39 protein-coding genes are annotated in these 44,808 nt (G+C 54.0%); 1 reads left to right on the top strand and 38 read right to left on the bottom strand.

Annotation, left to right across the window (positions count from 1 at the left end; genetic code table 11):
* Window positions 1-198 precede the first annotated feature (198 nt).
* From PGL01S_RS27765 to PGL01S_RS27580, 38 genes are all read right to left on the bottom strand, one after another.
* Entirely contained in the window at window positions 199-1,263 is a 1,065-nt protein-coding gene (locus tag PGL01S_RS27765; protein WP_127498491.1) for an LLM class flavin-dependent oxidoreductase, read from the bottom strand.
* Entirely contained in the window at window positions 1,260-2,750 is a 1,491-nt protein-coding gene (locus PGL01S_RS27760) for a DHA2 family efflux MFS transporter permease subunit (protein ID WP_244935789.1), read from the bottom strand. The genes PGL01S_RS27765 and PGL01S_RS27760 overlap by 4 nt, the downstream gene beginning before the upstream one ends.
* Entirely contained in the window at window positions 2,729-4,762 is a 2,034-nt protein-coding gene (locus tag PGL01S_RS31510) for a dipeptide ABC transporter ATP-binding protein (RefSeq protein WP_127498488.1), read from the bottom strand. The genes PGL01S_RS27760 and PGL01S_RS31510 overlap by 22 nt, the downstream gene beginning before the upstream one ends.
* A 14-nt stretch (window positions 4,763-4,776) precedes the next feature.
* Window positions 4,777-5,670, bottom strand: coding sequence for an ABC transporter permease (locus tag PGL01S_RS27750; RefSeq protein ID WP_127498486.1), 894 nt, complete (start codon window positions 5,668-5,670; stop codon window positions 4,777-4,779).
* A 27-nt stretch (window positions 5,671-5,697) separates the two neighbouring features.
* Window positions 5,698-6,618: an ABC transporter permease gene (locus PGL01S_RS27745; protein ID WP_127498484.1), complete on the bottom strand. Its 921-nt coding sequence runs from the start codon at window positions 6,616-6,618 to the stop codon at window positions 5,698-5,700.
* Window positions 6,619-6,639: 21 nt separating this feature from the next.
* Window positions 6,640-8,313 (bottom strand): ABC transporter substrate-binding protein, encoded by a 1,674-nt coding sequence (locus PGL01S_RS27740; RefSeq protein ID WP_127498482.1) that lies wholly within the window; start codon window positions 8,311-8,313, stop codon window positions 6,640-6,642.
* Between the two features lie 22 nt (window positions 8,314-8,335).
* Window positions 8,336-9,679, bottom strand: a complete 1,344-nt coding sequence (locus PGL01S_RS27735; RefSeq protein ID WP_127498480.1) for an LLM class flavin-dependent oxidoreductase — start codon at window positions 9,677-9,679, stop codon at window positions 8,336-8,338.
* A 243-nt stretch (window positions 9,680-9,922) separates the two neighbouring features.
* Window positions 9,923-11,152 carry a M20 metallopeptidase family protein gene (locus PGL01S_RS27730; protein ID WP_127498478.1) on the bottom strand — a complete coding sequence of 410 codons (1,230 nt, stop codon included), beginning with the start codon at window positions 11,150-11,152 and terminating at the stop codon, window positions 9,923-9,925.
* A complete protein-coding gene (locus PGL01S_RS27725; RefSeq protein WP_127498476.1) occupies window positions 11,149-12,477 on the bottom strand; it encodes an LLM class flavin-dependent oxidoreductase in 1,329 nt (442 codons plus the stop codon). Before PGL01S_RS27725 ends, PGL01S_RS27730 begins: the two co-directional genes overlap by 4 nt.
* Entirely contained in the window at window positions 12,477-12,986 is a 510-nt protein-coding gene (locus PGL01S_RS27720) for a DinB family protein (RefSeq protein WP_127498474.1), read from the bottom strand. Before PGL01S_RS27720 ends, PGL01S_RS27725 begins: the two co-directional genes overlap by 1 nt.
* Window positions 12,983-14,170 carry a M20 peptidase aminoacylase family protein gene (locus tag PGL01S_RS27715; RefSeq protein WP_127498472.1) on the bottom strand — a complete coding sequence of 396 codons (1,188 nt, stop codon included), beginning with the start codon at window positions 14,168-14,170 and terminating at the stop codon, window positions 12,983-12,985. Before PGL01S_RS27715 ends, PGL01S_RS27720 begins: the two co-directional genes overlap by 4 nt.
* A gap of 21 nt (window positions 14,171-14,191) precedes the next feature.
* The gene (locus PGL01S_RS27710) at window positions 14,192-15,202 is read right to left on the bottom strand and encodes an LLM class flavin-dependent oxidoreductase (RefSeq protein WP_127498470.1); all 1,011 of its coding nucleotides are present in this window, start codon (window positions 15,200-15,202) and stop codon (window positions 14,192-14,194) included.
* 137 nt (window positions 15,203-15,339) lie between these two features.
* The gene (locus tag PGL01S_RS27705; RefSeq protein ID WP_127498468.1) at window positions 15,340-16,092 is read right to left on the bottom strand and encodes an amino acid ABC transporter ATP-binding protein; all 753 of its coding nucleotides are present in this window, start codon (window positions 16,090-16,092) and stop codon (window positions 15,340-15,342) included.
* Window positions 16,089-16,799 carry an amino acid ABC transporter permease gene (locus tag PGL01S_RS27700; protein ID WP_127498466.1) on the bottom strand — a complete coding sequence of 237 codons (711 nt, stop codon included), beginning with the start codon at window positions 16,797-16,799 and terminating at the stop codon, window positions 16,089-16,091. The genes PGL01S_RS27705 and PGL01S_RS27700 overlap by 4 nt, the downstream gene beginning before the upstream one ends.
* Window positions 16,789-17,577: an amino acid ABC transporter permease gene (locus PGL01S_RS27695; RefSeq protein ID WP_015846780.1), complete on the bottom strand. Its 789-nt coding sequence runs from the start codon at window positions 17,575-17,577 to the stop codon at window positions 16,789-16,791. Before PGL01S_RS27695 ends, PGL01S_RS27700 begins: the two co-directional genes overlap by 11 nt.
* A gap of 40 nt (window positions 17,578-17,617) precedes the next feature.
* Window positions 17,618-18,487: a transporter substrate-binding domain-containing protein gene (locus PGL01S_RS27690; RefSeq protein ID WP_127498464.1), complete on the bottom strand. Its 870-nt coding sequence runs from the start codon at window positions 18,485-18,487 to the stop codon at window positions 17,618-17,620.
* A 23-nt stretch (window positions 18,488-18,510) separates the two neighbouring features.
* On the bottom strand, window positions 18,511-19,044 hold the full coding sequence (locus PGL01S_RS27685) for a GNAT family N-acetyltransferase (protein ID WP_127498462.1): 534 nt from the start codon (window positions 19,042-19,044) through the stop codon (window positions 18,511-18,513).
* Between the two features lie 138 nt (window positions 19,045-19,182).
* Complete coding sequence (locus PGL01S_RS27680) at window positions 19,183-20,067, bottom strand: LysR family transcriptional regulator (RefSeq protein WP_015846783.1); 885 nt, start codon at window positions 20,065-20,067, stop codon at window positions 19,183-19,185.
* Window positions 20,068-20,311: 244 nt separating this feature from the next.
* Window positions 20,312-21,556: an alpha-L-fucosidase gene (locus PGL01S_RS27675; RefSeq protein WP_127498460.1), complete on the bottom strand. Its 1,245-nt coding sequence runs from the start codon at window positions 21,554-21,556 to the stop codon at window positions 20,312-20,314.
* Window positions 21,557-21,628: 72 nt separating this feature from the next.
* A complete protein-coding gene (locus PGL01S_RS27670) occupies window positions 21,629-23,446 on the bottom strand; it encodes a glycoside hydrolase family 35 protein (RefSeq protein WP_127498458.1) in 1,818 nt (605 codons plus the stop codon).
* Window positions 23,447-23,635: 189 nt separating this feature from the next.
* The gene (locus tag PGL01S_RS27665) at window positions 23,636-25,012 is read right to left on the bottom strand and encodes an ABC transporter substrate-binding protein (RefSeq protein WP_127498456.1); all 1,377 of its coding nucleotides are present in this window, start codon (window positions 25,010-25,012) and stop codon (window positions 23,636-23,638) included.
* 107 nt (window positions 25,013-25,119) lie between these two features.
* Window positions 25,120-25,890, bottom strand: a complete 771-nt coding sequence (locus PGL01S_RS27660; RefSeq protein ID WP_244935791.1) for a carbohydrate ABC transporter permease — start codon at window positions 25,888-25,890, stop codon at window positions 25,120-25,122.
* A gap of 75 nt (window positions 25,891-25,965) precedes the next feature.
* The gene (locus PGL01S_RS27655) at window positions 25,966-26,898 is read right to left on the bottom strand and encodes a carbohydrate ABC transporter permease (RefSeq protein WP_127498446.1); all 933 of its coding nucleotides are present in this window, start codon (window positions 26,896-26,898) and stop codon (window positions 25,966-25,968) included.
* Window positions 26,899-27,394: 496 nt separating this feature from the next.
* The gene (locus PGL01S_RS27650) at window positions 27,395-28,993 is read right to left on the bottom strand and encodes a response regulator transcription factor (protein ID WP_127498444.1); all 1,599 of its coding nucleotides are present in this window, start codon (window positions 28,991-28,993) and stop codon (window positions 27,395-27,397) included.
* A complete protein-coding gene (locus PGL01S_RS27645) occupies window positions 28,986-30,752 on the bottom strand; it encodes a cache domain-containing sensor histidine kinase (protein WP_174806614.1) in 1,767 nt (588 codons plus the stop codon). Before PGL01S_RS27645 ends, PGL01S_RS27650 begins: the two co-directional genes overlap by 8 nt.
* Window positions 30,753-30,808: 56 nt before the next feature.
* Window positions 30,809-31,948 carry a glycoside hydrolase family 88 protein gene (locus PGL01S_RS27640; RefSeq protein WP_127498442.1) on the bottom strand — a complete coding sequence of 380 codons (1,140 nt, stop codon included), beginning with the start codon at window positions 31,946-31,948 and terminating at the stop codon, window positions 30,809-30,811.
* Between the two features lie 165 nt (window positions 31,949-32,113).
* The gene (locus tag PGL01S_RS27635) at window positions 32,114-32,302 is read right to left on the bottom strand and encodes a hypothetical protein (RefSeq protein WP_127498440.1); all 189 of its coding nucleotides are present in this window, start codon (window positions 32,300-32,302) and stop codon (window positions 32,114-32,116) included.
* Window positions 32,303-32,323: 21 nt separating this feature from the next.
* Window positions 32,324-32,854, bottom strand: coding sequence for a DoxX family membrane protein (locus PGL01S_RS27630; protein ID WP_236013518.1), 531 nt, complete (start codon window positions 32,852-32,854; stop codon window positions 32,324-32,326).
* Between the two features lie 120 nt (window positions 32,855-32,974).
* The gene (gene ndk / locus PGL01S_RS27625; RefSeq protein WP_127498436.1) at window positions 32,975-33,400 is read right to left on the bottom strand and encodes a nucleoside-diphosphate kinase; all 426 of its coding nucleotides are present in this window, start codon (window positions 33,398-33,400) and stop codon (window positions 32,975-32,977) included.
* A 76-nt stretch (window positions 33,401-33,476) separates the two neighbouring features.
* Window positions 33,477-34,580: a sensor histidine kinase gene (locus PGL01S_RS27620; protein ID WP_127498434.1), complete on the bottom strand. Its 1,104-nt coding sequence runs from the start codon at window positions 34,578-34,580 to the stop codon at window positions 33,477-33,479.
* Complete coding sequence (locus PGL01S_RS27615; protein ID WP_127498432.1) at window positions 34,573-35,226, bottom strand: response regulator transcription factor; 654 nt, start codon at window positions 35,224-35,226, stop codon at window positions 34,573-34,575. Before PGL01S_RS27615 ends, PGL01S_RS27620 begins: the two co-directional genes overlap by 8 nt.
* Window positions 35,226-35,666, bottom strand: coding sequence for a hypothetical protein (locus PGL01S_RS27610; protein WP_127498430.1), 441 nt, complete (start codon window positions 35,664-35,666; stop codon window positions 35,226-35,228). The genes PGL01S_RS27615 and PGL01S_RS27610 overlap by 1 nt, the downstream gene beginning before the upstream one ends.
* A gap of 155 nt (window positions 35,667-35,821) precedes the next feature.
* Entirely contained in the window at window positions 35,822-36,532 is a 711-nt protein-coding gene (locus PGL01S_RS27605) for a Crp/Fnr family transcriptional regulator (protein WP_127498428.1), read from the bottom strand.
* A gap of 98 nt (window positions 36,533-36,630) precedes the next feature.
* Window positions 36,631-37,371, bottom strand: coding sequence for a pyruvate formate-lyase-activating protein (gene pflA, locus PGL01S_RS27600; RefSeq protein ID WP_127498426.1), 741 nt, complete (start codon window positions 37,369-37,371; stop codon window positions 36,631-36,633).
* 21 nt (window positions 37,372-37,392) lie between these two features.
* Window positions 37,393-39,663, bottom strand: coding sequence for a formate C-acetyltransferase (gene pflB / locus PGL01S_RS27595; protein WP_127498424.1), 2,271 nt, complete (start codon window positions 39,661-39,663; stop codon window positions 37,393-37,395).
* 85 nt (window positions 39,664-39,748) lie between these two features.
* Window positions 39,749-40,318: a molybdenum cofactor guanylyltransferase gene (gene mobA, locus PGL01S_RS27590; protein ID WP_127498422.1), complete on the bottom strand. Its 570-nt coding sequence runs from the start codon at window positions 40,316-40,318 to the stop codon at window positions 39,749-39,751.
* A gap of 89 nt (window positions 40,319-40,407) precedes the next feature.
* Window positions 40,408-43,014 carry a bifunctional acetaldehyde-CoA/alcohol dehydrogenase gene (gene adhE / locus PGL01S_RS27585; protein ID WP_127498420.1) on the bottom strand — a complete coding sequence of 869 codons (2,607 nt, stop codon included), beginning with the start codon at window positions 43,012-43,014 and terminating at the stop codon, window positions 40,408-40,410.
* A gap of 103 nt (window positions 43,015-43,117) precedes the next feature.
* The gene (locus PGL01S_RS27580; RefSeq protein WP_127498418.1) at window positions 43,118-43,669 is read right to left on the bottom strand and encodes a hemerythrin domain-containing protein; all 552 of its coding nucleotides are present in this window, start codon (window positions 43,667-43,669) and stop codon (window positions 43,118-43,120) included.
* Between the two features lie 246 nt (window positions 43,670-43,915).
* On the opposite strand from PGL01S_RS27580, the gene PGL01S_RS27575 reads away from it, so the two are divergent.
* Window positions 43,916-44,722 carry an alpha/beta hydrolase gene (locus PGL01S_RS27575; RefSeq protein ID WP_127498416.1) on the top strand — a complete coding sequence of 269 codons (807 nt, stop codon included), beginning with the start codon at window positions 43,916-43,918 and terminating at the stop codon, window positions 44,720-44,722.
* Window positions 44,723-44,808: the final 86 nt, after the last annotated feature.

The raw sequence follows: 44,808 nt of genomic DNA, 5'->3' as shown, positions 1-44,808 counted from the left end.
CAACTAGCTACTTCTCTTGCGAATAAGACCCTATGAGGGTCTTATCTCAACGCCAACCCACCATTTTCGCACGTCCGCGCCCCTTCCCATGCCCGATAAGTCCCTGCCAGGGTCTTATCACTAACCAACTAGCTGCTCTCCAATCAAATAAGACCCTCCCGGGGTCTTATTTCTAGCTTGCTCATCATTCCACCTTAATCAGCCAATCGGTATTTCTCGCACCTGCTGCTCCTCCCATACCCAGCTTGGCACTTCCCGGCGCAGTACGGGGGCGATATCCGAAGCGAACCGCTCCATCTGCTCCCGCTGCTCGGCTTCGGATAAGCCGTCTACGCTAAGAGACAGCACCTGGTGACCAAAAGCCGCTTGGTAGTTTAATATTTTCTCGATAATCTGCTCCGGGCTTCCGATCAGGCTTGGACCTCTGGCGATATTGTCCTCAAGCGTGGTAAACGGAGACTGGTTATGCTGAGCGGCGGCTGTTGCCTGGAACGCCTCATAGTAAGGACGATACCGCTTGATGGCCTCCTCCGTCGTATTCGCGATATACAGGCTGCCGGCGCCTGAACCAACAACCGCTTTCCGCGGATCATGCCCGTAATACGCCAGTCTCTCGCGGTAATGATCGATGAGATCCTTGTATTTCGCCTGCGGATGGAAGCTGTTCGAGGAGAAGATCGGCTCGCCGTAACGGGCGGCTAGCTCGGTGGAGCGGGTGCTGGACGCGCTCCCGTGCCAGATCGGAATCGGCTTCTGCAGCGGTCTTGGCTGCGTCGTCACCTCATGAAGCGGCGGACGGTACTGGCCTTGCCAGGTCACATCCTCCTCCCGCCAAAGACGCCGCAGCAGCTCGTAGCGCTCCTCCATCGAATCCCATTGCTCCTCTTCCGTGATTCCGAAGAGCGGGTAATGCCGCGGATCGTTGCCTTTGCCGATAATCATCTCCAGTCTTCCGCCGGACAGATGATCAAGCGTCGCGTAATCCTCGGCTACCCGCACCGGGTCCAGTACGCTAAGCACCGTTACAGTCGTCAGCAGTCGAATGCGCGAAGTTCTTGCCGCAATCGCCGTCAGCAGCAGCGGAGGAGAAGAAGAGAGAAACGGCGCTCCATGCCGTTCTCCAATGCCGTATCCTTCAAAACCAAGCTTCTCGGCAAGCACTGCCTGCTTGATTATATTTTCGATTTTTTCGCTGGTCGTAAAATGCTCCCCCGTCACCGGGTTCTTCAAATTCATAACCAGGCTGAACCATATAAATTTCATAAGCTTTCACTCTCCTTTGGCGTCGTAAGCGGTGGTGCCGGCATCCGTCTGCCCAGCAGCAAAGCAATCGGAATTGCGCAGGCGACAATGATGCTGGATACGAAAAACACATCGTGAATACTGTGCATGTAAGCTAGACTATATGCCTTCGTCCCCTCTTCTCCTCCGCCTGAATCAGTCAGATGAACCGACAGCCGGGAGTAAAACAACGACGTGCAGAGACCTAAAGCCATAGCGCTAAATACTTGCCTCAGCCAATTGAGCAAAGCCGACGCATGCCCGATCCACTCCTCGGGAACGGACGACATGCTTGCGTTGGTGGTTGGCGTTGAAGCCAGGCCGGTACCGATATTTCGGATGGCGAGCCACACGATAATCGCAATAAGACTGGTTTCCGGAGGCATTTGACTGAAATAATAGGTACTCACAACCAGAATCGCGCAGCCGATCATAATCAGCTTGGCCGGTCCCGCTTTGCGGTACCATTTGCCGGCGGCAAACGTGGCAGCGGTTAAGCAAGCCGCGGCGGGAAGAAACAGAAGACCAACCCTGAACGGCGATAAGCCTTTCATCTCGACCAATAATAAAGGCATGAAATAGACAACCGAATAAAGTCCAAACGACAGAATAAGGGAGGCCGTCAGACTCAGTGAAAATCTGGGGTTGAGCAGCAGCCGAAGCTGCAATAGAGGATGCTCGCTGCGGCGAGCCTGCCATATAAATAGCGCAAAGCTGCCGACGCCAACAAGCAGCATCATCCAAGTAAGCAAGCTGTTCCAGCCCCATACGGTCATGTTGCCGAATAGCAGCAGCAGCGCGAGACTTCCCCCCGTTGCAAGCAGCAGCCCCGGCCAATCCAATCGGGCGAGACCGTTTGCCGAGTCCTTCGGAATAACAATCGCTCCTACAATCCAAGCGACAAACCCGACCGGTACGGTCACCAGGAAAATAAGATGCCAATCGAAGCTTTGCAGCCAGCCGCTGAGCGACGGGCCAATCGCTGTTCCCAACACCGTGGAGAAGGACCACACGCTAAGGGAAAAGGATTGCTTTTCCGGCCTAATCGTCCGGTAAATCAGGGCAAGCGACACCGGCTGAATAAGCCCGCAAAACAGCCCTTGTACAATACGAAACGCAATAAGCGCACCGACATTCCAAGACAGCGCGCATAGAAACGAGCTGACCGTAATTCCCCCGATTGCAAACAGAAACAGCCGCTTGCAGCCAAACCGCTCCATGGCATAGCCGGTAATAGGAACAACAATGCCGCTCGCCAGAGTAAAGCCGGTCATCATCCACTGAACCGTCTGCAGCTCCGTGCCGAATATCCGGATAAAACCGGGCAGCGACACGTTAAGCGAGACGACATGGTACATCCCGACAAAGGATCCGATAAAAATAGCCGTCAGCACCGGCCAGAATGCCGGGTAGGATGCTGCCGCCGGCTCCTTCTGTTCCGCCTGCTTCATAGTAAGGTATAGTGGCAAGCCGCATAACGATCCTCGCCTAACGGGCGAAGCTCCGGCTGCTCCTTCCTGCATCTTTCCGTCGCGAACGGACAACGGGGGTGGAACCGGCAGCCGCTTGGCGGATTTGCCGGCGAAGGGATTTCGCCTTGGATCGATGCAGTGCCGCGCTGACCCGGAACTGGCTGCGGAATCGATTCGATGAGCAGCTTCGTATACGGATGGGCCGGCTGGCGGAACAGCTCATCGCTTGGCGCGATCTCCACAAGCTTGCCCAGATACATCACGCCAATCCTGTCCGAAATATGCCTTACAATCTGCAGGCCGTGGGCGATAAACAAATAAGTCAGACCCAGCTTCTGCTGAAGCTCCTGCAGCAAATTAATGATCTGCGCCTGAACGGACACGTCCAGAGCGGACACGGCTTCATCGGCAAGAATAAAGCTTGGGTTCAAGGCAATTGCCCGGGCAATGCCAATCCGCTGACGCTGGCCGCCTGAGAACTCATGCGGATATTTGCTGGCGCTCGCTGTATCAAGTCCCACCAGCCCGAGCAGTTCTTCCACGCGATGCCGACGTTCGTCAGCCGTCCAAGCGCCATGTACTTTAAGCGGTTCGGCAATACTGTCGCCGATCGTCCATCTAGGGTTTAGAGAACCGTAAGGGTCCTGAAAAATAACCTGCATATCCTTCCGTAACGGACGAAGCTGCGCGCCATTTAATCCTGTCAGCTCCTTGCCCTGAAACAGCACCTTGCCTGAAGTCGCCTGCTCCATTTGCAAAAGAACCCGGCCTAGCGTAGATTTGCCGCTTCCCGATTCGCCAACCAGACCAAACGTTTCATTCCGCCTGATGGAGAACGAGACATCGTCAACCGCGCGGATGAAGGTACGGGGCGCGGTAAAGCTTTTTCGCTTCACCGGATAATACTTGCGCAGATGATCGGCAGAGAATAGGATTTCGCTGTCTGTGCCGGAAAGGGCAGCTTCCGACTGTTCATCATGCGCAGCAGACTCTTCTACCCGCAATGCGGCGGATTTGCTTCTAACCGCAGGCTCTGCGGCAACCTGCTCCGCATGCCAGCAAGCCACCCCGCTTCCGCTCTGTTCAACAAGCGGCGGAGCTTCCGCCCGGCATCGCTCCGTTGCGTATTCGCAGCGGGGATGGAACAAACAGCCGCCGGGTAACGCGGCAAGTGACGGAATAGATCCCTGAATCGCATAGAGCCGTTCGCCGCGTACGCTGTCCAGAGGAGGAATCGATTGAAGAAGTCCTCTCGTATACGGATGACGAGGTCTTGCGAACAAATCCTCAGCCGCCCCCTGTTCAACAATCCGTCCGGCGTACATGACGACAATGCGATCCGCCATCTCCGCGGCAATGCCGAGGTCATGGGTAATGAGCAGAATCGACATCCCGAGCTCCTGCTGCAGCTCCTGAAGCAGCTGCAAAATTTGGGCCTGGATCGTAACATCCAGAGCCGTGGTTGGTTCATCGGCGATGAGCAGATCCGGGCTGCAGGAGAGTGCCATCGCAATCATCGCCCGCTGGAGCATGCCGCCGGATAACTCGCCGGGATACTGCTTCATTCGGATTGCCGCTTCAGGAATACCAACGCGGCTTAATAACTGAATGCCCCTATCCCAGGCGACCCGCCGGCTCACCCGTTCGTGCTGCATGATCGTCTCGACAATCTGCTGGCCAATGGTGAAGACCGGGTCAAAGGCGGCCATCGGCTCCTGGAAGACCATCGCTACCCGCTTGCCGCGCAATTGCCGGAGCTCGGCTTCAGGCAGCGCCGCAATATCCCGTCCCTGCAGCAGGATGCTTCCCCGCGTAATGGATCCTTTCTCGTAATCAATAAGCCGCATAATCGCTTTGGAAGTGACTGTCTTGCCGCTGCCGGATTCTCCGACAAGGCACACGGTTTCCCCGGGCTGTATCGAGAACGATATATTCGTAATCGCTTCAAGCAAGCCATTTTTGGTCCGAAAACCAACGGACAGCTCCCGAATATTAAGCAACGCCTCCAATAGAGCTCCCCCTCCTACCTCGTGCTTTTCTTCGGATCAAGCTGATCTCTCAGCCGGTCGCCGATCATATTGACTGCCAGCACAAACATCGTGATCGCAAGTCCCGGGAAAGTACAGATCCACCAGGCAACCGTTAAATAACCGCGGCCCTGCGACAGCAGCGTTCCCCAGTCCGGCACTTCCTTCAGCACGCCAAGGCCAAGAAAGCTAAGCCCCGACCCGGTCAGAATCGATGTCCCGATGCCTATCGTCGCCATGACGAGGAGCGGGGACAGCGAATTGGGCAATACATGCTTCCAGAAGATGTGGAAAGGCGAAGCGCCGGCAGCCTGCGAGGCCTGAATAAACGTCCGGCCTTTAATGCTCATAATCTGCGACCGCATAATACGCGCATAACCCGGTATGGAGGCTATGGCTACAGCCAGCACAATATTAAACAGGCTTTTGCCAAGTGCTCCCGCAATCGCAAGCGCAAGCAGGATGCCCGGGATAGTCATCAGAATATCGTTGAAGCGCATCAGCACCGCATCGATCCAGCCCCCCGCGTAACCGGATAAAGCGCCAATCGCCCCGCCTGCCAGTCCCCCGACAAGAACGGAAGCGAAGCCGATAAACAGCGAATCCCGGCTGCCGTATACAACCACGCTGAATATATCCCGTCCGAAATAATCCGTTCCGAACAGATGCGCCGCGCTTGGTGGCTGCATAATGCTGTCCGTTAACATCTCGGTAGGGGAATAAGGGGCAATCCAGGACGGCACAACCGCGCATGCCGCAATAAACAAGATAACGAGGGCTGCCGCAAACAGGAACAGATTGCTTGCCGCCAATCGTTTGAAACGGATAGCCGTCAGGCGTCCACCGCTTCTTTTGTACGGGAGTGTACGGGCCGTAGCCGCTTCACGCATACGTACTTGGCTCCTTTCTCCATAACCTTACGCCGAGCGCCTTACTCTCGGATCAATTAGCGAATAGGACAAGTCGACAAGCAGGTTCACCAGGACGTAGATCAGCGCGGTAAAAAAGATAACGCCCTGCACGACCGGCAGATCCTTCGCCATCAAAGCGTCCCCGATAATCCGTCCGATGCCTTGCCGTGAAAATACCGTTTCAATCACAACGGTTCCGGCCAGCATCTCTCCGATCAGCATGCCGATCATCGTGACCGCGGGAATAAGCGCATTCCGCAGCGCATGCTTATACATCACGGCACGCTCGGACAAACCTTTGGAGCGCAGCGTCAGCATAAAATGCTCGTCGATAATGTCCAGCATGCTGCTTCGGACCATTCTTACGATAAAGCCGGCTCCAACAATGCCCAGCGTAAGAGCCGGAAGCACAAGCGTGCGCCATCCGTCCGAGCCCATGGCCGGAAACCAGCCAAGCTGCAGACTAAACAGCACGATAAGCAGAATGCCCGACCAGAAGGTCGGCATCGAGATGCCGAACAATCCGACGAGACGGGCAAGGTAATCAATGGGACCGTTGCGGTGAACGGCGGACAATACGCCAAGAACAAGGCCAATCGTGACCGAGACCAGCGCGCTTGCCGCCGTCAGCGCCAGGGTAGCGGGGAAATGCTCAAGAATTTTATCCAGCACCGGCTCGGAATTTAATAAGGAATTCCCGAAGTCTCCCCGCGCCATGTCGCTTATGTACCGGATGAACTGGATATAGAAGGGCTGATCCACGCCCAGCTGATGCTTCAGGTTCGCAATCTGCTCCGCCGTGGCAACCGACGGATCGATCATCGAATCCGTCGGGTCGCCGGGCAAGACATACAGGATCGCGAACACCAGCACCAAGGTGCCCGCGATCACCAGCAGGGAAGAGAGAATACGTCCGGCAATGTACATGGCGATCCGCCTCCCTATCGTTTAAGAACTAAGCGAGACCCCGTTGAACAACGGATAGCCCAGCGAATCAAATACAAGTCCTTGCACGGATTTGTCCGCGGCTACCGTATACGGGAATACGTAAATCGGCAGAATCACCGCTTGGTCGATAATGTAATGCTGGATTTGCTTATAAATGTCCGCGCGCTTTGTATCATCCGTTTCTACCCGGCCTTGCTCAAGCAGCTTGTCGATCTCCGGATTGGATAAACGCGTGAGCGACTTCGGAGCGTTTGGAGCGGTAGTATGATAGAACGAATACAGTGCGTTTGGATCCGAGTTCACCTGGCTGTTGCCGTAGAGATCATAATCGCCATTGGTATAAACGACCGTCCGCACGTCCTTCGTGATCTCTACCTCAACGGCAATGCCAAGCGCCTTCAGCTGCTGCTGAATGATGACCGCGATATCGTTGCGTTTCTCGCGGTTTGGCGTTCCGTCCACGTAATGGATGGTCAGCTTCTTGCCGGCTTTTTCGCGAATGCCATCCGAGCCTTTAACCCAGCCCAATTCATCCAGCAGTGCGCCCGCCTTCTCAAGATCCGGCTTCACTCCGTTCTCAAGCGAAGCATCGTAACCGAAGGTTCCCGGCGTAAGCGGCGACCAAGCGCGGTCATACGTCCCCAGATACAACGTCTTCACAATGCTGTCGACGTCAACGGCGAGCTGGACCGCCTGTCTTGCTTTCGCATCGTTCCAAGGCTCATGCTCCTGATTGAAGAACAGCGTATAAGGCAGGCCAACCGTGTTGGCTCCAAGCAGTTGAACCTTCGAATCGCTCTTTAAGGCTACGATATTTTGCGGAGGAACCGTTTCAGCCGCCAGTACCTGACCGCTCTGCACGCTGCCGATCCGGGTTGCTTCTTCCGGCACGATCTTGAAGGTAATGCCGTCCAGATACGGTGCGCCCGCATTCGTTACAAGCTCTGGCGCCCACTTATAGTCGGGATTCTTCGCTACTTGAATTTCGGCGTTCTGCTCCCATTTCACGAACTTGAACGGTCCTGTGCCAACCGGATTCAGACCAAATTGGTCACCGTATTTCTTCGCCGCCGTTGGCGATACGATGCCAAGCAGAGCCTGGCTCAGGTTGCCGAGGAACGCGCGCGACGGAGTAGCAAGGTTCAGCTTCACCGTATACTCGTCAATCACTTCCGAGGATTTATACGGAGCGAGCAGAGCCGCCGCGTTCGCAGCCTTCGTAGCCGGATCGAGAATACGGTCGAAGTTATATTTGACCGCTTCGGCGTTAAACGGCGTGCCGTCCTGGAACTTCACGTCTTGACGCAGCTTGAAGGTATAGCTCAGGCCGTCATCCGAAATCTCCCACGAAGTAGCCAGCCACGGCTTGATGGAATTGTCCGGAAGCTGTACAACAAGCGAGTCGTAAATCGTGCGGATGACGCGTACGGCAACAGCCAGACCGCTGCGATGCGGATCAAGCGTATCGGGCGAAGTAGCGAGAGCGTAGGTCAGCTCTCCGCCTTGCTTCACTTCCGTGGAAGCTGCAGGTGTATCCGTCGACTGCTGCTGCGCCTGCTGGCCGTTATTGCCACTCCCTTTATTTGACGCGCACGCCGACAGCACCAGTGCCAGAACTAACAATAACGCCGCCGAGCTGTGGAGTGATTTGCGTTTCGATTTGAATGTATTCATCGGATTTCTCTCTCCTATTCAATTAGTTAACAGTCACTCCAGCCTGTTTGCGCGCCGCCGCGTAACGGTTCTCCGGTACCGGAATCCCCAGGTTGCCGCGAAGCGTATCGGCATCGTACTCGGTGCGGTACAATCCGCGTTCCTGCAGAATCGGAACAACCAGCTCGACAAAATCATCCAGACCGCGCGGCGTAGCCGACGCAATGATAAAGCCGTCCGCCGCTTCCTCTTCGAACCACTCCTGCACTTTATCCGCTACGAATTCCGGCGTGCCGATAAAAGAGTTCCGAGGCGTTGCCGCCTGCAAAGCAACCTCGCGAAGCGTAAGCCCTTGTTCCTTCGCACGGCGCTTGATCCGGTCTGTTGTGCTGCGGAAGCTGTTGGAGCCAAAGTCGCCGAGGTCCGGGAACGGTGCATCCAGCTCGTATTGCGAGAAGTCGTGATGCTCGAAAAATCTTCCCAAATGATCGAGCGCCTTCTCGATCGTAACTAGGCCCGCAATCTGCTGATACTTCTCTTCCGCCTCTTCCTGCGTGCGTCCGATAATCGGCCCAATGCCAGGGAAAATAAGCGTATGCTCGGGATTACGGCCATTCTCGGCCACGCGGCGCTTCACGTCGCGGTAGAACTCCTTCGCCTCTTCGAGCGACTCCGGACCGGTAAATACGGCATCGGCAGTCTTTGCAGCCAGATTGCGACCGCTCTCGGAAGAGCCTGCTTGGAATACAACGGGCTGGCCTTGCTTCGAACGCGCGATATTCAGCGGACCTTGCACGGAGAAGAATTCCCCGCTGTGATTCAGGCGATGCAGCTTCTCCGGATCGAAGAACACGCCGGTTTCTTTGTCGCGGACAAAAGCGTCGTCTTCCCACGAATCCCACAGTCCCTTCGCAACCTCCAGGTACTCCTCGGCGATCCGGTAACGCTCGCTGTGCTCGGGATGCGGCTTGCCGCCGAAATTAAGCGCGCTGCCTTCAAGCGGGGAAGTGACGACGTTCCAGCCTGCGCGGCCGCCGCTGATATGATCGATCGACGAGAACTGGCGGGCAACCGTAAACGGCTCGGAGTAAGAGGTCGACAACGTTCCTACAAGCCCGATGTTGGAAGTAACCGCTCCAAGCGCGGACAGGATCGTAATAGGCTCGAACCTGTTCAAGAAATGAGGGATTGATTTTTCGGTAATGTACAGTCCGTCGGCGATAAAGAGAAAATCGAATTTGCCTTCTTCCGCTTTAAGCGCCTGCTGTTTATAGAAACCGATATTAACGCTTGCATCCGCCGGAATATCGGGATGTCTCCAGCCTGAGCTGCTGCCGCCAACACCATGAATAATAGCTCCCAATTTCAATGCTCTCTTCTTCGACATATACACTCCACCCTTATCTTCTTTTTTGTATGACTCAATAAAATTCCGGTAAAGTAACATATCCCATCTGTTTAATAGGAATTTATCTTGGCAATACTCTAACACCCGGCTTTCCGCGGCACAATAGCATATAAATCTCTTCTATCGACCGTTAGGCATCATCTATGGGTCAAGGCTTTCCGAAGAAAAAAAAAACACCAACTGCCGCTTCACGCAGCAATCGGTGTTTTCTTCCTACTATAACTATGTTCCCGCAGCAAGCTGAACGAGCAGTCTGGTGCCGTGAACAAGCACGGACTCATCCAGATCAAACTTGGGCCGGTGAAGCCCTTCCCGGATGCCAAGCGATTCATTCCCGCAGCCCAGCAAAATAAAAGCGCCCGGCACCCGGTCCAAATACCAGCCGAAATCTTCTCCGGCCAGGCTTGGCTCAAGCTGCTGCCGCACATTATTCCCGCCAAGCACGGCCGTGCCGGCGCGGATAACCTCTTCGACCGCTTCACTGTCATTCACAACCGCAATCCCTTCGCGAAGAGCAATATGGTAGAAGCCGCCATAGGCAAGCGATGCCGCTTGCGCATGACGTTCCAGTCCGGCCGTAATGGCCGCAACGGTCTGCTTGCTGAACGCACGGAAGGTCCCGGTTAGGACGCTTTGCTCGGCAATCGCGTTAATGACCGTACCGGCTCGCACGGTTCCGAAAGCAAGCACGGCTTGCTCCCGCGGATCAATGCTGTTAGCCATCATCCCGTTTACCCCGGCAATATAAGCCCCTGTCATTTGGATGGCATCGGCGGCTAGATGAGGAGAGCTGTGATGGCCGTTCTTCCCTTGAAACGTCACGTGAAAATGGGAAGAGGCCGCCATCGCATATTGCGAATGGATGCCAATCATGCCCGCATCAAGCTCCGGCCATACATGCAGGGCATAACAACGGTCAACGCCTTCGAGGATGCCCGCCTCGATCATATCCCTTCCGCCGGAGAGCAGCCGTCCGTCCAGCGGACTTGGCAGCGCTCCTTCCTCGGCAGGCTGAAAGACAAAACGGATCTCCCCGGCAAAGCTCTCCCGGTAAGCCGCAAGCGTTTTTGCCGCTCCAAGCAGCATAGCGGTATGCGCATCATGACCGCAGGCATGCATCACGCCGTCGACCGAGGATTTATAATCGACATCGTTTAGTTCCGTAATCGGCAAGGCATCCATATCGGCACGCAGCAGAAGGGTCCGGCCTCCCTCAAGCCCACCGCGCAGCACGCCAACTACTCCCTTGCCAAAATGGGGGCCGACGCCCGTCTGGACGTCGATCCCCCATTCTTCGAGCAGCCCCGCAACCCGTGCCGCCGTACGATCCGTATCGTACAGCAGCTCCGGATGACGGTGCAGGTCGCGGCGAATCGCGATTAGCTCGTCATGCAGCGAACCCGCATACGCCAGCATCTCCTTTATGGCTGCTTTATTGATGTTCAAGCTCAAACGTGCTCGGCTGCTTTCGTATAACGGTTAGCCGGGATTGGCAGGCCTAGATTGCCGCGCAGCGTATCGCCTTCGTACTCAGTGCGGAACAAGCCGCGTGCCTGCAGAATCGGAACCACATGCTCAATGAAATCCTCAAGCCCGTGCGGCACCGAAGAACCAACCATAAAGCCGTCGGCAGCGCCGGCTTCGAACCACTCTTGTACCCGGTCGGCAACCTGCTCAGGCGTTCCGATAAAGATAGGACGAGGAGTCGCAACCTGCAGAGCCACTTGGCGGAGCGTCAGGCCTTTCTCCTTCGCATTGGCTTTGATTTTGTCCGTACCGCTTTGGAAGCTGTTGCGGCCGAGATCTCCCAGTTCAGGGAACGGCGCGTCCAAATCGTATTGGGAGAAGTCATGATGCTCGAAGAAACGTCCCATATAGATGAGCGCATTTTCCGCCGATACAAGGTCCACAACCTCCTGGTATTTGCGCTCCGCTTCTTCCTCCGTGCTGCCGATAATCGGACCGATGCCCGGGAAGACGAGCACGTTATCCGGGTTGCGCCCAAAAGCGGCGGCGCGGCGCTTCACGTCCTGATAGAACAAAACCGCGTCTTCAACCGAATCATGTCCGGTGAAGATCGCATCCGCATGCTTAGCGGCATAGTCCTTGCCCACATCAGACGCTCCCGCCTGGAAAATAACCGGCTGGCCCTGCTTCGAGCGGGCAATGTTCAGAGGACCTTTAACGGAGAAGAATTCGCCTTCGTGATTAAGCGTGTGCAGCTTGGCAGGGTCGAAGAAGACGCCGGACTCTTTGTCGCGGACAAACGCATCGTCTTCCCACGAATCCCACAGGCCGCGCGTTACGTCCAGGTATTCCGTCGCGATCCGGTAACGCTTGTCATGGTCCGGATGCTCCTTCTTGCCGTAGTTCAGCGCGGAGCCTTCGAGCGGGGAAGTGACGATATTCCAGCCTGCGCGGCCGCCGCTGATCACGTCAAGCGAACCGAACTGGCGCGCAACCGTAAACGGCTCGCTGTACGAAGTCGAGAGCGTGCCGACAAGACCGATATGCTTGCTGACAGCCGCCAGAGCGCTTAAGATCGTAATCGGCTCGAAGCGGTTCAGGAAATGCGGAATCGATTTTTCGTTAATATAAAGGCCGTCCGCGATAAACGCCAGATCGAACTTGCCCGCTTCGGCTTTCTCGACCCACGATTTGTACAGCTCGAAATTGACGCTTGCATCGGACGGAATCTCCGGATGTCTCCACAGCGAAGTGCTGCTGCCGACGCCATGAAGCATCGCGCCCAGTTTTAATTGTTTGCGTGCTGTCATTACGCATTTCCCCCTTTTGCTGTCGATATCGTAACGGACGGTCCTTGAGCGATGTAAGCGGCTTTGATCCGGTCAATCTGACCCAGATGATGCTGCACATGCTTCGTGAAGCCTTGAATAATGTCGCGGACGCGGACCGTTTCCCCTTTGAAGTTGATGCCGGTCTTATCCAGATCCTGCTCGCTCAGACGGCCAAACAGCAGACCGTTGTATTGCAGCAGCGCCCAGAACACGTTCAAAATGTCGGACGCGTTACCGTCATTGGAATGTTGGCCAGATACCCACAGGTCCTGGTTAAAAGCGGGAAGCTGCGCCTTCGTATCCGCGAGAATGTCGCGGATGCGGAAGGATACCACGATATTATGATCTGCCAAATGGGACAGCACCTCGGTAATGCTCCATTTCGCTTCGTTTTCTTTCCATTTCAGCTGTGCTTCTTCTACCCCTGCGATCGCCTGGGTCAATTGAAGATGTGTGTCCAAATAAGCTTGAATATCGATGGCACTCATTGGAAATCCTCCTTTGGATCTTGCGGCTCAGCCGCAAAGTGTGATAATGCGTGAATAGCCGTACCGGCTAAGAAATCAGCCGCAACCGGCAGTGCTCGCTCATCGAGATCAAACGCCGGATGATGCCATTCTTGTGGACCGTCCGTCCCTACAAACACGAATAGTCCCGGAACCTGCTGCTGGTAGGCCGCAAAATCTTCCCCGGCAAGAGATGGTACCGGATTAACCGGAAGCAGCTCCAATCGCTCAGCTTCCCTCCATGCCAGCTCCGCTAGCCCTTCATCGTTGTGAACCGGCGGCGGACCTTCAATCCAGCGGACTACGGCGGTAGTATCGAAGGCAGCGGCAACGCCCGCTACCACCTGGTCGAATCGCTCGCGGACGCGGCGGCGGATATCGGGATCAAAAGTACGGATCGTGCCGTCCAGCACTGCCTTCTCCGGAATCACATTCCATGCCGTACCGCTGTTCAGCTTCGTCACGCTGATGACCGCGCTGTCGAGCGCCCCTACATTGCGGCTGACAATCGATTGCAGCGCGGTAACGATATGCGCAGCCGTTAGAACGGGGTCATTGCCGGCTTCCGGTACGGCGGCATGCGAGCCGCGTCCCGCAACTTCAACAACAAAGCCGTCGGCGGCAGCCATAAGCGGACCGCCTTTAATGCCAATCGTGCCAACCGGCAGATCCGGCTTGTTATGCAGGCCGAAGATTGCCTGCACGCCCTCCAGCGCCCCGCTGGCGATGACCTGCCGCGCGCCTTTCGCCTTCTCTTCGGCCGGCTGGAAGATCAGCCGTACCGTGCCTTTCAGCTCCTGCTCGCGTTCCTTCAATAAATAAGCAGCTCCGATGAGGGCAGCCGTATGAAAGTCATGGCCACAGGCATGCATTTTGCCAGGAACAGCCGAAGCAAACGGCAATCCCGTCTCTTCCTGAATCGGGAGGGCGTCGATATCGGCGCGAAGCGCAATAACCGGCGATCCCGTTCCGATCTCGGCGATAACGCCGGTCTTCAGCGGATAATCCGCGATACGGATGCCGCCCGCTTCAAGCCAGCTCTTGATACGGATTGTCGTTTCGAATTCCTCGTGGGACAGCTCCGGATTCCGGTGCAGCTCCCTGCGGATATCCGTCAACCGGCTTGCCAACGCAGCAGCGCTGCGGGTTGTTGTATCGTTACTCATTCGTCCACCTCACCTCCCAGCTTAAGCCGTTACTTCGGCAAATGCCTCGCTAAGCAGCTCATACGAGCGGATCCGTTTCTCAAACGGTGAAATATTCGTTGTGATAATAAACTCGTCTACGCCGGTCGCTTCCTGCAGGGCAAGCAGCTTGCCGCGTACCGTTTCCTTGGAGCCTGCCGCAATAAGCGGCTCTTTCTCTTCAATCGTGTATTCCTCGCCGGATTGCTGACCGTAAGCCTCGGCTTGCTCCACCGTGCCAAGCGTAACCTTGCGGCCGCTGGCCAAATGCACCTTCACCAGCTTTTGCGGCGGGATCAGGCTGACGGCTTCCTCGTCCGTATTCGCCACGATTGCAGCCAATGCCAGAATCGCCTGCGGCGCTGCACCCAGCTCATAATTAAAGGCTTGCTTATATTTAAGAACCGAATCAACGGCAGCTTGCTCGTCTCCTCCGATAAACAGGGAGAATACGTAAGGCAGACCAAGACTTGCAGCCAGCTCCGCGCTGTCCGCGGAAGCACCTAGCACATGCAGCTCCGGTGCAACAGCCGGAATAGGCGTCGCCTTAATACCAGCCAGCGGACCTTCTTCCTCCGTCCGTCCCTCTACGTATCCGCGGAGTTCAACGATTTTGTCCGTCAGCGACAACGGGTTTACGATATTGCGCTGCAGCGCCTGCGTGCTGCGCGGAAGTCCGCCGGGAGCTCGGCCTACGCCAAGATCAACGCGGCCTGGCTCGAGGGAAGCAAGAACATGGAAGTTCTCCGCCACCTTATAAGGGCTATAGTGCTGCAGCATGATACCGCCGGAGCCAACCCGAATCTTATTGGTGCGGGCGAGCAGATAGGAGATTAGAACCTCCGGCGAAGAGCCCGCTACATGCTCGGAATCATGATGCTCCGATACCCAGAAGCGGCGGAAGCCAAGCTCCTCGGCTTTTTGCGCCAACGTTACCGTATGAGCGAATGCTTCGGCTGAAGTTTCGCCCGGGTAGACCGGGCTTTGATCCAAAATGCTTATTGTAATGGACATGCCATAACCTCCTAAAAAGAATGATCGCACAAACAGCCTGGGAAGGGCTGTTCGTGATGATTCTTGCATCGAAAGCCTAAACTTAAGAATGATCACACAAACAGCCTGGGAAGGGCTGTTTGTGATGATTCTTTGTACTAAATCGAATAGCTCGGCTCCGTTGAAAACCGCTTTAGGAACTGTTTGGTCCGCTCTTCCTGCGGATTCCCGAACAGCTCGGCCGGAGGGCCTTCCTCAACGACAACGCCGCCGTCCATAAACACCACATGATTCGCTACATCCTGGGCAAAGCCCATCTCGTGCGTCACGATAATCATCGTAATGCCTTCCTTGGCAATCCGGCGGATAACGGCCAGCACTTCGCCCACAAGTTCGGGGTCGAGCGCCGACGTCGGCTCGTCAAACAAGATCACTTCGGGCTCAAGCGCAAGCGCTCTCGCGATGCCGACGCGCTGCTGCTGACCGCCGGACAATTGACTTGGATAAGCATCCAGCTTGGCGCCGAGACCTACCTTCTCGAGCAGCTCGATGCCGCGTTTGCGCGCTTCTTCCTTGCCGATCTTCTTTACCACGATCAGTCCCTCGATGACATTCTCGAGCGCCGTCTTATGGCTGAACAGATTGTATTGCTGGAACACCATCGCCGAGCGCTGGCGCAGCGAATAAATGTCCTTTTTCCCCGCATGCTTCGCGTTAAGGGCGAAATCGCCGATCCGGATCTCTCCGTCGTTTGGCTTCTCCAAATAATTGATGCAGCGCAGCAGCGTGGTTTTGCCGGAGCCGCTTGGCCCCAGAATGGCAACAACCTCTCCTTTATTAACGGTGAGATCAATCCCTTTCAGGACCTCGTGGCGTCCAAACGATTTGTGGATACCGCTAAGCTTAATCATGCTACCCCTCCCTTGCTGTACACGCGGATTCTTCTTTCGATAAGACCGGTAAAACGTTCAATAAGGATCGTTAAACCCCAGAATATTAAAGCAGCGGCTACGTAAGATTCGAAGAACTTCCAGTTCGTCGAAGCCACGATCTGTGCTTTGGCGTTCAAGTCGACAACCGATACGGTAAAAGCAAGCGTCGAGCCGTGAAGCATCCCAATAACCGAGTTGGACAGGTTCGGCAGGCTTGCTGCCAGCGCTTGAGGAAATACGATGCGGCGGAGCGCTTGCGGCGTTGTCATCCCAATCGACCAGGCCGCTTCCATCTGCCCGCGGTCCACCGCCAATAATCCGGAGCGGACTACCTCCGACAAATAAGCGCCTGCCGTAATCGAGAACGAGATGTAAGCAAAGCCGATCATCGGGATTTTGGCCGAATTCCATCCGAGATCGAATTGCGCCGACAATCCGTCTACAAGCATTGGCAATCCGAAATAGATGAGGAGCAGATGCGTCAGCATCGGCGTCCCGCGGATAAAGGTCACATAACCGCTCGACAGCTGGGACAGTACCGGAATCCGGTAAATCCGGGCAAGCGCCGTTATTACGCCGATCACAAATCCGACGGACACGGATACGAGAGTAATAAGCAGCGTTGTTGGAACAGCCGACCATAGCTGCAGGAATGCGGTCCATATAAACGACGGATCAAGCTTCATAACGCGGCACCTCCTTTAATTCGCGGGTTAAGCCGCCCAAGGACAGGCGCTTGCGTTTTCTGCTGAAGAACCGGTTCTTCTCATTGCTATCCCTGCGCAGATGGCGGGACAAGCGGCGCTCTGCGAGCAGCATAAGACGTTCCAATACGATACTCATAACGAGATAAATAAGGGCTAGCGCAATATAAGTTTCGATAAAATGCTGGGACAGCGAGCCAAGCGTCTGAGCTTTGCCCGTCATCTCCATAACGCCGAGCGTAAAAGCAAGCGATGTATCCTTCAGCATCGCAATGACAAGATTGGTGAATACCGGAACGGCAATCCCTACCGCCTGCGGCAGCACGATCCGGGTAAAAGCCTGATACCCGGTCATGCCTACGGCATAAGCCGCTTCCACCTGACCCCGGTTAACCGCAAGCACGGCCGCACGGATCGTCTCCGATACATAAGCACCAACGTTAAGACCAAAGGTGAGAATAACGAAATAAAGGACGGGAAGCTTTGAGATGTCGATCGACACCAGCTTCAAAATTTCCGGAAGGCCGTAATAGAACAGGAACAGCTGAATGAGAACCGGCGTGCCCCGGAAGAAGGATACATACACCATCGATACATTCCGAAGCACCGGTACGTTGTATAGGCGGGGCAAGGCGACAAGAAAACCGACAAGCAGCCCCAGTCCGATAGCGCCTGCCACGATTAGCAGGGTAATATTCAGCGTACTCAGCAGTTTGGGAATAAAATCGAACACATAATTAATATCGAAGCCATACTCCATCTTGCGGACTCACCTCTCATTACTCATTCACTTTCGCTTGCTATTTCGAGCTTTCTGCCGTAAAGTCGCCGCCCAGCCATTCCGTGCTCAACTTGCCCAGCGTTCCGTCTGCTTTAAGCTCCTTCAGAGCAACGTCAATCGCATCGGACAGCTCTTGCTCTGCCGGATCGTTCTTGCGGAGCACGAACAGGATGTCGGCTTCGGACAGGTTATCGCCCGTTGTCTTCAGCTTCGCTTGCGGATCGATCAAGGACAATGTGAAGTCGGCTGCCAACGTAGCGTCTACCCGGCCGGTCGTAATTTGGCTGACCGTATCGTTAGCTGCGCCGTTTTGGTATACGATGTTGATCTTCTTGTCATGATCCTTGTTGTAGTTCTCCAAAATTTGCGCCTGCGCGCTAGTCGCGCCAACAAGTACCTTCTTGCCTGCCAGATCATCAAGGGAATGAATCGTGTTGTTGTCCTGCGGAACAACAATTTTATTTCTCCAGTGAGCGTAAGGCTCTTTGTTGAACAGGTATTTCGCTTCGCGCTCCGGATTTTTCTCCATCTCATGGGCAACAAGATCAATCTTGTTCGTCTCCAGGCTCAGAAGCAGGTTCGAGAATTCCATCGTTTGAATATCGAATTCGTATTGCGGAAGACGCTTGTCGATCTCTTTGATGAGCTCAACGTCAAAGCCCGTCAGCTTCCCGTTCTCGTCGATAAAGCATACCTGCGGGAATCCGGTGCCCGTACCGATGACAACCTTCTTCACTTCACCGCTTGCGTTGCCGGATGCCGATACGTTGGCAGCCGCTTTATTGCCGTTTTGCGCTTGCGTGTTATCCGATTTATTGTTCGAGCCGCAGCCTGCCGCCACCAGAATCAATGACAATGCAGCTGTAACAACTAGTGCTTTTTTCTTCATTTTAAGTACCCCCGTCTTTTTCATTAATTTGCCGTAGTTTGTTCTTCGCTTGCTTTCTCGAATAGCTCCGGATTCACAATCTTGCGGAGCAGATGCATCGTTCCGTCCCCGTTGCCGGAGTCGAAGGAGCGGATGCTTTCGTAACCTCTGCGCTGGTACATCGGCAGAAGCCATGGATGCTTCTCGGCCGTGCCCAGCGTTACCGCAGCTGCCCCTTCCTTGTCTCGAATAATCGTATTCTCGACCCACGTCAGCAGCTTGTCGCCGTACCCTTTGCCTTGCTCGCCGGGATGGACCGCGAACCATTTGATAAACGGCAGGTCCGTAATGGCCTTCACTTCATCGTTTCTCGATAAGGTTATCGTTGCGACGATAACGCCGTCCGCTTCCAACACGTAACACTCGTTCTGCGTAATGTTGTCCCGTATTTGATCCAGACCGGCATTCGCCGCTGGCCAATTCAGCTTCAGCTCCCGAATGAGCGAATAGGCTTCATACGTCACTTCACGCAAACGCTCCGCGTCCTCGACTCCCGCTTGCCTAAACGATTCACTCATAGTTCCACCCCTTAAATGTCTAATTAAATAATTCCTATAAACTTACTAAGAATTAAGATGGTATAAATGTATCATCTATCCGCCTAAACGCGCTAATAGACTTTCTCTATCGATCGATTGATTCTATTGGTCTCTATGCTAAATGCTGTAAAAGCTTAAATTATCCTTGGGCAGCAGCGCCTGGATATACTCTTCGTTCTCCCCCGTCAGCGCAATCAGGTTCGTATGCAGGGAAATCCCTTTGGTCTCTTCAATTTCAATCGGGATGAGTCTGCCCTTGCTCACTTCTTCCCTTGCGCATAAGCCCGGAAGGAAGCAGATGCCGGCCTTTTGCAGGACAAGCTTCTTCGCCGTCTCGGAGTTATCCGCATGGAAAACAATGCGCGGAGGCTGCTCCAGATGCTCGAATACGCGGTGAAGACGCAGCCAATCGAGCGAGCCGCATTCGAAGAAAACAAGCGGCTGATCACGGATCTCGTCGATGGACACCCTTCCTTCTTCCGCAAACGGATGCCCTTCATAGACATACAGCCGGATAGGATCTTCATAATAGGAGAACGACTGCAGAGACGGATGAACAAGCTTTCGGACAAAAGCGATATCGATCTCCTTGTCGAGCAGTTTTTTGACTAGGTCATCCGAAGGAGCCGTTGTTAATTTGAAGGTTAAACGCGGGAATAACCGGGTCAGCCGCGGCAGCAAATCCGGAATCAGATAGTTCGAGACGGACACGGTGCTTCCGATCCGAAGCTCCTGCGGACGTGCTCCCTTCTCCTGCAGATGGAGACGGCCCTTCTGAATCGTTTGAAGAATTTGCTGGGCGTAAGGCAGGAACTGCTTGCCCTTCTCGGTCAGCATAATTTGCTTGCCAAGCCGGTCGAACAGACGGCAGTCGAGCTCCCTTTCCAGTGTCTGTATACGGGCCGTAACTGATGGCTGGGAGAGGAAGAGCACCTCCGCCGCTTTATTAAAGCTGCCGTAATGATTGACATACACAAAAGCTTCGATGTTCTCAATATTCATGAATAATCCCTCCGCGACCTTATCGATAGACTTTTTCTATATAGGCGATAAAATTAAATTAATTTTATCTTATAGGATTAATCGGATTTAGGGAATAGATAGATTGTAAAAAACTTCAAAATGACGTCAAAAAGCGAATCGAATGGTCTTCGATCCGCCTTAAATTGCTATTCCTCTTCCTGCACGAAGTTCAGCACCTGCTCGTCAACCGCAGCCGTCTCGCCAGGCAATTCAAACAGAACGGTCATTCGTTGCTTCCATACGCTGTAAACGATCTTATTCTGGGTTTATCGCCGGATTCCAATATTCGTAAACGCAAACCATCTATTGAAGCAGGTGCGATACGATCAATCTTCTTATGTCCGATCGCGCTGCCTCGAACAATCTCATGCCATTCCCCACTGCACCATGCCTCTATTGCGTAAGCTCGCACACATTCTCCGTATCGAATGTCCTCCATGATTACTACATGATCTACAACTGTATTGGGCTCAAGTCCAAGGATAATAAATTGGCCTTCTTGATCCACGGTTTGCGCAAGGGCCTTGCCCAGCCTGCGCCTGATCTCATCACCGAACGCAATTATCCGCTCAACGTCAGCATCCGGCAGAAGCCCGCGATTGTCCGGCGCCACATTCAGCAGAAGAGTCGCGCCATGCCCGACGGAACGATAATAAATATCCATCAGACTATTCAGGGACAGCAGAAGTCCTTCCTCATCGGGATGCCAGAACCAGCGATCTTTACGAATTGGTACGTCGCATTCCGCCGGAACCCAGCCTGGAGTCTCAGGCAGCCAGTTTAAGGAGGCATCACTGAACATGCTGACTCTTGCCGATTCCGCCGTATTCCATGATGGATACGGTGCCACTCCGTCCTCGTTGCCAACCCACCGAATTGTAGGCGCTCCCATATTAAAAATCATGGCAGCGGGCTGATGCTGCTTGACCAGGCTCATAATCCGGCTCCAGTCATACTCTCTGCCCTCGGAGCCAGCTCCGTCGAACCATATTTCTACTAGTGGTCCATAACCGGTTACAAGCTCTTCCAATTGCCGCAGATAGAAGTCATCATAGGCTGCTTTATCCGAATAACAAGGCTCATGACGATCCCATGGCGATAAATATAATCCGAATCCGATTCCTTCCTCGCGGCATGCTTCAGCGCATTCCTTCACGACATCGCCTTTGCCTTCCTTCCAGGGACTAGAAGCAACCGAATAATCCGTTGTCAACGTTGGCCATAAGCAAAAGCCGTCGTGATGCTTTGCCGTCAACACGAAATATCGGAAGCCGGCCCGCTTGGCTGTACGTACCCACTGGCGGGCATCCAGCTCTGCCGGGTGAAATAAACGGGGCGAATCACTCCCGTCACCCCATTCTTGATCGCAGAACGTATTTATTCCGAAGTGACAAAAAAATCCAAGCTCGAAGTCCTGCCACAGTAGCTGATGCTCTGTTGGAAGGGGTCTATTGATAGAAGATTGCATGATCCTGTTCTGTCCTCTCAACATCGAATAGATTACAGCTGGTGCCCAGCTATTTAGATAATTAGATTCTGCCTATTCTTCCTGTACGAAGTTTAGCACCTGGTCGTCAACCGCAGCCGTCTCGCCTAGGTCGGGAGCATCGGTTAAATCCACTTCGGGATGTCCGGTTACGCCATGCAGCTCGAATAAAATAATTTCGTTTTCCCCTTTGCGCAGCAGCGGACCCGGCACGTATAACGCGCGCTGCGGTCCCGCTTCCCAATACCGTCCAAGCTGGAAGCCGTTGATCCAGGCAATCCCCTTCTGCCAGCCGTCAAACCGGAGGAACGTATCGGCAGGCTCATCCACCTCAAAATAACCGCGGTAAAAGACCGGACGTCCATCAGACTGCGAGGCCAGCTCTCGCTCCCGCACAGCTCCGAATTGCACCCGGGCGAGCTGCTCGGACTCCAGCGGCAGCAAGGTAACTGTCCAGTTCGACTGGAATTGGTTGTCGATTAGGATACCTTCCGTTATTCCTTTATGATCGCGCAGATAAGGGCCGTAATTGACTCGCCCCATATTTTCGACCAGGACATCGAGTCTAGCCCCTTCTCTCGGAACCGCGATCTCAATCGGCTGCGGATTCCATCGCTCGACGATACCGATCAGCTTGCCGTCCAGAAACACCTGGGCACGGTCGCGCACCTCGCGAAGATGCAGCTTCTGACGGTTTCTTGGCCCTTTAACATGAGTCGAATATAAAATAAAGCCGTAAGCCTGATCAAAATGCTCCATCGGCCGGATGCTAACGGATTGCACCTGATCGGCGGACACCTGTTCGAGCTGATCCAGCAAATCTCCCCGTTCCGTTAATGCGACCTTGCCGTAAGCCTTCTTCGGAATCGGAGCCGGGAACGGCGCTCCTTCCGGTATGCCGTGCTTTTCGAGCACGCCGCGGATGGCCTTGTATTTCTCGGTTGCGTCTCCCCACTCCGTGAGAGGCGCATCATAATCATAGCTTGTTATCGTTGGTTTATAATGCTCACCGTAGTTGGCTCCGCTGTAATAGCCGAAGTTCGTCCCGCCGTGGAACATGTAAAGATTCACGGATGCCCCTTGCTCCAGCATCTCATCCAATACGTTAGCGACATCCCCCGCCTCCCGGACATGATGCGGCTTCCGCCAATGGTCGAACCAGCCCAGCCAGTACTCCATCACCATCAGCGGTTCTTCCTGTCTGTACTCCCGGTACTTCCCGAAGGACTCCTCAACGCGAGAGCCAAAGTTAACCGTGGCATGAAGCCCGTCCACGGTACCGCCAAGCAGCATCTCGTCCGTTGGGCCGTCCGAGGTGAACAGCAGACAGTCAACTCCGCGCCGGATCAGGCCATCCCTCAAGTAAGCCAAATACGCGGTGTCATTGCCGTAGCTGCCGTATTCATTCTCGACCTGCATTGCAATAATCGGACCGCCCTGCGATTCCAGCAGCGGCAGCAGGCGCGGAATAAGCTCGTCATAATAGCGGTCGACTTTTGCCAGGTATTCATGATCCATACAGCGCAAGCCCATGGACGATTTCAGCAGCCAGGCCGGCAGGCCGCCAAACTCCCACTCCGCGCATATATAAGGGCTGGGACGGACAATCACGTGCAGGCCAAGCCGGCCCGCCGTCTCTATGAACCGGGCGACATCCGCAAGCCCGTCGAAGCGAAAGCTTCCCTCACGGGGTTCATGAAGGTTCCACGGAATATACGTCTCCACCGTATTGAAGCCGCAGGCCTTCAGCTTCAGCAGCCTGTCCTCCCAATATTCCGGCACAACCCGAAAATAATGAATCGCCCCCGACAAAATCCGGAACTCCTCGTCATCCAGCCAATATTTCTGATCCTTCCACGTTAACCGGCTCACCTTATCCCTCCAATTAGCTCATGCCCAAGCGTAAACGGCTGTGCCGCCTTAGGAAGGCAACATACGTTTCGCGAATGAAATATAAGCCCTGTATATGTAAGAAAACATATACATTCTTATATTTGAAAGAAAGCCCCGGAGCAACCGGCAGGTTGTCTCCGAAGCTCTCTTCCGTCAGCTTATGAGCGATTATTTCTTTTCTTTCTCGTTAATGATTTTTGTTGCTTCGTTAACCATCCATTTCTGCACATCGTCAATCGACTCATTGCTCAGCATAAACTTGCTGAAGCCATCATCGATGACCTTGGTAAGCGCCGCGGTGGACACCGTAATTACGCTCGAAGCATCCAGGTATTTAATGTTGTCGCCAAACAGCGTGCTTTGCAGGGAATCCAGGTCGTACAAATCTTTGTTCTCGCCAATGATGCGGTCCAGCAGCGCTTTGTTGTCCGCTTTTTTCCAACCGGAGAATTCGGTGCGCTTGTCGGAATCCGCGGTTGTCATAAAGCGCATCAGCTTAAACGACGCGTCTTTATGCTTGGAGCTTTCGCCCATCACAACCGAGCTGCCGCTTGTGAAATATTTGCCGCCTTCATAATCCTTCGGCTCGGCGCCTTTTGGAGGCAGCGGTACCGGTGCGAACGCCGTCTTGAACGTATGTGGGTATTGCTCCTGGTTGCCTACGTCCGGAATCGTAAAGCTTCCCGTCAAAATCATCGCGGCCTGCTCGTTGAAAAATTCCGTACGGTAATTCAGCTTGGCCGCAAGCACGTCGGCATAAGGCTTGGCAGATTTGTCGACGCTCTCCATATCCTTGCGGAGCTGGAAGAAGTACTTGTAGGAAGGATCGGACAAAATCGTCGAACCGTCATCGTAACGGAACGGATCCTTCATCACCGTCTGCGCCGGCGCGTTCATGTACAGCTCCCAGGTATGGAAGTACGTCCCGTAACGCTTGTCCACGCCTTCGCCTTTGGTCAGCTTCTTGGCATAGTCGCGGTAGTCATCCCAGGTCCAGCCGTAGGTTGGAACCGGCAGGCCCGCTTCATCCAGCGCATCCTTGTTCAGCAGCACATAGTTGAAGCTCGAAGTCAGCTGCATGCCGTAGTAGTTATCGTTAATTTTCGGATTCACATAATATTCGTCTTCCGGAACCAGATTTTCCTGCTTATAGAAATCATTTAACGATGCCAATGCCCCTCTTGTCGCGCGTTCGTAAACAGCTCCAAGGCTCGGCATCGCTACAACGTCAACCGCTTCGCCCGAGGAGATCAGGAAGTCCAGCTTTTTCAGCATCTCTACGGAATCGCCCGGTACCAGCACGACATGCTCAACCTTGATATCCGGATTCTTGGTCATGAATTCATCCAGCATGGCATCGGTCGCAACCGCTTGGGCTTCGTTATCCCAGTTGTAATACTTGATCGTTACGGATTCCGACTTGCCTGCTCCGGATGAGCCTTCGCTTCCCGAACTCGCCGAATTGCCTCCGCATGCGCTGAGCGCAACCGTGCCGGCCAAGAGCAAGCCCGCTACCGCCGTAAACTTGCGTTTTGCTTGTTTCATTTCTGCTTCCCCCTAGAACTTTATAATGACTACACACCCAGTATAACGATCGTCCCATTTTGCCAAGTGTATAATTTTGAGGTGAAACGAGTACTTTTTTGACTACCTTACCCTTTCACGCCGCCTAGCGCAATCCCGTTAATGACCTGCTTCTGCATAATAATGAATATAGCCAGAAGTGGGATAATCGCCGACAAGGCAGCCATCATCATAATCGCGTAGTTATTCGTGTAATCATCCCGGAACAACGTAATGCCCAGCGGAATGGTGTACAGCTTTTTGCTCAGGAGGAAAATAAGCGGGTTCTGGTAATCATTCCACGTCCAGATGAATTTGATGATCGCCACGGTCGCCAGAACCGGCCGGCAGAGCGGAATCATAATCGAGAAGAACGTCCGCAGATGTCCTGCGCCGTCGATGCGCGCCGCCTCCAAATATTCATCGCTGATATCGGACATGAACTGCCGCAGCAGGAACGTGAAGTAGATCGAGAACATGCTCATCAGAATAATCGCCGCATGTGTATCGTACAGCCCCAGCCAGCGGATGATGAGAAACCGCGGAATGAGCGTCGCCTGATCCGGAATGATCATAAAGGACAGCATCGCCAGAAAAATCATGTGACGGCCCCGGAAACGCAGCTTCGTCAGCGCGTAGGCGGACATCGTCGAGATCAGCAGCGTAATAAGCGTTGTAATGATGGCAACCTTCAGGGAGTTCCAATAGAAATCGTAAAACGGAACGCGTCCCATCCAGACGGATTTGAAGTTGTAGACGAAGTTGATTTTTTCCGGAATCCACTGGATCGGAAAGCGCATGACATCCTTCTCGAACTTAAAGGCCGACGAGACCATCCAGACCAGCGGGGTCAGGAACATGAGCGAGAATGCTCCGAGTAAGACGGTAATAATGCTTTTTGACAGTTTGGTTGCCACAAGTAATCCCTCCTTTTCTTAATCCTTCCCAAGCTTCCACGTCGCCGCCGTGATGATGCCGATAATGGCGAAGAGCAGCCAGGAGATTGCCGAGGCATAGCCCATATCATAATTGCGGAAGCCTTCTTCGTAGATCCGGTAGACCAGCACGGTAGACGAATTGTTAGGGCCGCCTTCCGTCAGATACGAGATGATATCGAACACCTTGAACGACCCGATCAGCATCGTAATCGCAAGGAAAAAGGTCGTTGGACGCAGCAGAGGCACCGTAATCCGGAAAAACTTCTTCAGCGGAGACGCCCCGTCAATCTCGGAAGCCTCGTAAATTTCGTTCGAGATGTTGGTCAGACCCGCGGTATAAATAATAATCGTGTAGCCGAGGCTCGCCCATGTGCCGATGATCGCAATGGAGAGCAGCGAGGTCTTCGGATCAACCAGCCACTTCGGCGGAGCGTCAATGCCTAGCTGCATCAGCAGCTGGTTAACCGGACCGAGGGACGGATGCAGCAAAGCGCTCCATACCGCGGCAATCGCGATAATCGAGGAGATATACGGGATAAAGAAAACAACCTTGAAGTAGCTTTTCAGAAAACCGCTGTTGTTGATCACAACGGCCAGCACCAGCGCAATCGCGATCGGAATCGGCACCGTCATCACGGTGTACAGCAGATTGTTTTTCAGCGCCTCCAGAATGGCCGGATCATGGAACAGCTCTTTGTAGTTGCCAAGCCCGATCCACTCGATGCCGGGAAGCCCGGACAGCATGTCCCATTTGGAGAAGCTTAAATATAAGGAGAACCCTAAGGCAAATACGTTTAACAGCAGCATCCCGACAATCTCGGGGATTAGAAACAACCAGCCGACCAGCGCCTCTCTGCGCGACGGCGTCCAGAACTTCTTCTTGGCTTCTGCCGCATGGCTGGCGCCTGCCGTTTGTTTGACGACTTCCATACAATCACCTCAACTCTTATGTTGAGATCATAATAAGGGATTCGGCCGGCTTGTAAGCGAAGTATTCTGACCCGATACAGGGAAGATTTTGACCTTTTTTCGGGGGCTGGCAAAGTGTCGGTTACGCAAAAAAGCCGCGCCCGAGGCACGGCCTTGTTCCTTGTTACATGTTCCTTGTTCCGGGGGACAGCCCCTACCGCACAACCTACATTGCACGAAATACACCATAATACGCCCAAATCATGCACTTCGGCTGCCTACGTTGTACGAAATGCAGCATATTGGACTGAATTGGGGTCCTTAGAGCCGTTTTGAGAGAAATATACTGCAAAAAATACAACATAATCCGTGCTACTAGGTCAATAAGCGGCATTATGCTGTATTTCGTGCAGCGTAAAAACCGGGCATGACCCGGGCATGCAAAATGCCGCTGCTAGGAGCGGCATTTTAGAGAGAAGTCTGGCTTACCAAATAGTTGATGCTATTGTTAGCGACACTATGTTTTGCGAACGAGCTGATGCTTTTGCTTGAACTGGCTTGGGGTGAAGCCGATGTACTTCTTGAACACCTTCGAGAAATAAGCGCGGTCGGAATAACCAAGCCCAACGGCTAGCGTCTCGAGCGTCTGGCCGGAGCTCTTCAGCATATTGGCGGCTATCTTCATCTTGTACTGATGCACATAATCCGTGAAGCTAAGCCCCGTCAGCCGTTTGAAATAACGGGAGAAGTAGCTTGGGTTCAGATACAAGTATTGCGCGATATCGATGGACGTAATATTGTCCGACAGATGCTCGTCGATAAAAGCTTGGATGACCTGAAGCCGCGGCTCCCGCGATTTGGCTGTGCCTCCGGGATGCCCAAGCTGCTCCTGGGCTAGACGCTCCAGCCGCCCGACCGCCAGCTCAAGTGCATCCTCCATCGTTCTTGCCATGCCGATATAAGCATAGACATCCTCTTCCGCCTTTCTCCGCGGGAACAGGATTTCCGCTTCGCGAAGCAGCTGTACAAGCGCCTCGGTCCACTCCTCCGGCTCGATTCTGCGGCTTTCCGCCTCTTGTCCGAAACGGAGAAGAACCTCGCGCATCTCCTCCGTGTTCTTCTCCAGGATGGTGCGTTCAAGCTCTCCGCGGAATGCCGCATTAAAGTCCTGCGGAAGCGGGTAAAAGAGCTGGCCAAGCAGCTGCGAGGACGCAGCCGCGGCCATCTGACCCATCCGGTAAAATTCCGGCTTGCCGCTTCTGATCTGCTGGTAGACGGAACCGGCGGCCTGCAGAACCAGCTTGTCGGTAACAAGAACGGTCTGCAGCGTAATCCTAAGGTATGCCGTCACCTGACGATGCAGCTCGTTCAGATACGATTGCAGATAAGCCTGATCGTTCCCCGCCAGGTTCTGACGGTAATTGTACAGCACCATGAAATGCTCCGGATCGATAAACGGCGTGATCCCTTTATAAGACTGGGCAATCTCCAGCGCAATGTTGTAGATGGCGTAACGGATAAGCGGAATATTGCTCCGGTTGTAGAGCAGCTCGTAATCCGAATAACGAAGATGAATCATCCCCATCATAAAGCACGCATAAGGCCACTCGATGCCCGCGCGCGACGCATAAGCACGCGTCTTCTCCAGATCCGCTCCGTCCATAATTACCTGGAATAACGCGCGTTTCTGCAGCTCGATGCTATACGCATCGGAATCGGTTCCCCCTTCCGCCTTCCGTCCCTTCAGACGGGCAATCGATTTGCCAAGACTCTCCTCCAGCTGGTCGGCCGTCAACTGATCCTTGATCAAATAATCGTCGGCATCCAGCTTCACCGCCTGCTGGGCATAATGAAATTCCTCGTGGCAGGTTAGAAAAATAATCCGGACGCCCGGCTTTATTGCCGTAAATTCCGCGGCCAGCTCGATTCCGTTCTTCTTGGGAAGTCCGATATCCGTAATGACGATATCCGGCATCGTCTCCTTGAACAGATGCAGCGCCTTCACGCTGGAGAACGTGCTTGCGGCTACATGCGTATCAAGCTGCTCCCACTCAATCATCTGCTGCAGCACTTTCAGCATCGGGACATCATCATCAATCAGCATGACTTTATACATGGGATACCTCCTTCCCGGACGGAATTGGACTTGGAATAGGAATAGACAAAATAACGGTAATGCCGCCTGCGGCATTGGCCATCAGCTTCATCTCCGCCGAGCCGTACGTCAGCTTCAGTCGCTGGATGACGTTCCGCAGCCCTACCCGCTCATACGGCGCATAATCCTCCGCATCCGGGTCCAGCTCCAGGTCCGAAGAAGCGTTTAATTGCCTGTTCAGCCAGACAAGCTGCTCTTCCTCCATGCCGCCGCCATCGTCTTCGATGGCTATATAAATACGGCCTTGCTCCCGGTAAGCATGAACAACGATATGAAGCTCGTCTTTCTCGTCCAATCCGTGTACGATCGCATTCTCGACGATAGGCTGAAGCACCAGCTTCGGCACAACAAAGCTCTTCAGCTCCGGCTCGATGCGCGCTTCAATGGATAGCGGCATTTCGCTGCGGACCTTCATAATATCGACGTAATAACCAAGCAGCCTGCATTCTTCCTCAAGCGAGGAGGGTGTATTTACCTTCAGATAGGCGCGCAGCAGATTCATTAAGGAATCGACAATGCCGCTATGCACCTGGTCCTTGCTGAGAATGAGACTGCATTTAATCGAATTAAGCGTATTGATCAGAAAATGCGGCCGAATCTGCATAAACAGGGCCTCCAGCTCCATGACCCTTTTTTGCTCCTGTTCCTGTTCGATGTTCGTAATGAGCACTTCGATCTCGTCAAGCATCTGGTTAAAAGAATGCCCAAGCTCCGCAATATCGTCCCTGCCCTTTACTTCAAGCCGCATATCGCGGTTCCCCAAAGCGAACTGGCGGGCAACACGCTGCAGCTTCTGAATCGGATTATGCAGCTTCCTCGCGAACAATAGCGAGATGACCGAGAATACCAGCGTAAAGACCAGCACCAATCCAATTCCGATATAAAAGGCACGCGAGATCTGGCCAAAAAGCGAATCCTCCGACGTCTCGTAAGCGAGCTTCCAGTCGGTTTTGTCCAGCGTCAGCTGGTTCCGGTATACCGAATCCAATGAATCGCTTGACTGCAGCCGGACATCCGGACTGCCCGCAATCCGTTTGCCTGTCCCGTCGAACAACGCAATCTGCCCGAATTCAACCCGCTCCAGCAGCTTTTCGAAATAGGAGCCTTCGATTCCGACAAGCAAAACAGCCGTATAAGGCTTACCGCCCCCGTCGCCTATAACTCTCGCGAGATAATACGTGCCGTCGTCATCCGTCTTGTCATGAAGAAGACCGAGATACTGCAAAACAACAGGCTTCGAGGCATTTACGTTCTTAAGGAGCGGTGCCAGCTTGCTGTTGATCGCCGCCAGGTTCTCCGAATCCGGCGACAGAATAAAGTTCGCCCGGTTTACCAGGTACATATGAATGCTGTTGTTCAGCGGCTTGGATGTAATCAGGGAGAAGCTGTCTTTTATCCGGATAAAACGGGTGTAGTCGGTATACGTATTCAGCCTGCTTGTATCCGCGAACAGATTCAGGGATGCCCGCAGCTCGGAATCGTTTACGATATAATGCGAGGCAAAGGTCACGTCGTCTATCGTCCGGTCGATCTCCCCGACAATAACGTTCAGCATGCTGTTGTTGCTGATCTGAAACTTCTCTATCATGTTCTGCTTTAACAGCGTATATGAAATAACCGAAACGGCGAGAATCGGAAAAATGATAAACAAGAGAAAGGACAACTGAATTCTTCGGTAGTAGGTTAATCTCGTCATGGCTGCGCGCGCCTCTTTCCCCATACGATATATCCTCATTGTAGCAGTATCGGTATACCGGGAACATCCCCAAGGATTGGTTAGTCCCGATCCCGGTTCCTTTCATACCAATAACCGTCGATACCTCTCTCAAGCCGAAGCAAAGCCTCCAGATAGAAATAATCGCCCCAGATCATATAATCATTCGGCGCCAGCCCGCCCCGCACATGATAAGAGCCATGCTTCAGCAGACCTTCCTCAGTCCCGTCGCCATTAGTCGAATATTTAGAAACCAGCGCCTCCATTGTATACTGCAGCCCGTCACGCAAATCTTTAAAAGCGGTATCCTTCTGATCCAAATGCGACAATAACTCTGCCAGTCCTGCTGCCGCAATCGCTGAGGCCGAGCTGTCCCGGTATTTCGGCTGCTCCTCCGGCAAGTGGAAGTCCCAATACGCCACGCCGTCCTCCGGCAGATGCTCAAGGAAATAGACTGCCATCCGCTTCGAGGTTTCCAGGAACAACGGATCGCGCGTATAACGATAGGACAATGCAAAACCATAGATGCCCCACGCCTGTCCGCGCGTCCAGGTCGAACCGTTGCCGAAGCCTTGATGGGTCGCGCCGCCTACCGGTTCACCCGTCTGCTGGTCGAAGAAAAACGTATGATAAGAGCTGTCGTCGCCTCTTACCAGATACCGCCTGCTTTTCTCCGCCTGGGCTTTGGCTGCTTCCTTATAGACCGGATTGCCCGTCTGCTCGGAGGCCCAATACAGAAGAGGCAAGTTAAGCAGGCAGTCGATTATAATTCTTCCGCCTTCCACCGGATCCCCTTCCGGTCCCCAAGCTTGAAAATAACCTCCCGCCTCGCGCCAGCGCTTCATCATGACGTCAGCCGCCGCAAGAGCCAGCTCCTTCGCCGTTTCGCTGCCTTCAACGATCCATTCCGCCTTCGCGGATAAAGAATACAGAAAGCCGATATCATGATGGTCCAGCACCACATTGTCCTTCAGTCTCTGGCGGAAGCTTGCCGTTGTTTTTTTTGCCGCCTCTCTTAATTTCTCGTCACCCGAATATTCGTACCCAAGCCATAACAGCCCGCTCCAAAATCCGTTGGTCCAATCGTTATTCTCTATTCGCGTATAACGGCTGCCTTCCCCTACATGAGGGTAAGAATCTCCGAATCTATCGATATTGCTCGCAATCGTGGCGATTGCCCCTTCAATTGCCGTCTTCCACATGTCTGTTCGCCCCTTGCCTGCGATTTTCCACTATCGTAATCGAATGCGGGAGCCTTAGGAGCGACAACTTTTGCTTCGAGTGTGTAAAATTTTGACCTTTTGGCAGCTAACGGCACAACGCAAAGAAGCGGCCATGCGGGTATATCCCCCACGGCCGCTTGCCTATTACTGCGCATATTCCCTCAACAGCTCTTCCGTCGTCTGCTCGTTCCGCTGTTTCTTTACCATAATGCCTTTCGCTTCCCAACAGGCGATGCACTTCTCCTCCGTATCGCATTTATGGGCATCCTCGCAGGTGTAGCAGTATTTAATCATGTTTTTCGTAATTTCGCTTTCCCGATTGTTGCCATCCATGTTATCACTCCTTAATGATCTTTACGCCGCTTTGTCCGCCGGAGGAAAGGTGCCGTGTCCGCCTCTGCGCAGCTTATTGGTCCATTTGCGCAGCAGCGGCAGCAGGTAATAGTCGGCTCCGAATTTACCGCCGTTAAGCCCTGCGATCATCACAATGCCTCCTAGAAGAATCAGCCAAGGATTCGTGCTTACGGTCCCCGCGAACAGGAACATGAAGTTCATCAGCATTCCGAAAAATGCAGCCGTTGCCGTTAGAGCGCCTAGAATAAGTCCAAGGCCAACAAGCGTCTCGCCAAGCGGAATAAGAATATTGATGGCCTTCACGTTAGGCAGCGCCACATGCTCGATAAACCGGACAAAGTTCGGATAGACATTGGCATTTGTCTCATGGTCAATGACGGGATTGGCAATCGCCCCTTTCAGGAACCCTCCCGCATCAAAGCCGTCTTTCAGCTTGTGAAAACCGGCGTCCAGCCATTGCCAGCCTACGTACAAGCGGAGCAGAAGAACAAGCCCCGCGGCATAAACGTTCTCGCGCATAAACTTCAACATAATAATCTCTCCCTTAATGAATATATTGTGAATAAAATCACAAAGTTATAAGGAGGCGTATGCACCGAATGCTCCCGCCCCATGTTTAACGGTTGACTCCAGTGTTTTGCCTCATATAAGCTACAGCTTTTGCAGCATTCCGGTTTTTCCGAAGAACAGCTGAATTTCCATACCCGCGTGATCGAAGGAATCGGAACAGTGAATGACATTCTCGTCGATATCGGAGCCGTAATCGCCCCGGATTGTACCGGGAGGCGCCTTCACGGGATTTGTTGGTCCGATCAAGGCTCTTGCGTTTGCTACCGCGGACCTTCCCTCCACGATCATCGCGAATACGGGACCGGATGTTATATATTGAATCAAATCCTCGAAAAACAGCTGCTCCTTCAAATGCTGGTAATGCGTGCGAGCCGTTTCCTCGGACAGCTCCTTCAGCTCCGCGTATACCGGCTTCAGCCCTTTTTTCTCGAAGCGGCTTACGATCTCGCCGATCAACCCCCGCCTTACGCCGTCCGGCTTTATCATGACAAAGGCTCTTTCGTTCATGTTTACCATCTCCTTCTTGATTCCATCTTACCGCTTAACGGAAGCCGAAGAAGTGATAAAAATCACACCTTTGAAATTATTTTGGAATAATCAGGGTAACGGTTGTCCCTTCGCCCGGAGACGATTCAATGGACAAGCTGCCCCCCGCCAGCTTTGCCCGCTCCGCCATGCTGTAACGTCCGACGCCCTGCGTATGCGAAGCTGTATCAAAGCCGATACCCCGGTCCACGATTCGGGCCACTACTTGCTTCTCATCCTCCCGGATTTCCACCTCGGCATCGGATACGTCCGCATACTTCGCAATATTGGTCAGCGCCTCCTGAATAATCCTGTAGAGGACGGTCTCCACCTGGACGTTCAGACGCTTGCTCAGATTGTTCCGGAACGATACCTTAATGCCGTAATGAGAGGTATAGTTTTCGAGATGCGTCCGCAGCGCCGGCACTATGCCGAGATCATCCAGCACCGACGGCCGCAGCTGCCAGGCCACGCTCCGTACCTCCTCGATAATGCCGGCCACCTGACTGCGGATGAAAGGCAGCTGCTCCTCGCCATGAGCAGGAGCGGAAATGACACGGTCCAGCTGAATAAGCAGGGAAAACAAGCTTTGCCCGATGCCGTCATGCAGCTCCCGGGAAAACTTGCGCCGTTCCTCCTCCTGAATCGTCATCACTTTGGACAAGGTCTCCTGAAGCTCCTCCTCGACCTTCTTGAGCCGGGTCACTTCGTTGCGGATCGCCAGGTATTGATACGGCTTGCCGTCCTCGCCTACAAAAGGAACGATTGTCGTATTTACCCAATAGTAAGTGCCGTCCTTTGCCTTGTTCTTGATATCCCCATGCCAGACTTGTCCGGAGGATATCGTTGTCCATAGCTCCTTCATAAAAGCTTTCGGATGAGTGCCCGAGTTGATAACCCGGTGGTCCTGCCCTAGCAGCTCGGAGCGGTCATATTGAGAGATCTCGCAGAACTTATCGTTTACGTAGATGATTTTCCCCTTACGGTCGGTTACCGCTACGATCGAAGACGCATCAAGCGCCAGCTTCACATCCGCAAGCTGCTTAAGCGAGCTCTGCAGCTCGCTTCGGAATTGCGAATCCTCGATCCGCCCCTCCAGCTGGAGCAGCAGAGAATCGACATGCTCGGCGAGCACCTTATTTCCGGGTGGATGATTAATCAAAGTTAAGCAGCCCCTTTTTCATGGCGTATTTGATCAGCTCCGGCCTTGATTTCAGCCCCAGCTTCTCCATGACGTTGCTCTTATGCGTCTCGACGGTTTTGACGCTGATGACCAGCATCTCGGCCATTTCCTTGTTTGCATAGCCTTTGGCCGTTAGCGAGAGAACTTCCTTCTCGCGCTCCGACAGGGCATGAAACAAATCTCCGCTTTCTCCCCGCTGCATCCGGTCGACGTACTCCTTCATCAAACGTTTCGTTGCCGTAGGGTAGAGGTAGGCGTCGCCTCTGGCGATGGAGCGAATCGCCGTCAGAAGCTCCTCATGCGGGGCATTCTTCAGAACGTATCCGGCCGCTCCGGCATGAATGGCACGGAACAAATATTCATCGTCGTCGTGCATCGTCAATATCAATATCGCGGTATCCGGCAGCAGCTCCTTCAGTTCGGCGGATGCCGTGAGGCCATCCTTTCCCTGCGGCATGCTTAAATCCATGAGGACAACATCGGGCTTCAGCTGAAGCGCCGTCCGGATCCCCTCATCTCCATCGGAGGCTTCCGCGACAACCTCCATATCCTCCGTGCCGTTCAAGAGCATCCTCAGTCCGGAGCGGACCATCGCATGATCATCGACGATTATCATTTTTATCATTAGCGGTCTCCTCTCTTAAGCAGCAATGAAGATATTCTTTGCGCTTCTTCTTCGGTAAACGGCCGATCCTTCCTTCTGCCCAGCAGTATAATGCCGCTGGCGTGATTGGGATGGCTCGCCGGAACCGGCAGACCTAGGGCCGCCCGCAGCTTTTCCGCAAGCATGACGGGACATTCCCGGAGCAGGACGGCATTGGTCCTTTCATCCACTCTCCAAGAGGTTCCGTGACGCAGTACCATTCCGCCTATTCCTATTCCCGGCTGAATTCTCATATGTTCAACTTTGCCGTTCAGGCTGCCGATCGCCGCATTCCATTTCATGCTCCGGTGATGCTCGGCAGAACCGGCAAACGCGATAAAGTCGCTTCCGCTTCCGTGAAGGATTTCCTGAAGGCCCGGCGACAGATGCTCTTCGCCGGCAGACTGCGATAACTCTCTCAAGGTGCTATCCCCTTCGTTTTTCGTATTCGATACCGCCTACCTATTGTCCTATTGTAAAGGATGAGAAATTTCTTGTATGTAAGGGGGTTCCCTTATTCAAGAGTCAGGGAATTCCCCTAGAAGGCAGAAAAAACCCCGGCTGACCGCAGCCGGGGTTACATACGGCAAATCTCCTTCGGGCAATTCTCGCAGCAGCATGTATCCCGCAGGTACCGCAAATTTTTGATGATAAAATGGCCGTCCTCATAAGCGATAACGTCTTCCCTCTTGAGATCGCTCAGCATCCGGTTGACGCTTTCGCGCGTCGCCCCGATCATATCGGCCATTTCGGTATTGCTCATTTTGAGGGTGATGTAAATGTGCTCCGCCTTCGGCCTGCCGTAAGAGTTGCTAAGACGGATGAGCAGCGAGCAGAGCGCCCCCGTCTTGCCGAACATCATGAGATCCCGGAATTTGGTCTGCGTCAGGCGGTGCATGAGACCCATCCATCTCATAAACTCGACAGCCAGGTCGCCATGCTGCCACAGCAGCACCTCGAGGTCCTTCCGCTGGATAACGCCAATCCTCGCATCCTCCGTCACTTCGGCCCGGAAGCCGTGTACGGAGTCCGGGAACGGATCCATCTGACCGATCAGGTCACCCTTCTGATATAAATACAACGTTAACGCGCGTCCGCCGTCCGTCGACTTCGCAGCCCGAACGCGGCCTTTTATAATAAAATAAAGCTTATCCGCCGCATCCCCTTCCCAGAACAAGCAGCTTCCCTTGTCATAGCTGCGTTTGTACATTATGCTGTCCAGCTTCTCGAAGCTGTCCTGCGATAAAACGGGCTGCTGCCCTTCCATCGAAGCATTGTTGGTTCCCATTGCGGATATCCCCTTCCGAGTGATCGTTATCCTCATCATAACGTCATTCGAGATGCGGCAACATCGGGGAATCTCCTGATCTTCAGGGGAATATTTCCTTATTTATGGCGAAGAAGCCCCTGAGGGCATTCCGCCTGAAGGATGGCGGCAGCGCGGGCAACCTCCTGCTCCGTTGGAACGGGAACACCCTCCAGAGGGTACGGGCGCCCCAGCGTCTGCCATTTGTAAACTCCCATCCGGTGATACGGAAGCAGCTCAAGCTTCTCCACGTTGCCCAATCGACCGACAAACCTGCCCAAGCGGCGCAGATCCTCCGCATGATCGGTTATGCCGGGAATAAGCACATGGCGGATCCATACCGGCTTGGATAAGGACGACAGCCACTTGGCAAAATGCAGGATCCGGTCATTGGGCTGCGAAGTCAGCCGTTCATGCTTGCCGCGGTCGATCTGCTTCAAATCCAGCAGGACAAGATCGGTATAGCTCATCAGCTCGGCCGCATGGGAAGGGTCGCAGAAGCCCGAGCTGTCCAGCGCCGTATGCAGGCCAAACCTCTCTTTGCAAGCCTTGAACAAAGCCGAGACGAAGGGAGCCTGCAGCGTAGGCTCTCCTCCCGTCACCGTAATCCCGCCGCCCGAGCCGCGGTAGTAAGGCAAATATGGCTCAATTTCCTGCAAAACCTCCTCCACTGTCACCTGCCGGCCTGCGGCCGTATCCCAGGTATCGGGATTATGGCAGAACTGGCACTGCAGCGCGCAGCCCTGCATGAACAGGACAAACCGGATGCCGGGGCCGTCAACGGTGCCAAAGGTATCGATCGAATGAATGCGTCCTTTCATGCCCCATGCTCCTTTCGTACCTTAGATTTCGCCGTGGAAGGTCCGGTTGATCACATCGAGCTGCTGCTCTCTCGTCAGCTTGATGAAGTTGACCGCATAACCCGATACCCGGATCGTCAACTGCGGATAATTCTCCGGATGCTCCATTGCGTCAAGCAGCTGCTCGCGGTTAAAGACGTTGACGTTCAGATGATGTCCGCCGCTTGCCGTATAGCCGTCCAGCAGAGCGGCCAGATTGCCGAAGCGTGCCTCCTCTTCCTTGCCAAGCGCCTTCGGAATAATCGAGAAGGTGTTCGATACGCCGTCGAGGCTGTGCTCGTAAGGAATCTTCGCTACCGAAGCGAGCGAAGCAAGCGCCCCCTTGCGGTCCCGGCCGTGCATCGGATTCGCGCCCGGCGCGAATGGCTGGCCGGCTTTGCGTCCGTCCGGCGTGCTGCCGGTTTTTTTGCCGTAGACGACGTTGGAGGTGATCGTCAGGACGGACATGGTAGGAATCGCCCCGCGGTAGGCCTTATGCTGGCGCAGCCGGTTCATAAAGCCTTCGGCTAGATCTACGGCAAGCTGGTCGGCACGGTCGTCGTTATTGCCGTATTGCGGATATTCGCCTTCGATCTCGAAGTCGACCGCAATTCCCTTCTCGTTCCTGACCGGACGGACCTTTGCGTAACGGATCGCGCTTAAGCTGTCGGCCACTACGGATAGACCGGCAATTCCGCAGGCCATCGTCCGGATAATATCCCGGTCATGCAGCGCCATCTCAAGCCGTTCATAGCAGTATTTGTCATGCATGTAATGGATGACGTTCAACGTGTTCATGTACAGCTTGGCAAGCCAATCCTGGACGACGGCGAATTTTTGCTTAACCTCCTCATAATCCAGCACTTCGGATGTAATAGGCGCGATAGCCGGACCAACCTGTACGCCAAGCTTCTCGTCTACGCCGCCGTTAATCGCGTACAGCAGCGCCTTCGCCAGATTCGCCCTTGCCCCGAAAAACTGCATTTGCTTGCCGATCCGCATGGCGGATACGCAGCAGGCAATGCCATAGTCGTCTCCGAAATAGGGACGCATCAGGTCATCATTCTCGTACTGAATCGAACTGGTCTCGGCCGAGACCTTGGCGCAATATTTCTTGAAAGGCTCGGGCAGCTTAGCCGACCATAGAACGGTTAGGTTGGGCTCAGGCGCCGGTCCAAGCGTATAGAGAGTATGCAGGAAACGGAAGGAGTTGCGCGTAACCCGCGTCGCTCCGTTTAAGCCCATGCCGCCAACCGATTCCGTCACCCAGGTCGGGTCGCCGCTGAACAGCTCATTGTAGTCGGGTGTCCGGAGGAACTTCACGATTCTGAGCTTCATGACAAAATGGTCAACCAGCTCCTGCGCTTCCCGCTCCGTTAAGGTACCTTCCCTCAAATCCCGCTCGAAATAAATATCGAGGAAGCTGGATACGCGTCCAAGGCTCATCGCCGCTCCGTTCTGCTCTTTGATAGCGGCCAGATAGGCAAAATAGAGCCATTGCACCGCTTCCTGCGCATTTGCCGCAGGAGCGGAGAGGTCAAAGCCGTACGCGGCAGCCATTGCCTTCAGCTCGCCAAGACTCCGAAGCTGCTCGGATAATTCCTCGCGAAGCCGGATAACCTCCTCCGTCATCGCGTCTACTTCCAGCTGCAGCAGCTCCTCTTTTTTTCCTTGAATCAGCCGATCGACGCCGTATAGGGCAACGCGCCGGTAATCCCCGATAATGCGGCCGCGGCCGTAAGCGTCGGGCAAGCCCGTGATGATCCCTGCTTTTCTCGCGGCCCGCATATCGGTCGTATAAGCATCAAAAACGCCTTGATTATGCGTCTTGCGGATATCCGTAAATAGACGGAGCATCTCGGGATCAAGTTCATAGCCGTAAGCCTCGCAAGCATCGGCAGCCATTCGAATACCGCCAAAAGGCTGCACGGACCGCTTCAGCGGCGCGTCGGTCTGCAGGCCAACGATTCTTTCCTTGTCCTTGTCGATATAACCCGGCGCATGCGAAGTGATTGTGGATACGGTATGAACATCGATATCATGGACGCCGCCGCGCTCCCGCTCTTCCTTGAGCAGAGCGCTGACCTGCCGCCAAAGCGCATTCGTGTCTTCGGTTGCGGATGCGAGGAACTGTTCGCCGCCTTCATACGGAGTAAGGTTCTTCTCGATAAACGAATTGACATCAATCTGCTTCCGCCATTTACCGTCAGCGAACCCCCGCCATGCTTCTTTGCCGGCCGTCCCTCTTCTGACTTCGTTTTCCTTCGTCGCCATCTTCAAGCACCTCCGTTTTCTATGTCTCCATGTTACTTCTTTGCTTGGTGCGCGGCTGTGATCTTCGTCACAAAGAAAGAGATATTTACAGCTCCCGAACGGGAACCGTACGGACGAACCTGCTGTCAATCCGGTTGCTCCGAAACGTCGGTTCCTTCAGCTTCAGCCAATGGATTTGCTGCAGCAGATACTCGACGTCCGTATGACCCTCCTCCAGCATAGCGCCAATCGGCTCGGATAAGGCGCGGTCATAGATCCCGTGCAAAGGATAGATACGGCCGCCGATCAAAGGAATAACCGCATCATACCCTTCCCGCCTCCAAAGCAATAAGAGGCTGGCCGCCGCCGCCGACGGGTGAGGCATGTGGCATCCTAGCATCCATACATCCGGGTATCTCGCCAACGCTAGCCCCGCATGCATGCCGCTCAGTATGCCTTGACCCGTATAATAATCGCTAATGATTCGAATATCCCGGTCGACATGGCGAAGAAACGGCTGAGGATGATTCGTAACAATCGTGACCTCCGCGCATAGACTTTTCATTTCCTTGATTTGGCGATGCAGCAAGGACTGACCCTCAACGACAAGAAAAGCACGCTCGTCAGCCCTCTCCGTTCCGCAAACGTCCCCTGCTAAAATGACGCCCGATACCACCTTAATCACACCTTTCGTTCGACTGACATTAAGAAGTAAGAAAGAGCTGCCGATCCGGAGATCGGCAGCCCCAATTGCAGGTATGAATCTTAGAATCTGCCGTAAAAAGCGTTACGGTAAATGTCCGTCAGCTCGGCGACAAGCGGCATACGCGGATTAGCGGTGGTGCACTGATCCTCGAATGCGCGGTCTGCCAGATAGTCAACTCTTTCTTCGAAATCCGCTTGATCAAAGCCCAGCTCCTGGAAGGTTTCCGGGATGCCAAGCGAACGGTTCAGCATCCGCACCGCCTCAATCAGGCTGCTTACCCCTTCCTCCGTCGTCCGGGCAGACAGGCCAAGCATGCGGGCGATTTCCGCATAGCGCTGATCGGCAATGAAATGGCTATATTTCGGGAACGAGGTGAACTTCGTAGGCTTTTGCGCATTATAGCGGATCACATGCGGCATCAGGATCGCATTGGTGCGGCCGTGCGCCGTATGGTATTGGCCTCCCCATTTATGCGCCAGGCTGTGGTTGATGCCGAGGAACGCATTCGCGAAGGCCATGCCTGCAATGGTCGAGGCATTGTGCATTTTCTCGCGGGCGAGCGGGTCTGCCGTATGATACGATTTCTCCAAATTCTCGAATACGAGGCGGATTGCATGCAGCGCAAGGCCGTCCGTATAGTCGCTCGCCATGACCGATACATAAGCCTCGATCGCATGCGTAAGCACATCCATTCCCGTATCGGCAACCGCCGTCTTCGGCAGGCTGTATACAAATTCCGGATCGATAATCGCGACATCCGGCGTCAGCTCGTAGTCGGCCAACGGATATTTGGTCTGCCCTTCTTTTTTGTCCGTAATGACCGCAAAGGAAGTCACTTCCGAGCCCGTTCCCGAGGTTGTGGGAATCGCTACGAATTGGGCCATATTGCCAAGGCGCGGATATTTGTACACCCGCTTGCGGATATCGAGAAACTTCTGCTTCAGCGAATGGAAGCTGGTGTCCGGGTACTCGTAAAAGAGCCACATCGCTTTGGCCGCGTCCATAGGAGATCCGCCGCCAAGAGCGATAATGCAGTCCGGCTTGAAGCTTTCCATCAGCCGGGTGCCGCGCTCAACCGTTTCAACCGACGGATCCGGTTCAACATCCGAGAATATCTCCATGGCGACGGGGAGGGTCCGTTTGCGCAAGTAGTATTCCAGCTTCTCGACATAGCCCAGCCTCACCATCATCGCATCGGTGACGATCAGAACCCGTGAAATATCCGGCATTTTCTCCAGATACTGCGTTGCGCCTTTCTCGAAGTAAATTTTCGGCGGAATTTTGAACCACTGCATATTTACCGTCCGGTAAGCCACTCGCTTGATATTAATCAAGTTGACGGCCGTTACGTTCGAGGTCGTCGAGTTATGGCCGTACGAGCCGCAGCCAAGCGTCAGCGAAGGCAGGTTCGTATTGTAAAGGTCGCCGATTGCGCCGTGGGTCGACGGCGAGTTGACAATAACCCGGCCGGTCTTGAGCCGGTCCGCAAACGCCCGGATCACTTCTTCATTGCCCGAATGGATAACGGATGAGTGGCCGAGGCCTCCAAACGCGACCACCTCTGCCGCCAGCGTTATGCCTTGCTCCGCCGTGTCCGCTTTATAGCAGGCCAGCACGGGGCTCAGCTTCTCGGCCGACAGAGGGAAATCCGTTCCGACGCCGGACAACGGGGCAATGAGAATTTTTGTATCCGCAGGCACCTCGATCCCCGCCATCTCCGCAATCCGGACGGCTGGCTGGCCCACGATCTTTCCGTTTACCGCACAGCGGTCGCCCTGAATGACGAGCTTCGATACCGCTTCCGTTTCCTCTTCATTCAGGAAGTAGCAGCCGTTGTCCTTCATCAGCCTGCATGCCTCATCGTAGACGGGAGCTTCGATAATAACGGCTTGCTCGGAAGCGCAGATCATGCCGTTATCAAACGTCTTGGAGAGAATCAGGTCCGTCACCGCCTGCTTCAGGTCAGCCGACTGCTCGATAAAGCAAGGAACGTTGCCCGGCCCTACGCCAAGCGCCGGCTTGCCGGTGCTGTACGCGGCTTTGACCATCGCCGATCCGCCGGTTGCAAGCACAAGAGCAACATCGGGATGATTCATCAAGAGCTGCGTCGCTTCCAGCGAAGGCGTCTCGACCCACTGCACGCAAAACTCGGGCGCCCCGGCCGCAACCGCCGCTTCAAGAAGCGTCTGCGCCGCAGCCGCGCTGCTCTTCTGGGCGGAAGGGTGGAAGGCGAATATAATCGGATTGCGCGTCTTCGCCGCTATCAATGCCTTGAACATCGTAGTGGAGGTCGGGTTGGTTACCGGCGTTACACCGGCAATAATGCCAACGGGCTCCGCTACTTTTTTGTAGTTCTCATAGACATTCTCTTCGATGACGCCAACCGTGCGGTCATGCTTGATGCTGTGGTAAATATATTCCGTCGCAAAAATGTTTTTCGTAATTTTATCCTCGTACACGCCTCTGCCGGTTTCTTCCACGGCCAGCTTCGCCAGCTGCATATGCCGGTCGAGGCCCGCAAGCGCCATGGCCTGCACGACGCGGTCCACCTGTTCCTGGTTCATGCGCATGTAAGCTTCCTGCGCCGACTTGGCGCGCGCCACCAATTTGTTGATTTCGTCTTGTGCGGAGTGTTGGGCTTCAAGCTTGCTTTCTTTTACAGCCATCTTCTTCTCCTCCTCATACCGGAGATCTCGTCTCCTCATGCCTTCATCGTAAAGAAATTCAAACCGGCTCACTATGACATTTCTCACACTTTGAAAAAAGACTTCAGGAGAATAAATAGTCCATGTCGGTCAAAATCGTCTCGGCCAGCGGAAACAGCAGCTCTTCTTCCATCTGGAAGTGGGCGGTCAGAATAAAGCAGCCCTGGGTCAAGCAATCGCAGCCTTCCTTCAGTTCATGCTGCAGATCCGCGCCGCTTAACGGCTCCAGCCGTAAAGCATGGAGCAAGGCGCTGCTTGCCTGGACAAACGATTCGATATACTGGACAGCAAGCTCATGGTCTTTTTCCAGCACCCATAACGAAGGCATAATGGTTGGCTCGATCTTCTTGTGCGAATAATGCATCAGAATAGGGAACAGCTCCTCCTCTTCCCAAACGGAATGCCGCTTCAGCTCGCGCAGGAGCATCTCGGCTTCTTCCCGAAGTCCGATTAAGCCCTCTATCGTAACGTAACTGCTCATCCCCGTAGCATAATGAATGCTTTGCTGGCATATAGCGCTGCACATCGCTTTTATTTGTTCATGGTCCGATTCCAATCTCATCGCCAGCCTTGCAAAGGAGCTTGGCCTTGCCGTATTAAACGGATCCAGTCTCATTCCAATCCCTCCCGTACCGCTTCCTTAAAAATGTTCATGCCTCAGCCTACCATCTGCCGGTCATGGCCGGCTGTGACGCATATCACAGTTGGCCGGACGGACATAGAACGTTCAAATAAAAAGGCCTGCCCTGCGCAAATCCAACCGAAACACCACAAAATCGAGCGAGAAGCCCGGCTGGTTTTACGCTAAACTTGGGAGAGTTGTTATCGATTCATGACTCGGTTGAGGGGGACAGGATAATCTATGAAACTGGAAAACATTAAACTTGAGATTAGCAGCGGGGCTACGCTAACGCTTTATCTGCACGACATTATGGAATTAAGGGAAAAAGCGCGCCCCATTGTTCTGGTCACACCCGGAGGAGCATACCGTTTCTGCTCCGAGCGGGAAGCCGAGCCCGTAGCGATTGCCTTCTACAACGCCGGCTACCATGCGGCGGTATTGCGCTACTCCTGCATGGAGGATGCGCGTAATATGCAGCCGATGGCAGAAGCTTTGGAGTCAATCCGTATACTAAGAGAGCATGCTGAGAAATGGCATATTCTTGCGGATAAAATCGCGGTTTGCGGTTTTTCGGCAGGCGGACATTTGGCTGCTTCCACCGGTACGATGTGGAATGAGCCCGCGCTTATGAAACGCTTGAACTATGAGGGAGATATTCTGAAGCCTAATGCGCTCATTCTTGGCTACCCGGTTATTACTTCCGGTGAATTCGCGCACCGCGAATCGTTCTACCACATCAGCGGCTCGCCTGAAGACGATGAGACATCGGGCTTTTATTCGCTGGAGAAACGCGTAACCGGCGAAACTCCCCCAACCTTCATCTGGCATACGGAGGACGATCCGGCGGTTACGGTGGAGAATGCACTGCTCTTTGTAAGCGCTTTGCGTAAGCATCAGGTACCGTTCGAGTGCCATATCTTCAATAAAGGTGAGCATGGCCTGTCCCTGTGCAATGAAGAAGTAAATACGCCGAATCCGCATTGCGCCCACTGGTTCGGCTTATGTATCGAATGGCTGGACTCGATTGGGCTGGGTTTGGATATTTAATAAGAACGGCCAGGGATTTCGATCCCTGGCCGTTTTTTTCTATTAGAGAACGAACGAATCTAGACATGTTCGCGACGCTCTAAGGT

This window comes from Paenibacillus glycanilyticus NBRC 16618 (assembly GCF_004000805.1).
Classification (GTDB): domain Bacteria; phylum Bacillota; class Bacilli; order Paenibacillales; family Paenibacillaceae; genus Pristimantibacillus; species Pristimantibacillus glycanilyticus.
The sequence above is the reverse complement of the archived record's forward strand: the minus strand, read 5'-3'. Positions and strand labels throughout refer to the sequence as shown.

Bases quoted from the DNA above. Each gene is read 5' to 3' on its own strand.
- PGL01S_RS27765 (WP_127498491.1), bottom strand. From the start codon at position 1,263: ATGAAATTTATATGGTTCAGCCTGGTTATGAATTTGAAGAACCCGGTG.
- PGL01S_RS27750 (WP_127498486.1), bottom strand. From the start codon at position 5,670: ATGCGTGAAGCGGCTACGGCCCGTACACTCCCGTACAAAAGAAGCGGT.
- PGL01S_RS27745 (WP_127498484.1), bottom strand. From the start codon at position 6,618: ATGTACATTGCCGGACGTATTCTCTCTTCCCTGCTGGTGATCGCGGGC.
- PGL01S_RS27740 (WP_127498482.1), bottom strand. From the start codon at position 8,313: ATGAATACATTCAAATCGAAACGCAAATCACTCCACAGCTCGGCGGCG.
- PGL01S_RS27735 (WP_127498480.1), bottom strand. From the start codon at position 9,679: ATGTCGAAGAAGAGAGCATTGAAATTGGGAGCTATTATTCATGGTGTT.
- PGL01S_RS27725 (WP_127498476.1), bottom strand. From the start codon at position 12,477: ATGACAGCACGCAAACAATTAAAACTGGGCGCGATGCTTCATGGCGTC.
- PGL01S_RS27720 (WP_127498474.1), bottom strand. From the start codon at position 12,986: ATGAGTGCCATCGATATTCAAGCTTATTTGGACACACATCTTCAATTG.
- PGL01S_RS27715 (WP_127498472.1), bottom strand. From the start codon at position 14,170: ATGAGTAACGATACAACAACCCGCAGCGCTGCTGCGTTGGCAAGCCGG.
- PGL01S_RS27710 (WP_127498470.1), bottom strand. From the start codon at position 15,202: ATGTCCATTACAATAAGCATTTTGGATCAAAGCCCGGTCTACCCGGGC.
- PGL01S_RS27705 (WP_127498468.1), bottom strand. From the start codon at position 16,092: ATGATTAAGCTTAGCGGTATCCACAAATCGTTTGGACGCCACGAGGTC.
- PGL01S_RS27700 (WP_127498466.1), bottom strand. From the start codon at position 16,799: ATGAAGCTTGATCCGTCGTTTATATGGACCGCATTCCTGCAGCTATGG.
- PGL01S_RS27695 (WP_015846780.1), bottom strand. From the start codon at position 17,577: ATGGAGTATGGCTTCGATATTAATTATGTGTTCGATTTTATTCCCAAA.
- PGL01S_RS27690 (WP_127498464.1), bottom strand. From the start codon at position 18,487: ATGAAGAAAAAAGCACTAGTTGTTACAGCTGCATTGTCATTGATTCTG.
- PGL01S_RS27685 (WP_127498462.1), bottom strand. From the start codon at position 19,044: ATGAGTGAATCGTTTAGGCAAGCGGGAGTCGAGGACGCGGAGCGTTTG.
- PGL01S_RS27680 (WP_015846783.1), bottom strand. From the start codon at position 20,067: ATGAATATTGAGAACATCGAAGCTTTTGTGTATGTCAATCATTACGGC.
- PGL01S_RS27675 (WP_127498460.1), bottom strand. From the start codon at position 21,556: ATGCAATCTTCTATCAATAGACCCCTTCCAACAGAGCATCAGCTACTG.
- PGL01S_RS27665 (WP_127498456.1), bottom strand. From the start codon at position 25,012: ATGAAACAAGCAAAACGCAAGTTTACGGCGGTAGCGGGCTTGCTCTTG.
- PGL01S_RS27660 (WP_244935791.1), bottom strand. From the start codon at position 25,890: ATGTTCCTGACCCCGCTGGTCTGGATGGTCTCGTCGGCCTTTAAGTTC.
- PGL01S_RS27655 (WP_127498446.1), bottom strand. From the start codon at position 26,898: ATGGAAGTCGTCAAACAAACGGCAGGCGCCAGCCATGCGGCAGAAGCC.
- PGL01S_RS27650 (WP_127498444.1), bottom strand. From the start codon at position 28,993: ATGTATAAAGTCATGCTGATTGATGATGATGTCCCGATGCTGAAAGTG.
- PGL01S_RS27645 (WP_174806614.1), bottom strand. From the start codon at position 30,752: ATGGGGAAAGAGGCGCGCGCAGCCATGACGAGATTAACCTACTACCGA.
- PGL01S_RS27640 (WP_127498442.1), bottom strand. From the start codon at position 31,948: ATGTGGAAGACGGCAATTGAAGGGGCAATCGCCACGATTGCGAGCAAT.
- PGL01S_RS27635 (WP_127498440.1), bottom strand. From the start codon at position 32,302: ATGGATGGCAACAATCGGGAAAGCGAAATTACGAAAAACATGATTAAA.
- PGL01S_RS27630 (WP_236013518.1), bottom strand. From the start codon at position 32,854: ATGTTGAAGTTTATGCGCGAGAACGTTTATGCCGCGGGGCTTGTTCTT.
- ndk (WP_127498436.1), bottom strand. From the start codon at position 33,400: ATGAACGAAAGAGCCTTTGTCATGATAAAGCCGGACGGCGTAAGGCGG.
- PGL01S_RS27615 (WP_127498432.1), bottom strand. From the start codon at position 35,226: ATGATAAAAATGATAATCGTCGATGATCATGCGATGGTCCGCTCCGGA.
- PGL01S_RS27605 (WP_127498428.1), bottom strand. From the start codon at position 36,532: ATGGGAACCAACAATGCTTCGATGGAAGGGCAGCAGCCCGTTTTATCG.
- pflA (WP_127498426.1), bottom strand. From the start codon at position 37,371: ATGAAAGGACGCATTCATTCGATCGATACCTTTGGCACCGTTGACGGC.
- pflB (WP_127498424.1), bottom strand. From the start codon at position 39,663: ATGGCGACGAAGGAAAACGAAGTCAGAAGAGGGACGGCCGGCAAAGAA.
- adhE (WP_127498420.1), bottom strand. From the start codon at position 43,014: ATGGCTGTAAAAGAAAGCAAGCTTGAAGCCCAACACTCCGCACAAGAC.
- PGL01S_RS27580 (WP_127498418.1), bottom strand. From the start codon at position 43,669: ATGAGACTGGATCCGTTTAATACGGCAAGGCCAAGCTCCTTTGCAAGG.
- PGL01S_RS27575 (WP_127498416.1), top strand. From the start codon at position 43,916: ATGAAACTGGAAAACATTAAACTTGAGATTAGCAGCGGGGCTACGCTA.